Origin of the sequence: Micromonospora cynarisoli (genome assembly GCF_030518815.1) — a bacterium.
Lineage (GTDB): Bacteria > Actinomycetota > Actinomycetes > Mycobacteriales > Micromonosporaceae > Micromonospora > Micromonospora wenchangensis.
The window spans coordinates 5719563-5777233 of the sequence record NZ_CP130426.1 but is presented as its reverse complement, the minus strand read 5'-3'; the positions used below and the strand labels follow the sequence as shown (position 1 = coordinate 5777233).

The 57671-nt window shown below is 73.2% G+C and carries 48 protein-coding genes and 1 pseudogene (2 of these 49 cut by a window edge); 17 read left to right on the top strand and 32 right to left on the bottom strand.

Annotation, left to right across the window (positions count from 1 at the left end):
• The 3 genes in view from deoC to Q2K16_RS25425 are tightly spaced (at most 5 nt apart) and all read left to right on the top strand, a layout consistent with a single transcriptional unit that may run on beyond the window.
• On the top strand, nt 1-947 hold the 3' portion of the coding sequence (deoC, locus tag Q2K16_RS25435) for a deoxyribose-phosphate aldolase (protein WP_302740691.1). It extends 43 nt beyond the left edge of the window; only the last 947 of its 990 coding nucleotides appear in the window; its start codon lies off the left edge, out of view; the stop codon is at nt 945-947.
• Between the two features lie 5 nt (nt 948-952).
• Nucleotides 953-2377, top strand: a complete 1425-nt coding sequence (locus Q2K16_RS25430) for an aldehyde dehydrogenase family protein (protein ID WP_302746611.1) — start codon at nt 953-955, stop codon at nt 2375-2377.
• Nucleotides 2370-3194 carry an aldehyde dehydrogenase family protein gene (locus tag Q2K16_RS25425; protein WP_302740690.1) on the top strand — a complete coding sequence of 275 codons (825 nt, stop codon included), beginning with the start codon at nt 2370-2372 and terminating at the stop codon, nt 3192-3194. Before Q2K16_RS25430 ends, Q2K16_RS25425 begins: the two co-directional genes overlap by 8 nt.
• Nucleotides 3195-5111: 1917 nt before the next feature.
• Here Q2K16_RS25425 and Q2K16_RS33120 read toward each other — a convergent pair.
• Nucleotides 5112-6659, bottom strand: a complete 1548-nt coding sequence (locus Q2K16_RS33120; RefSeq protein ID WP_368052508.1) for a fibronectin type III domain-containing protein — start codon at nt 6657-6659, stop codon at nt 5112-5114.
• A gap of 475 nt (nt 6660-7134) precedes the next feature.
• Here Q2K16_RS33120 and Q2K16_RS25415 point away from each other — a divergent pair, with 475 nt between their 5' ends.
• From Q2K16_RS25415 to Q2K16_RS25390, 6 genes are read left to right on the top strand one after another with little or no spacing between them, the layout of a single operon-like run.
• Nucleotides 7135-7617 (top strand): BlaI/MecI/CopY family transcriptional regulator, encoded by a 483-nt coding sequence (locus Q2K16_RS25415; RefSeq protein ID WP_302740688.1) that lies wholly within the window; start codon nt 7135-7137, stop codon nt 7615-7617.
• A 10-nt stretch (nt 7618-7627) separates the two neighbouring features.
• Nucleotides 7628-8533 carry a M56 family metallopeptidase gene (locus Q2K16_RS25410; RefSeq protein WP_302740687.1) on the top strand — a complete coding sequence of 302 codons (906 nt, stop codon included), beginning with the start codon at nt 7628-7630 and terminating at the stop codon, nt 8531-8533.
• Nucleotides 8534-8579: 46 nt separating this feature from the next.
• Nucleotides 8580-8921, top strand: coding sequence for a cytochrome d ubiquinol oxidase subunit II (locus Q2K16_RS25405; protein WP_302740686.1), 342 nt, complete (start codon nt 8580-8582; stop codon nt 8919-8921).
• Nucleotides 8918-10594: a thiol reductant ABC exporter subunit CydD gene (gene cydD, locus Q2K16_RS25400; RefSeq protein WP_302740685.1), complete on the top strand. Its 1677-nt coding sequence runs from the start codon at nt 8918-8920 to the stop codon at nt 10592-10594. Before Q2K16_RS25405 ends, cydD begins: the two co-directional genes overlap by 4 nt.
• Nucleotides 10595-10638: 44 nt before the next feature.
• Nucleotides 10639-12441: a thiol reductant ABC exporter subunit CydC gene (gene cydC, locus Q2K16_RS25395; protein WP_302740684.1), complete on the top strand. Its 1803-nt coding sequence runs from the start codon at nt 10639-10641 to the stop codon at nt 12439-12441.
• Between the two features lie 58 nt (nt 12442-12499).
• Nucleotides 12500-12685 (top strand): hypothetical protein, encoded by a 186-nt coding sequence (locus Q2K16_RS25390; protein ID WP_302740683.1) that lies wholly within the window; start codon nt 12500-12502, stop codon nt 12683-12685.
• A gap of 89 nt (nt 12686-12774) precedes the next feature.
• Here Q2K16_RS25390 and Q2K16_RS25385 read toward each other — a convergent pair.
• Nucleotides 12775-13117 (bottom strand): annotated as a pseudogene (locus Q2K16_RS25385) (PadR family transcriptional regulator).
• A 151-nt stretch (nt 13118-13268) separates the two neighbouring features.
• Here Q2K16_RS25385 and Q2K16_RS25380 point away from each other — a divergent pair.
• Both Q2K16_RS25380 and Q2K16_RS25375 read left to right on the top strand, forming a co-directional pair.
• The gene (locus Q2K16_RS25380; protein ID WP_302740682.1) at nt 13269-14318 is read left to right on the top strand and encodes a DNA primase; all 1050 of its coding nucleotides are present in this window, start codon (nt 13269-13271) and stop codon (nt 14316-14318) included.
• Nucleotides 14319-14359: 41 nt separating this feature from the next.
• Nucleotides 14360-16927: a serine/threonine-protein kinase gene (locus Q2K16_RS25375; protein ID WP_302740681.1), complete on the top strand. Its 2568-nt coding sequence runs from the start codon at nt 14360-14362 to the stop codon at nt 16925-16927.
• A 301-nt stretch (nt 16928-17228) separates the two neighbouring features.
• Here the strand turns inward: Q2K16_RS25375 and Q2K16_RS25370 are convergent, their stop codons facing one another.
• From Q2K16_RS25370 to Q2K16_RS25355, 4 genes are all read right to left on the bottom strand, one after another.
• Nucleotides 17229-17822 (bottom strand): GTP-binding protein, encoded by a 594-nt coding sequence (locus Q2K16_RS25370; protein ID WP_088643912.1) that lies wholly within the window; start codon nt 17820-17822, stop codon nt 17229-17231.
• Between the two features lies 1 nt (nt 17823).
• Entirely contained in the window at nt 17824-18201 is a 378-nt protein-coding gene (locus Q2K16_RS25365) for a DUF742 domain-containing protein (protein ID WP_088643989.1), read from the bottom strand.
• A 93-nt stretch (nt 18202-18294) separates the two neighbouring features.
• Complete coding sequence (locus tag Q2K16_RS25360) at nt 18295-18699, bottom strand: roadblock/LC7 domain-containing protein (RefSeq protein WP_088643911.1); 405 nt, start codon at nt 18697-18699, stop codon at nt 18295-18297.
• Entirely contained in the window at nt 18696-22340 is a 3645-nt protein-coding gene (locus Q2K16_RS25355) for a sensor histidine kinase (RefSeq protein WP_302740680.1), read from the bottom strand. The genes Q2K16_RS25360 and Q2K16_RS25355 overlap by 4 nt, the downstream gene beginning before the upstream one ends.
• 322 nt (nt 22341-22662) lie before the next feature.
• Here Q2K16_RS25355 and Q2K16_RS25350 point away from each other — a divergent pair, with 322 nt between their 5' ends.
• Entirely contained in the window at nt 22663-23136 is a 474-nt protein-coding gene (locus Q2K16_RS25350; RefSeq protein WP_302740679.1) for a nucleoside/nucleotide kinase family protein, read from the top strand.
• A gap of 1 nt (nt 23137) precedes the next feature.
• Here Q2K16_RS25350 and Q2K16_RS25345 read toward each other — a convergent pair whose 3' ends face one another.
• Nucleotides 23138-24214, bottom strand: coding sequence for an adenosine deaminase (locus tag Q2K16_RS25345; protein WP_302740678.1), 1077 nt, complete (start codon nt 24212-24214; stop codon nt 23138-23140).
• Nucleotides 24215-24500: 286 nt separating this feature from the next.
• Between Q2K16_RS25345 and Q2K16_RS25340 the strand changes: the two genes are divergently transcribed.
• Nucleotides 24501-25379: a putative RNA methyltransferase gene (locus tag Q2K16_RS25340; RefSeq protein ID WP_368052578.1), complete on the top strand. Its 879-nt coding sequence runs from the start codon at nt 24501-24503 to the stop codon at nt 25377-25379.
• Between the two features lie 52 nt (nt 25380-25431).
• Here the strand turns inward: Q2K16_RS25340 and Q2K16_RS25335 are convergent, their stop codons facing one another.
• The 12 genes from Q2K16_RS25335 to Q2K16_RS25280 all read right to left on the bottom strand — a co-directional run bounded on the left by Q2K16_RS25335 (nt 25432) and on the right by Q2K16_RS25280 (nt 40348).
• Nucleotides 25432-26112: a DUF4272 domain-containing protein gene (locus Q2K16_RS25335; protein WP_302740676.1), complete on the bottom strand. Its 681-nt coding sequence runs from the start codon at nt 26110-26112 to the stop codon at nt 25432-25434.
• 123 nt (nt 26113-26235) lie between these two features.
• Nucleotides 26236-27516: a thymidine phosphorylase gene (locus Q2K16_RS25330; RefSeq protein ID WP_302740675.1), complete on the bottom strand. Its 1281-nt coding sequence runs from the start codon at nt 27514-27516 to the stop codon at nt 26236-26238.
• 52 nt (nt 27517-27568) lie between these two features.
• Entirely contained in the window at nt 27569-28279 is a 711-nt protein-coding gene (locus Q2K16_RS25325) for a cytidine deaminase (RefSeq protein WP_302740674.1), read from the bottom strand.
• 137 nt (nt 28280-28416) lie between these two features.
• Complete coding sequence (locus Q2K16_RS25320; protein WP_302740673.1) at nt 28417-29697, bottom strand: ABC transporter permease; 1281 nt, start codon at nt 29695-29697, stop codon at nt 28417-28419.
• Between the two features lie 3 nt (nt 29698-29700).
• Nucleotides 29701-31026: an ABC transporter permease gene (locus Q2K16_RS25315; RefSeq protein WP_302740672.1), complete on the bottom strand. Its 1326-nt coding sequence runs from the start codon at nt 31024-31026 to the stop codon at nt 29701-29703.
• Nucleotides 31023-32573 (bottom strand): ABC transporter ATP-binding protein, encoded by a 1551-nt coding sequence (locus tag Q2K16_RS25310; protein ID WP_368052577.1) that lies wholly within the window; start codon nt 32571-32573, stop codon nt 31023-31025. Before Q2K16_RS25310 ends, Q2K16_RS25315 begins: the two co-directional genes overlap by 4 nt.
• Before the next feature lie 256 nt (nt 32574-32829).
• Nucleotides 32830-33900 (bottom strand): BMP family lipoprotein, encoded by a 1071-nt coding sequence (locus Q2K16_RS25305; protein ID WP_302746609.1) that lies wholly within the window; start codon nt 33898-33900, stop codon nt 32830-32832.
• 263 nt (nt 33901-34163) lie between these two features.
• A complete protein-coding gene (locus tag Q2K16_RS25300) occupies nt 34164-34505 on the bottom strand; it encodes a hypothetical protein (RefSeq protein ID WP_145917841.1) in 342 nt (113 codons plus the stop codon).
• Nucleotides 34506-34618: 113 nt separating this feature from the next.
• Complete coding sequence (locus tag Q2K16_RS25295; protein WP_302740671.1) at nt 34619-36481, bottom strand: glycoside hydrolase family 13 protein; 1863 nt, start codon at nt 36479-36481, stop codon at nt 34619-34621.
• A 17-nt stretch (nt 36482-36498) separates the two neighbouring features.
• A complete protein-coding gene (locus Q2K16_RS25290) occupies nt 36499-37308 on the bottom strand; it encodes a sugar ABC transporter permease (protein WP_302746608.1) in 810 nt (269 codons plus the stop codon).
• A 149-nt stretch (nt 37309-37457) separates the two neighbouring features.
• Complete coding sequence (locus Q2K16_RS25285) at nt 37458-39095, bottom strand: ABC transporter permease subunit (RefSeq protein ID WP_302740670.1); 1638 nt, start codon at nt 39093-39095, stop codon at nt 37458-37460.
• Nucleotides 39095-40348 carry a sugar ABC transporter substrate-binding protein gene (locus tag Q2K16_RS25280; RefSeq protein WP_302740669.1) on the bottom strand — a complete coding sequence of 418 codons (1254 nt, stop codon included), beginning with the start codon at nt 40346-40348 and terminating at the stop codon, nt 39095-39097. Before Q2K16_RS25280 ends, Q2K16_RS25285 begins: the two co-directional genes overlap by 1 nt.
• 198 nt (nt 40349-40546) lie before the next feature.
• Between Q2K16_RS25280 and Q2K16_RS25275 the strand changes: the two genes are divergently transcribed.
• Nucleotides 40547-41611, top strand: a complete 1065-nt coding sequence (locus Q2K16_RS25275) for a LacI family DNA-binding transcriptional regulator (RefSeq protein ID WP_302740668.1) — start codon at nt 40547-40549, stop codon at nt 41609-41611.
• A gap of 227 nt (nt 41612-41838) precedes the next feature.
• Nucleotides 41839-43473, top strand: a complete 1635-nt coding sequence (locus Q2K16_RS25270; protein ID WP_302740667.1) for a glycoside hydrolase family 13 protein — start codon at nt 41839-41841, stop codon at nt 43471-43473.
• A 161-nt stretch (nt 43474-43634) separates the two neighbouring features.
• Here Q2K16_RS25270 and Q2K16_RS25265 read toward each other — a convergent pair whose 3' ends face one another.
• The 6 genes from Q2K16_RS25265 to Q2K16_RS25240 all read right to left on the bottom strand — a co-directional run bounded on the left by Q2K16_RS25265 (nt 43635) and on the right by Q2K16_RS25240 (nt 48388).
• Nucleotides 43635-44108, bottom strand: coding sequence for a hypothetical protein (locus tag Q2K16_RS25265; RefSeq protein ID WP_302740666.1), 474 nt, complete (start codon nt 44106-44108; stop codon nt 43635-43637).
• A 116-nt stretch (nt 44109-44224) separates the two neighbouring features.
• Complete coding sequence (locus Q2K16_RS25260) at nt 44225-44593, bottom strand: GntR family transcriptional regulator (protein ID WP_302740665.1); 369 nt, start codon at nt 44591-44593, stop codon at nt 44225-44227.
• Complete coding sequence (locus Q2K16_RS25255) at nt 44593-45504, bottom strand: YihY/virulence factor BrkB family protein (protein WP_302746607.1); 912 nt, start codon at nt 45502-45504, stop codon at nt 44593-44595. Before Q2K16_RS25255 ends, Q2K16_RS25260 begins: the two co-directional genes overlap by 1 nt.
• A 164-nt stretch (nt 45505-45668) precedes the next feature.
• A complete protein-coding gene (locus tag Q2K16_RS25250) occupies nt 45669-46238 on the bottom strand; it encodes a 2'-5' RNA ligase family protein (RefSeq protein ID WP_302746606.1) in 570 nt (189 codons plus the stop codon).
• 32 nt (nt 46239-46270) lie between these two features.
• Nucleotides 46271-47296, bottom strand: a complete 1026-nt coding sequence (trpS, locus tag Q2K16_RS25245) for a tryptophan--tRNA ligase (RefSeq protein ID WP_302740664.1) — start codon at nt 47294-47296, stop codon at nt 46271-46273.
• Nucleotides 47297-47329: 33 nt separating this feature from the next.
• A complete protein-coding gene (locus Q2K16_RS25240) occupies nt 47330-48388 on the bottom strand; it encodes a hemolysin family protein (protein WP_302740663.1) in 1059 nt (352 codons plus the stop codon).
• A 229-nt stretch (nt 48389-48617) separates the two neighbouring features.
• Here Q2K16_RS25240 and galE point away from each other — a divergent pair, with 229 nt between their 5' ends.
• Together galE and galK are read left to right on the top strand one after the other, a co-directional pair.
• Nucleotides 48618-49547 carry a UDP-glucose 4-epimerase GalE gene (galE, locus tag Q2K16_RS25235; RefSeq protein WP_302746605.1) on the top strand — a complete coding sequence of 310 codons (930 nt, stop codon included), beginning with the start codon at nt 48618-48620 and terminating at the stop codon, nt 49545-49547.
• A complete protein-coding gene (galK, locus tag Q2K16_RS25230) occupies nt 49544-50710 on the top strand; it encodes a galactokinase (protein ID WP_302740662.1) in 1167 nt (388 codons plus the stop codon). The genes galE and galK overlap by 4 nt, the downstream gene beginning before the upstream one ends.
• 204 nt (nt 50711-50914) lie before the next feature.
• On the opposite strand, the gene cysN is transcribed toward galK, so the two are convergent.
• From cysN to glmU, 7 genes are all read right to left on the bottom strand, one after another.
• Nucleotides 50915-52210: a sulfate adenylyltransferase subunit CysN gene (cysN, locus tag Q2K16_RS25225; RefSeq protein WP_302740661.1), complete on the bottom strand. Its 1296-nt coding sequence runs from the start codon at nt 52208-52210 to the stop codon at nt 50915-50917.
• Complete coding sequence (gene cysD, locus Q2K16_RS25220; RefSeq protein ID WP_302740660.1) at nt 52210-53124, bottom strand: sulfate adenylyltransferase subunit CysD; 915 nt, start codon at nt 53122-53124, stop codon at nt 52210-52212. Before cysD ends, cysN begins: the two co-directional genes overlap by 1 nt.
• A gap of 78 nt (nt 53125-53202) precedes the next feature.
• A complete protein-coding gene (locus Q2K16_RS25215) occupies nt 53203-54006 on the bottom strand; it encodes a 3'(2'),5'-bisphosphate nucleotidase CysQ (RefSeq protein WP_302746604.1) in 804 nt (267 codons plus the stop codon).
• Between the two features lie 117 nt (nt 54007-54123).
• On the bottom strand, nt 54124-54714 hold the full coding sequence (pth, locus tag Q2K16_RS25210) for an aminoacyl-tRNA hydrolase (protein WP_302740659.1): 591 nt from the start codon (nt 54712-54714) through the stop codon (nt 54124-54126).
• A 99-nt stretch (nt 54715-54813) separates the two neighbouring features.
• On the bottom strand, nt 54814-55506 hold the full coding sequence (locus Q2K16_RS25205; protein WP_302740658.1) for a 50S ribosomal protein L25/general stress protein Ctc: 693 nt from the start codon (nt 55504-55506) through the stop codon (nt 54814-54816).
• Between the two features lie 290 nt (nt 55507-55796).
• A complete protein-coding gene (locus tag Q2K16_RS25200) occupies nt 55797-56777 on the bottom strand; it encodes a ribose-phosphate diphosphokinase (RefSeq protein ID WP_145917824.1) in 981 nt (326 codons plus the stop codon).
• 87 nt (nt 56778-56864) lie between these two features.
• On the bottom strand, nt 56865-57671 hold the 3' portion of the coding sequence (gene glmU / locus Q2K16_RS25195; protein ID WP_368052507.1) for a bifunctional UDP-N-acetylglucosamine diphosphorylase/glucosamine-1-phosphate N-acetyltransferase GlmU. Its footprint extends 693 nt past the window's final position; 807 of the gene's 1500 nt are visible here — the last part of the coding sequence; the start codon falls outside the window, past its right edge; the stop codon is at nt 56865-56867.

The following is a 57671-nucleotide window of genomic DNA, read 5'->3' as shown; positions in this document are numbered from 1 at the left end:
TGGGGCGATCCGAGACCGCGTTGCGGACCTTCCTGCACGGCCTGCCCGGGGTGGACCAGGTCGGCGCGGAGCAGCGGGCGGCACAGCTCGGCACCCGCTCGATCAAGACCACCGCCAAGGCGCAGGCGATCGACCTGGCCATCCGGATGGTCGACCTGACCACCCTGGAGGGGGCCGACACCCCGGGCAAGGTCCGCGCCCTGGCCGCCAAGGCGCTGCGCCCGGACCCGGCCGACCCGACCTGCCCACACGTCGGCGCGGTCTGCGTCTACCCGGCGATGGTGCCGCACGTGGCCGAGGTGCTGCGCGGCAGCGCCGTGCACCTGGCCAGCGTGGCGACCGCGTTCCCGTCCGGGCAGGCGCCGCTGGACGTCAAGCTCGCCGACACCCGGGCGGCAGTCGCCGCCGGGGCCGACGAGATCGACATGGTGATCAACCGGGGCGCGTTCCTGGCCGGCCGCTACGCCGAGGTCTACGACGAGATCAAGGCCGTCAAGGAAGCCTGCGGCTCTGCTGATGGCGGTCGCCCGGGGCGACCGGCAGCCCACCTCAAGGTGATCCTGGAGACCGGCGAGCTGGCCACCTACGACAACGTCCGGCGGGCCTCCTGGTTGGCGATGCTGGCCGGCGGCGACTTCATCAAGACGTCCACCGGCAAGGTCCCGGTCGCCGCGACCCTGCCGGTGACCCTGGTGATGCTGGAGGCGGTCCGCGACTTCCGGGCCGCCACCGGCCGGCAGGTCGGCGTCAAGCCGGCCGGCGGGATCAAGAACACCAAGGACGCGATCAAGTACCTGGTGATGGTCAACGAGACCGTCGGCGGCGACTGGCTGAGCCCCGACTGGTTCCGGTTCGGCGCGTCCAGCCTGCTCAACGACCTGCTCATGCAGCGCACCAAGCTGACGACCGGCACCTACTCCGGTCCCGACTACTTCACCCTGGACTGAGCATGATGTTCGAATACGCCCCTGCGCCCGAGTCGCGCGCGATCGTCGACATCAGGTCGTCCTACGGGCTGTTCATCGACGGCGAGTTCGTCGACGGCGAGAACCTCGACAAGACGGTCAACCCGGCCACCGAGGAGGTGCTCGCCGAGGTCACCTGGGCCGGCACGCAGGACGTCGACCGGGCGGTCCGCGCCGCCCGCAAGGCGTACGACAAGGTGTGGGGTCCGATGCCGGGCCGGGACCGGGCCAAGTACCTGTACCGGATCGCCCGGATCATCCAGGAACGCTCCCGCGAGCTGGCGGTGCTGGAGTCGCTGGACAACGGCAAGCCGATCCGGGAGTCCCGGGACGTCGACCTGCCGCTGGTCGCCGCGCACTTCTTCTACTACGCCGGCTGGGCCGACAAGCTCCCGTACGCCGGCTTCGGCGCGAACCCACGACCGCTCGGGGTGGCCGCGCAGGTCATCCCGTGGAACTTCCCGCTGCTCATGCTCGCCTGGAAGGTCGCGCCCGCGCTCGCCGCCGGCAACACGGTGGTGCTCAAGCCCGCCGAGACCACCCCGCTGACCGCGCTGCTGTTCGCCGAGATCTGCCAGCAGGCCGACCTGCCGGCCGGCGTGGTCAACATCGTCACCGGCGCCGGCGACACCGGCCGGGCGCTGGTGGAACACCCGGGTGCGGACAAGGTCGCGTTCACCGGCTCCACCGAGGTCGGCAAGGCCATCGCCAGGTCGGTGGCCGGCACCGGCAAGAAGGTCACCCTGGAGCTGGGCGGCAAGGCCGCCAACATCGTCTACGACGATGCGCCGGTCGACCAGGCCGTCGAGGGGATCGTCAACGGCATCTTCTTCAACCAGGGTCACGTCTGCTGCGCCGGCTCCCGGCTGCTGGTCCAGGAGAACGTCGCCGAGCAGGTGCTCGACGCGCTCAAGCGGCGGATGGCGCTGCTGCGCGTCGGCGACCCGCTGGACAAGAACACCGACGTCGGGGCGATCAACTCGGCCGCCCAGCTCGCCCGCATCCGCGAGCTGTCCGACGCCGGGGCGGCCGAGGGCGCGCAGCGTTGGTCGCCGCCGTGCGAGCTGCCCGACCGGGGGTTCTGGTTCGCGCCGACCATCTTCACCGGCGTCACCCAGGCCCACCGGGTGGCCCGCGAGGAGATCTTCGGCCCGGTGCTGTCCGTGCTGACCTTCCGCACCCCGGCCGAGGCCGTCGAGAAGGCCAACAACACGCCGTACGGGCTGTCGGCCGGGATCTGGACCGACAAGGGCTCGCGCATCCTGTGGACCGCCGACCGGCTGCGCGCCGGGGTGGTCTGGGCCAACACGTTCAACAAGTTCGACCCGACCTCGCCGTTCGGCGGTTACAAGGAGTCGGGCTACGGCCGCGAGGGTGGCCGGCACGGGCTGGAGGCGTACCTCAATGTCTGAGCGGGTCGCGGTACGCAAGACGTACAAGCTCTTCATCGGCGGGAAGTTCCCGCGCAGCGAGTCGGGACGGTCGTATCTCGTGCAGTCCTCGAACGTGTCACTGGCCTCCCGCAAGGACGCGCGGGACGCGGTGGTCGCCGCCCGCGCCGCCGTCAAGGGCTGGGCCGGGGCGACCGCGTACAACCGGGGTCAGATCCTCTACCGCGTCGCCGAGATGCTGGAGGGCCGCCGCGACCAGTTCGTCGCGCTCGGCGTCCCGGCCGACGAGGTGGACGCGGCCATCGACCGCTGGGTCTGGTACGCCGGCTGGGCCGACAAGCTCCCCCAGGTGTACGGCGGCGCGAACCCCGTCGCCGGCCCCTACTTCAACCTGTCCGCGCCCGAGCCGACCGGGGTGGTGGCCGTGGTGGCCCCCGAGTCCCCGGCGCTGCTCGGCCTGGTCAGCGTGATCGCCCCGGCGATCGTCACCGGCAACACGGTGGTGGTGGCGGCCTCCCCGTCGGCCCCGCTTCCGGCGGTGACCCTGGCCGAGGTGCTGGCCACCTCGGACCTGCCAGGCGGGGTGGTCAACCTGCTCACCGGCCGGATCACCGAGACCGCGCCGACGCTGGCCGCGCACCTGGACGTCAACGCGATCGACCTGGCCGGGGTGACCGATTCCGAACTGGCGGCCGACCTGGAGGCCAGGGCCGCGGAGAACCTCAAGCGGGTGCTCCGGCCGGCCCCGGCCGACCACGACTGGACGGGCGACCCGGGCCTGGGCCGGATGACCGCGCTGCTGGAGACCAAGACGGTCTGGCACCCCAAGGGGGTGTGACCGGCCCGGTCCCGGGTCCCGGTTCAGCGGCCCACCGCCAGCGCGACGACCGGACGGTCGAACGTGATCGGGGCGGGAGCCGCGCCGGGGGCCGCGTTGATCCGGTGGACGGTGCGGGAGTGGTCCCCCGCCTGGCACCCCAGGTAGAAGACGGACTCGCTGTCCCGGGCCCAGGACACCGGGTAGCCGGTGCAGTAGTTGGCCGGCGTCAGGCTCCACAGCCGGACGCCGGCCGGCGAGTAGCCGTACACCCGTCCGTTGTCAGTGCCGAACGCGATCGTCGCGCCGTCCGGCGACCAAGCGGCGGGGCTGAAGCCCTCGTCGCGTCCCCCGCTGTAGAGGGTCTTCTTCCCGCTGCCGTTGGTGGCGCTGGTGTAGAGCGTCGCCGGCTGGGTGGCGGTGGTCACCGCCCACCTGTCGCTGGTCGGGTTCCACGACGGTGGCCCGTCCCACCGGTTGGCGCTGACCCGGGTGGGGGTGCCGCCACCGGCGGGGACCACGTAGATGCCGTCCGACGGGCAGGTGTAGTTCCCGAAGCTGCTGCTCCGGGAGAAGCTGACGCTCGCGCCGTTCGGCGACCACACCGGGAACGTGTCGAAGGTGTCGATGCCTGTGCACTTCGGGTCCTGGAAGGTGAGCTGGCGGTCCTGCCCGGTCGACACGTTACGGACGAAGAGGGGCCTGCCCCGGCCGGAGAAGGTCCGCTGGATGACGACCTCGGTGCCGCCCGGGTTGACCGCCAGACCCGTCACCCCGCCGGAGAAGGTGCCACCGATCTGCCGCCGGCCGCCGCCCCGGTCGTCGGTCTGCACCAGGCGCAGCGTGGTGTAGCAGTCGCTGCTCACGCACTCCACCGCGTAGAGATGCTGCGGCCAGGGGGCGTGGGCGAGGGTCCGGCGGTAACGCAGGATCGACGGATTGCTCTGGTCGAAGCCGAGCGAGGGCAGGGCGATGCCCGCGCCGGCGTCCAGGCCACCGGTCAACGTCCACCACGGTTCGGCCGCCGGATTCGCCGACAGGCCGACCGCGACGTCCGCCGTCAGGTACGGGCCGGCCACCCCGTACAGGAAGAGTTCGAGCCGGGGACCCACCCGCGCGGCCACCGACGCGCCCCCGGACGGGGTGGGTGCCGTGTAGGTGAAGCTGCTGCTGGTCCGGGCGATCGGCCGCAGACCACCGGCGGCGGACCAGGACAGCCCCAGCGTGCCCTCGGCGTGCTGGCTGGCCCCGGCGGTGACCTGCGCGCTGACGGTGCCCTCGGCCGACAGGTAGAACTGCACCTGCGGGGTGACCACCACCGGCACCGGCCCGATGCTGAACGTGACAGGCGCGAAGCGGATCGGCGCGGGCAGCAGCGGCACCGGGCCGAGGTGGCAGCCGCTCGCCGCCTTCGCGGTGGCGGTCAGCGCGGCGTCCTGGGAGAGGGTGCCGGTGAACGTCACCGACTGCACCGAGAACCAGCCCCACTCGACCGAGAGGTCGACCGACGGGCTGACGCCGACGCTCCCCACCACCGCGACCGACCCGCCCCCGGAGCAGCTCACCGTCCGGTTGATGCCCTGTCCCACCGGGCTGGTCGCCTCCCGGCCGGCGAGCCTCCGCCGCAACCGGTCCGGGGTCAGGGCGGCCGGCCCCGCCCCGGCCGGCGTGCCGGCGGCGACCACGTCGTCGGCGGACAACGGCGCGGACACCGCGAAGTGTCCGGCCCCGAACGCCTCCTGCAACGTCGCCGGTTCGGTGGTCAGCACCCGGTTGCCCTGGGCGTCGGTGGCCGTGTCGACGACCCTGACCAGCAGTCCCTCCGGGGTCGTCGGGCCGACCCCGGCGGACAGCACCTCACCGGGTCGCGGCGTCGTCGCCGTCGGGGCCAGCACCACCTGACGGTCGCCCCCGGGCGGGCCGGTCACCGCGCGGACGTCACCGGCGTCCACCTGACGGGTGCTGCTGGGCACCGCCGTGTCGCCGAGGAAGTAGCCGACCACGTCCACGACGACGTGGGTGACGCCGGCCGAGTTGTGCACCAGCGTGCCGCCGTCGACACCGAGCGGGGCGACGGAGAGGTTGGGCACCACCGCGCCCGGGGTGAAGTTGAGGTCCGAGGCGGTGGGGCGGGCGGTGACTGACGGGTAGACGGTGAGGAAACCGGCGCTGGTCGGCTGGACCGCCGTGACGTTGGCGATCATCCCGGTGGGGGGGCAGCGCGGCGGTGGCCGCCGGAAGGCCGGCCCGGCCCGCCACGGCCACCGGCAGCGAGGCGCCTCCGGCGACCGGCGCCTTCGGGGCACCCAGGCCGGCCCGGGTGTCGACGATCCGGGTCGGCGGGACGCTGGCCAGGTAGGCCCCGCCGACGGACGGGTCCGACCCGTCGCTGAACCAGCCGGTGACGTCGACGACCAACGGCGTCGAGCCGGCCCGGTTGTAGAAGCTCACCCTGCCGTCGACCCCGACGGGCACGATCACCCGGTTGGCGAGGACCTGCCGCGCCACGAAGTTCAGCGTCGAGGCGGTCGGTCGGGGCTGCCCCGCGGGGTAGGCCGTGACGAAACCGGCGGCGTCGGCACCGGCCACTGTGGTGTTGAGCACCACCGCGGACACCCCGGAGGCGGGCACCCCGCCGGCTCCGGTGACCTGGACGTCGAGCTGCCCGTCCGGGCCGGGGGTGACGCCGCCGAGGCCGGTGCGGGTGTCGACCAGGCGAGCGGGGGCCAGGCCGTGGAACAGGCCGGCGGCGGGTGAGGCCGTGCCGGCCGTGGAGAACCAGCCGGCGACGTCGGCCACCAGTTGCGTCGGGGCGGACGAGTAGAGCACGACGGTGCCGTCCGCACCGACCGGCACCACGACCAGGTTGGCGACCGTCTGCCCCCGGGCGTAGTTGACGTTCGAGGCCGTCGGCCGGGCCGTCCCGCCCGGGTACGCCGTGACGAAGCCACCCCCGGCCGGGGCGGTGACCGTGACGTTCAACGCCACCGCCGCTGCTCCCGTACCGGGGACGCCGCCGCGGCCGGCCACGGTCAGGGTCACCTGCCGGGTGGCACCGGCCGGTGCGCCCAGCCCGGAGCGGGTGTCCAGCAGCCGGGCCGGGGGCACGGCGACCAGGGAACCGCCGGGGGCGGCCACGGTGACCGGGCCGCCCGCCCGGGTGGGGGGCGACGCGTCCGCCCCGGCCAGGGCGGCCACCTCGGCGACGTACCCGGTGTTGGGGCGGACGCCGGCGAGCACCGCGTGGTCCGCGTCGGCGGGGAGGTCGAGGGAGAGGCCGGCGGGAACCGTGCTCACCCGGTAGCCGGTGATGCCCGTCCGGTCCTCCGGGGGTGTCCAGTCCACCCGCAGGGCCAGCCCGTCGGCCACGGCCGTCACGGCGACCGGGCCTGGCGGGGTCCCGGCCGCGGACGCCGGCACGGTCGGGAACGTCCCGGCGACCGTCGCGGCGAGGACGACCGTCAGTCGACGAACGTGAGCCCTCATTAGGTGCCTCCTTCACAGACTGGTGATCGTCTACCAGTCCGGGTCGGACCCCCGACAGTGGATGGTCCGGCAACGGACAGCGCCGGGTCGGATCCGGTCCGAACGGCCCCGGTCGGCCTCGATCGGCGGGTGCCCGCACCGGCCCGAGGGGCCACCCGCTCCCGCCCGACGGCGACGGGGCCGCCCCGACCGGCGCGACCCCGTCGGCCCGGGGACAGCCGCCGGACCGCGACGGTCGACGGCCGGGCCGGCACGGTCGCCGTGGCCCCGCGGTCGCCGTGGTTGCGCGGTCGCCGTGGTTGCGCGGTCGCCGTGGTTGCGCGGTCGCCGTGGTCGGCCCGCGATATCCGGGGCCGGTCCCGCATGATCATCGGGCTGCCACATGATCGCCGGGGTGGGACCGGGCGGCGGAGCGGTGCGGTCGGCCGCCGGGTGGTCCGACAACCGGTCGTACTACCGGGGGTAGGATTGCCCGGTGACTCGGTTGGGCGATCTTGAGCGGGCGGTGATGGACGTGCTCTGGGACGGGATCCCGGGCACGTCGGACGGGGTGACCGTGCGCGAGGTCGCCGAGGCGCTGGACGGGCGCGAGTTGGCGTACACGACGGTGATGACGGTGCTGGACCGGCTCGCCGGCAAGGGCATGGTGCAGCGCGAACGCGAGGGGCGGGCCTGGCGCTACCGGGCCGCCGCCAGCCGCGAGGCGCACATCGCCCAGCTCATGCTCGACGCCCTCGACCTCGGTGGCAGCCGGGACGCCGCGCTGGTGCGTTTCGCCCGCTCGGTGACCGGCACCGAGGCCGAGGTGCTGCGGGCGGCGCTCGGCGCGGAGGCGGGGCTGACCGGCCCCACACCGGCCGGACCCGACGCCGGGTCGACCGGGGCCGGACTGACCGACCGGGTCGGGGACCCGCGCGCCGGTCGACCCAGGGCCGTCGACGAGGCCACGGACCGGTAGGGCGACCGCCGTGGCGTACGCCGTGCACTTCGCCGGGACGGTCCTGGCCTGCTGGCTGACCGCCCAGGTGCTGGCCCGCGCCACCTGGACGTGGCGGGCCCCCCGGGTCGCGATCGTCTGCTGGCAGGCGGTCGGGTTGGCGCTCGGCCTGTCCGCGATGGGCCTGCCGATGGCGTTGGGGCTGACCGCGTACGACCGGCCGACAGGCGGGGCGCTGCTGGCCCTCGCCGACGACCTGGCCCACGGCACGCTGCCGGCCGGGGTGACCGCCGTCCACCTGGGCCTGGTGGGGGTGGGCTTCGGCATCGGCGCGGTGCTGCTCGGCACCACCGCCCGCAGCGTGCACTCCACGGTGCGGGCCCAGCGTCGGCACCGGGACCTGCTCACCCTGGTCGCCCGCCGGGACCCGGCGATCCCCGGCGCGCTGGTGCTCGACCATCCCGGTGCCGCCGCGTACTGCCTGCCCGGGGTGCGGCCCCGGGTGGTGGTCAGTGCCGGCACCCTCAGCCTGCTGGACCGGGCCGAGTTGGCGGCGGTGCTCGCCCACGAGCGGGCGCACGCGCAGGAGCGGCACGACCTGGTGCTGTTGCCGTTCACGGCGCTGCGCCGGGCGCTGCCGTGGTTCCGCTGGGTCGGCGCCGCCCACGAGCGGGTGGCCCTGCTGGTCGAGATGCGCGCCGACGACAAGGCCCGTGAGCTGCACGCCGAGGCTCCGCTGGCGGGGGCGCTGCGCCGGTTCGCCGCCGCCGGGCACCGGATCGCCCCGGCCGGCACGCTCGGTCTCGGTGACCGGGACCTCGACGTCCGGGTGCAGCGGCTGCTGGTCGCCGACCGGCCGCCCCGGGTGCTCGGGGCCGCCGCGCTGGCGGTGACGACCACCCTGGCCGCCCTGCCGATCTCGCTGTTCCTGAGCTGACGCCCCGCGTACCGGACGGCAGTTCCGCACGCGTCTATACGTAGCCATGCTACGTATAGCATCGCTGGTGGTGGCGCTGGTCGGGGCGCTGCTGGCGGCCCGCGCGGCGCTGCGCCGGGGTCGGCCCGGGGTGGCCCTGGCCGCCACCGGCGCGGCCCTCGCGCTACCGGTGGCCCTCGTCGGCGCGGCCCGCTGGCCGGCCGTGCTGGTCTCCACGGTCGACCCGGCGGCCACCGTGACCGTCACCGAGGCGGCGGCCGGCGGGTCGACGCTACGGCTGCCGGGCTGGCTGCTGCTGCCCCTCCTGCCGGCCCTACTAGGCTTCCAGGCAATGTGCTGGTGGGTGTTCCGGGGACGGACCGACGGCAGGGCACCGGTGTACCGGTGAACCGCCGTCCCTTCGACCCGCGTCTGCTGCGCCGGGTCCCCGCGGCCCGGCGCGACCTCGCCGTGCTCGCGGCCCTCGGCGGGCTCACCGCGCTGCTGGTCGTCGCACAGGCCACCGCGCTGGCCACGGTGCTCGCCGCCGGCATCGACGGCCGGCTGGACACCGGCGCGCTGGCCGGCTTCGTCGCCGCCGTCGGCGGCCGGGCCCTGGTCACCTGGGGGCAGGGCACCGTCGCCGCGCGGGCCGCCGCCACCGTCAAGGCGACGCTCCGCGCCGACCTGCTCGCCGCCGTCGGCCGGCACGGGCCCGGGTGGGTCGCCGGCCAGCGGGCCGGGCAGCTCGCCACCCTCACCGGGCGCGGCCTCGACGCCCTGGACGCCTACTTCACCGGCTACCTCCCCCAGCTCGTGCTCAGCGTCACCGTGCCCGCCGCCGTACTGGCCCGGCTCGTCTTCGCCGACTGGAGTTCGGCCCTGATCATCGTGCTGACCATCCCGCTGATCCCGGTCTTCGGCGCGCTGCTCGGCTGGCAGGCCCAGGCCGCCACCGAACGGCAGTGGCGGCGGCTGTCGATGCTCGGCGGGCACTTCCTCGACATGGTCGCCGGGCTGCCCACCCTGCGCGCGTTCGGGCGGGCCGGGGCGCAGACCGGCGTGGTCCGCCGGATGGCCGACGGGCACCGCGTCGCCACCATGAAGACGCTGCGGATCGCCTTCCTCTCCGCGCTGGTGCTGGAGCTGGTCGCCACCCTGTCGGTGGCGCTGGTCGCGGTGCCGGTCGGCATCCGGCTGCTCGACGGCGGGATCACCCTGGCCACCGCGCTGCTGGTGCTGCTGCTCACCCCGGAGGCGTACCTGCCGCTGCGGGCGGCCGGCAGCCGGTTCCACGCCAGCATGGAGGGGCTGACGGCGCTGGACGAGGCACTGACCGTCTCCGCCGTACCGGCAGGTGGTGCCCCGGCGGCCACCGGCCGCGCCCGGACACCGACCGGTGACGGCGAGATCGTCTTCTCCGGCGTCACCGTCGCCTACGAGCGGACCACCGCCCTGCGGGACGTCACGCTCACCATCCGGCCCGGCGAACGGATCGCCGTCGTCGGGCCGAGCGGCGCCGGCAAGAGCACCCTGCTCGGCCTGCTGCTCGGCTTCGTCACCCCGACCGCCGGCCGGATCACCGTGGCCGGCACCGACCTGGCCGAGGTCGACCTTGAGCAGTGGCGTCGGCAGATCGCCTGGGTGCCGCAGCGGGCCCACCTGTTCGCCGCCTCACTGGCCGACAACATCCGGCTCGGCGCACCCGACACCCCCGACGCCGACGTGGCGCGCGCGGTCGCCGACGCGGCGCTGGACGAGGTGGTGACGGCCCTGCCCGACGGGCTGGGCACCCTGCTCGGCGAGCGCGGCCACGGGCTGTCCAGCGGCCAGCGGCAGCGGGTCGCCCTGGCCCGTGCCTTCCTCCGGGACGCCCCGCTGGTGCTGCTCGACGAGCCGACGGCCCGGCTCGACACGGCGAGCGAGACGATCGTCCTGGACGCGACCCGGCGGCTGGTCGCCGGGCGTACCGCCCTGCTGGTGGCACACCGGCCGGCCCTGCTGGCGGACGCCGACCGGGTGCTGCACGTCGACGCCGGCCGGGTCACCGAACTGACCCCGACCGCGGAGGCCGGCCGGTGAGCGCCCGCCCGGCCGCCCCTGCCCCCGGGGCGGGAGGCCCGACCATGCGCACCGGACCCGCCCCTGTCGCGCGACCCGAGCGGGTGGTGCTGCGGCTGGCCCGGCCGTACCTGGGCCGGCTGGTCGGGGCCGGGCTGCTCGCGTCGGCCACCGAACTCGCCGGCCTGGCCCTGATGGCCACCGCCACCTGGCTGCTGATCAGCGCCGCCGGCCAGCCACCGCTGGACCGGCTCACCGTCGCCATCGTCGCCGTCCGGGCGCTGGCGATCAGCCGGGGGGTGCTGCGCTACACCGAACGGCTCGCCGGTCACGACGCCGTGCTCCGCATGATCACCGACGTCCGGGCCCGGGTCTTCGCCAGCCTCGCCGCCCGTCGGGGGCCTGCCGGCCAGCGCAGCGGGGACGCCCTGAGCCGGCTGGTCTCCGACGTCGAGGCGGTCCAGGACCTGCTGCTGCGGGTGCTCGTGCCCGGGGCGGCGGCCGCCCTGGTCGGGGTGCTGGCCGTCGGCGGGGCCGCGCTGGTCTCGCTGCCCGCCGCCGGGGTGCTCGCGGTCGGGCTGCTGGTCGCCGGGGTGGCGCTGCCGGTGCTGGCCACCGCGCTGACGCGCCGGGCCGCCGACGAGGTCGCGCCGCTGCGCGGCGCGCTCGCCACCGACGCCGTCGACCTCACCCACGGTGCCGCCGACCTGGCCGCCTTCGGTGCCACCGACCAGGCGCTGCGGGCCGCGACCCGACGCGCCGACCGGTTGGCCCGGCTGGAGCGCCGGCTCGCCGCGACCGGGTTCGCGGTGGACGCGGCCGGGGTGCTGGTGGCCGGGCTGACCGCCGCCGGGGTGGTGCTCGCCGCGCTCCGCGCCGACGTGTCCGGGGTGCTGGTGGGGGTGCTCGCCGTCGGCACCCTCGCCGCGGTCGAGATCGCGTTGGCACTGGTCGGCGCGGCACGTCAGCACACCCAGCTCCGCGCCGGCCTGGCCCGGGTGGCCGGCCTGCTCGACGAGACCCCCGACGGTGACCCCGGGGACGGGCCCGATCGGCGGCGACCGACGCCGGAGCCCGGCACCGCGGCGGCGGACGCGGCCACGACGGGTCTCGACGTGCGGTTCGACGGGGTCGTCGTCCGGTACCGGGAGGGTGCCGCGCCGGCGCTGGCCGGGTTCGACCTCGACCTGCCCGCCGGACGCCGGATCGCGGTGGTCGGGCCGAGCGGGGCGGGCAAGAGCACCCTGGCCGCCGTCCTCACCGGATCGGTACGACCCGACGCCGGCCGGGTCACCCTCGCCGGCCGGGACGTCTCGGCGTACCCGCCCGGGGAGCTGCCCCGGGCGGTCGGTGGCCTACTCGCCGAGGCGTACGTCTTCCACGCCTCGGTCCGGGAGAACCTGCTGCTCGGCCGGCCGGACGCGGACGAGGCGGAGCTGGTCGACGCGACCCGCGCCGCCGGCCTGCTGGACTGGGTACGGGCGCAGCCGGACGGCTGGGACACCGTGGTCGGCGAGGAGGGCGGTCAGCTCTCCGGCGGGCAGCGGCAGCGGCTCGCGCTGGCCCGGGCGCTGCTCGCCGCGCCCGGCGTCCTGGTGCTGGACGAGCCGACCGAGGGGCTCGACCCGGTCGCCGCCGACGCGGTGCTCGCCGCGACGCTGGCGGCCACCCCCGCCGGACGCTCGGTGCTGGTGATCACTCACCGGCTCAGCGGCCTGGCCGGCCTGGACGAGATCCTGGTGCTCGACGCCGGGCGGGTCGTCCAGCGGGGACGGCACACCGACCTGGTCGCCACCCCCGGCTGGTACCGGGACCAGTGGCTGCTCCAGGCGGCCGCCGAGCGCGGCTACCTGGCCCTGACGCCCTGACCCGTCGCGCCGGCCCGGGCCGGCACCGCCGCCCGGCTTCCAGGTGCTCGCCGCTCCGATGGACGGGATCTGGCTGGTCGTGGCCGGGGTGGCGCCGGTGGCCCTGCTGGGCGGGCGCTGGGCGGCCCGGCGGGGCCGGACCGCCCCGCCCGTCGAACGGCTGCTCGGGTTCGGGCTGGCCGGCACGCTGCTCGTCGGCGCGGTCGCCGGGGTGGCGCTGTTCGCCTGGTCGGTCGGGCGGTAGGACGCGGCCCTGACCTGGCTGCCGTTGACCACCCGCCCGGCTGCGGACCGCGGCACCGGGTCGGGCCGTCGGACGCGGACCGGGCGGGGTCAGGCCGGGGCGGGGGGTGGGGTTGCGGGGTCGAGGAACCGGCCGACGGTCGCGCTGAACTCGCGCCAGCCGGCCCGTTCACCGGCCAGCGACGCCCGTGCCGGAGTCGGTGAGCCGGTAGGTGCGCCGCTCCCGACCGTTGACGGTGCTCCACGAGCTGGCCACGTGACCGGCCCGCTCCAGCCGACGCAACGCGGGATAGATGGTGCCGGTCGGCAGGTCGAGCTGCCCGTCGCTGCGGGCGCGCAGGGCCTCGATGACGGCGTAGCCGTGCAGTTCGCCCTGCTCCAGCACGGCCAGGAGCAGGGCGTCCAGGTGACCGTGCAGCGCCTGAGCCCTCATGTGTAGCTACGCTACTTGTCAACCCGCCGGACCGCCGACCGGACGCGGGCCCCGGACGCCGTCGGGGTGCGGGTTCGCAGTGCCGTCGAGGTGCGGGTTCGCGGTGCCGCCGGGGTGCGGGGTCCGCCGACGCAGGGACGCCCATTAGGGTATGTGCCCAGAGTCACTCGGCGACCGCGAGGCCGCCGGGTGGGCAAACCCGACGCACACGGAGGTCAGCGTGGTCCGCCAGTCGCCCCAACGGCCCGACGCCGACGAACCCGAGCTCGCCGACACCGATGGGCCGGCCGGCCCCGACGTGGAGCCCGGCCCGGTCGACCGCTCGCTCTGGGACGAGCTGAACATCGATCCGGTCGAGATCGCCCTGCCCGCCGGCACCGGCTTCACGCTCCGGGCGTACCGGCCGGCGCGTGAGCTGACCCCGACGGACGTCGTCGAGCGCGACGAGGACGACCCCTTCCTGGCCCGGCGTCAGGTCGTCGAGGCCGAGGACGACGACGAGGTGGTCATCCTCGACGAGGAGTTCGCCGCCCTCGCGGCGGAGGACGACGAGGCGGACGCCAAGGCCGGGGGCGACGGCAAGCGGACCGACCGCAAGCGCGACACCGCCGACGCGGACACCGACACCGTCGACCCGGACGCCGATGCCGACGCCACCGACGACGACACGGACGCGGACACCAAGGGCGACGAGGAAGCCGACGCCGAGGGCGACGAGGAGGTGCCGGTCTTCCTGAGCCACAAGGGCCGGCTGCTGCTGTTCAAGACGCCCGAGTCGTTGGTCAGCTTCGTGCGCTCCGGCGCGCCTAACGACATGGCTCAACTGGACGGTTGGAATGAACTGTCCGAACGGGTGGAGCCCGCCGACATCGCCCCGCGCGACGAGGACACCTACGAGCTCGACCTGGTCGTGGAGAACCTGCGCGGCGGGCACGACACGTGGGACCCCACCCTGCTCATCGAGGCCGGTGAGGTCGCCCGCGACCTGTCGTACGCGCTGCGGCTACCCGCCGTGCTGGACATGCTCTCGGCCGGTTCCAGCCTGGACGACCTCGACGAGGCGCTGCGCGCTTCTGTCAACGGCGGAGTCGGTGGTTTTCTCGGCCGTAGGCGGCTGAAAAAAATCGGGGCCCAGACCGCAAGCTTGGGGTGGCGCACCATTGTCGGCAAGATCTCTGCCGTCGTGGACTGGCGCGACTGACCCCGAGCGGGGAGCATCATTGGCTGGCAGTGAATAGACCGGTGTCCCGGGAGGAGGACGACGCCTTGGCGCTCGTGCGCGTGTACTGCGGTCTGGCCTCGGCAGATCCGGCCGACCGACCGGCCTCGGCCGGATCGACGCTGACGTCCGCCGTGGTCGACGACGCAGGCCGTCTGCTGCATGTCCACGAGATCAGCGACGACGCGGCCGGCTACGCCCGGCTCGTCACGCTGTTCGTGGAGCGGTCGGGCGGGCCGAGCGGCGTGGCGATCGCCGCCGACAGCGACGACCACGCGGTCACCTCACTGCTGGGCGCGGCCGGCCGTCCACTCGCGATCGCCGACGACGACTCGGTCGACGACTTCGCCGAACGGTTCGCCGACGACGACTCCCTGGAGGAGATGCAGTCCGCGCCAGCCGAGCGGCGGGCGGTGGGCCTGGCCCGCGCCCTCCAGGCCGGCGCGCTCTCCGCGGTCACCCTGCCGACCCCCCGGGACCTGGCCGGTTTCAAGCAGGTCCTCGCCGCCCACGCCGCCCTGTCCGGCGGCCGGCACTCCGCCGCCGTGGCCCTGCGCGAGGTGCTCCGCGAGCTCTACCCGGCGGCCCTGCGGGCCTACCCGGACCCGGCCGAGCCGGTGGCCCTGGCCGTCCTCGACGCGTTGCCCGAGCCGAACATGCTCACCGGCACGTCGGCCCGGGGCCGGGACATGTCGGTGGCCGCCGAGGCGGTCACCGCACGGCTCACCGCCGACGGCGTCGCCGAGGCCGGCGAGATCGAGGCGGCGGTCACCGCGCTGCGGGTGGCCATCTCCGAGACCCCGCGCCGGGCCGCCGTCAACCGGGCGCTCACCTCCGCCGTCGCCGAGACCGTCCGGCAGTCGGTCGCCGCGGTACGCGCCTGCGACGCCGGCTGCGAAGCCCTGGTGGGCGCGCTCGCCACCCGGGTCAGCGCCCCGAGCCCGTTGCCCGGTCGCCGGGCCGCCGCCAGGCGCGGCGAGCAGGTCGCCGAGCTGACCGGGATCAGCGGCACCGGCCCCGGGCTGCGTCCGGTCCGGCCCGCCGAGCCGACGCCGCCGGTACCGACAGGTCGCCGTAGCCGCCCCGAGCCGGTCCCCGGCAGCAGCATGCCGGCCGCACCCCGGCCGCTCGGCCCGCCGCCTGTGGCACCCGCCCCGATCACCCCACCGCCGGTGGCCCCGGCACCTGTCACCCCCGCCGCCGCGGCCGGCCTGCCGACCTCGGTGCCGCCTGCGCGTACCGACCCGGGGATGCCGGCGGTCCGGCGCGGCTCGGACGCGCCGACCACCATGATCCCGCCGATCCGTCGCGGGGTGGACGCCCCGACGAACCGGCCGGTCTCGGCCCCACCGCCGCCTCCGCCGGGGATCACCCCGATCGCTCCGGCGCAGCGCGGCACCGTGCCACCCGCCGAGGCGGGTGAGCCGTTCCGGCCGACGCTGACCACCGCCGCGATCAACAACGCCCGCGCCGAGCGGCAACGCACCGTGATCCCGCCCCGACCGAAGACCACCGGCGCGCTCTCCACCCCCACCGGCGGATTCAGCGCCACCGACCTGAACGTCCCGGTGCCGGTCAGCCGGCCCGAGCCGGAGCAGCCCACCGCCCCGCCCGGGTCGCGGGCGAACTGGCCGCTGGTCAACAACCCGGAGGACCCGTCCGACAGCTCCGCCAACAACCCGGTGGTGCCGGCGTACGGCGAGCGGGCTGGGCGGTCCGCCGACGCCCCCACCGACGCCGGTACCGGCCGTCGCATCACCCCGCCCTGGCTCGCCGACGACCTGCCGCAGGAGCCGCCGATGTTGCGGCTGGTGGAGCCGCCGCCGCTGGCCGACCGGGCCCTGCGGGACGGGCTGGACTCCCCCGCCGACCCGCACCTGGACACCCCGCCGCTGCGGCTGGTGGACCGGGACGAGGCCGGCCGGGCCGGGCGACCCCACCGGGCCGAGCGGGCGGAGCAGTTGGAGCGCCCCAGCCGGGCCGAGCGGCCGGGTCGGCTGGACCGTCCCACCGACCGCCCCGAACGGACGGAGCGGCCGGAGTTGCTCGACCGGGTCGAGCGGCAGGCACGCGGCGAACGGCCGGGACTGGAGCGGCGACCGGAACCGGTCGAGCGCCGTCCCGCGCCGATGGAGCACCGGCCGCCGCCGGTCTCCGACGAGGGCGACGGCGACCTGCTGATCTTCGCGCAGGCCAAGTCGGCCTGGTTCGTCGGGCACGGCGACGAGAGCGACCTGCAGTGGTCGTCCACTGCGGACACCGGTTGGCAGGCGGCCGAGAAGGTGGCGCAGCCGGCCGTCGGCGCGGAAACCTCCGCCGGGCTGCCCAAGCGGGTCCCGCAGGCCAACCTGGTGCCCGGTTCCCCGCTGCGCGAGGAGCGTCCGCTGCGGATCGTCCGGGACGCGGCGAGCCTCGCCGAGAACACCACAGGCTACTTCCGTGGTTGGCGTCGCGGCCAGGAGATCGGCGGTTTCGCCGTCGGCGGCCGGCCCGGCCGGGAGGCGGCCGGCGGCTGGGACTTCAGCCGGGACCCGACCGAGCGGGATGACGACCGGGAGTACGAGTTCCGCTCCGCCGGCTACCGCTCCTGACACTCTGACGGCTCACCGCTGGCCCGACCGGTTCGTCCGGCCGGGCCAGCGCCGTCGTGCGGGCCGGACCACACCCGGCCCTACCCGGGCACCATCTCCGGCCGTCGCCGCGCCCAGCGGCCCGCAGAGCCGGCGCACCGGGACAGTCTCTTCCCACGCCGGGCGGGCACGGCCGCCGGAGACGTCATCCCGTCGGTGCGCGGCAGTGGAAGGCCACCGAACTGCTCCCGGCGTACCGGGTCGGGAAACGCGTACGCGCCCGGTCACGGCCGGAGCCGCCACCGGGCGCGTACGGAGTCGGTCAGGCCGGCGCGACCGCGCGGGAACGACGCATGGTCAGCACGTACTCGACCAGCGAGATCAGCACGTGCTTGGTCGACTCCCGGTTACGGGCGTCGCAGGCGACCACCGGCACGTCGGTCGAGATCGCCAGCGCGTCCCGGACGTCCTGCGGGTCGTGGTACTGCATCCCGTCGAAGCAGTTGATCGCCACCAGGTACGGCAGCCGCCGGTGCTCGAAGAAGTCGATAGCCGCGAAGCAGTCGGCCAGCCGGCGGGTGTCGACCAGCACCACGGCACCGATGGCACCCCGGACCAGTTCGTCCCACATGAACCAGAACCGCGTCTGACCGGGCGTACCGAACAGGTACAGGATCAGATCCCGGTCGATCGAGATACGGCCGAAGTCCATCGCCACCGTGGTCGTCGTCTTGCCCGGCACCTGCCGGGTGTCGTCGACGCCCACGCCGGCGGAGGTCATGATGGCCTCGGTGGTCAACGGCGTGATCTCCGAGACCGAGCCGACCAGCGTCGTCTTGCCGACGCCGAACCCACCGGCGATAACGATCTTCGCCGACGTCACGCGCCCGTTCGGGGCAGGCGGCCGCTGCGACATGTCAGAGCCTGCGAAGTCCACTCAGCACCCTCTCCAGCAGTTCAGTGCCCACCGCGTCGTCCGAGTCGTCCAAGATGGTCGGCTCGTGGACCGCGACCAGGCCGTCCGTCGCCATGTCGGCGATGAGCACCCGGGCCACGCCGAGCGGAAGCTGCATCCGCGCCGCGATCTCGGCGAGCGACTGCACACGTCCGTCACACAGCGCGGCGATGTACTGGTGCTCCCGGCCCTGACCGCCGTTGCCACCGGCAGCAGCGCGACCGCGCACCGTCGTCTCGACGAGCGCCTCCAGGGCGATGTCGAGCCGGGGACGGGTACGACCGCGGGTCACGGCGTACGGCCGGACCAACGCACCTGTCGGTTCGTCACGATCGACCATGTCGCCGCTCACCTCCTTCGTCCCCGGCACCGGCTCTCACCCGGTGGAACCCGTCGTTCTTGTCGTCCCAGGCCGACCAGGTGGTCAGCCCGGTCAGCCCATCATCCCGACAGCCGTCCGGGCCTGCGGCGTGAGCGCGTCGCCGACCCGGTCGACCAGCAGCGCCATCTCGTACCCGACCTGACCGACGTCGCAGCTGCGCGCGGCCAGGACGGCGAACGACGACCCGTCCGAGATGGACATCAGGAACAGAAAACCGTTGTCCATCTCGACGACGGTCTGCAACACCGCGCCGCCCTCGAAGCAGCGGGCCGCGCCCTGGGTCAGGCTGACCAGGCCGGACGCGATCGCGGCCAGCTGGTCGGCCCGGTCCCGGGGCAGGTCACGCGACGAAGCGAGGAGCAGGCCGTCGGCGGAGACCGCGACCGCGTGCGCGACACCCGGCACCCGGTCGGCGAAGTTGGCCAGCAGCCAACCCAGATCCTGCGTACTTGTCATCCTTCTTGCTCCTTCTGCCCGCTCCCGCCCGCCGGGCCGAAGCCAGACGACGAGGATTGCTGCCCGCCCGGAGTCGCGTCCGGGTTGGTGGGGTTGTCCGAGGTGGTCCGGCCGCGTTGCACACCTCGATGGTAGGCCGAGAGCAGACCCCTGACCGCCTCCGGCGTCCGCCGCTGCACCGACGTGGTCGGCTTCTCGATCGCTCCCGGCACGAGCTGCGCCATCGGCGTCCGCTTCGGCAGGCCGGTCTGGGTGGTGCCGGCCACCGGTGCCTCGGTCGCGGCCACCGCCGCCCGCCAGCCTTCGTCGGCGGCGGTCTGCCAGCCAGCGGGCGGTGCGGTGGGACGTCGGTTCGCCGGGCCGTCGCCGCGACCGGGGAACCCGCCGCCGTTCACTGTCGACCCGTTGTCACGCGGCACGCCCCCGGCCGGCGCAGTGTCTGCCATCGGTGCGCTACCTGTCGTCCCTGATGCGGTGTACTGGGCCGGGTGACCGGCGGTGTCGACGGCCGCGTGGGTGGCCGTCGTGCCGTTGGCCGCCTGCTTGACGCCGGCCGCGTCCTCGGGGCCGGGCTTACGGGTACGGAACCAGGCCGACTCCAGCTCCCGGAAGATCGGCAGCTCCATCGTCTCGTCCGCGTACCGCTGCTGGGGAACCTGCTGGGGTGCCGACGGCCGGTTGACAGGCGTCGTCTGGGCGGCCCGAACCGGCGGCGCGGGCTGCCGCGTGACCGGCGCTGCCGGCTCGGAGCGGGGCACCCGGGGCAGCTCGGTGGTCATGTCCAGCGCGGCGGCGAGCCGCTCCGGGACCGGCGGGGTGGCCGTGTCCCGGTCGGGGTTCGCCACCGGCGGCCAGGCCGGCGGGGCGGCGGCGCTCGGCGCGGCCCCGCCCGAGGTGGGCCGCGACGGCAGCGGACCGGTGGGCGGCCCGGAGACCGGCGCGGACGGGCCCGGCTGACCGGCGTACGGGGACGCCGACACCGGGTAGCCCGGTGCGGGCTGACCCGACACCGGGTAGCCGTAGCTCGGCTGACCGGAGACGGGCTGACCGGACACCGGCTGACCGGACACCGGGTAACCGGAGACCGGCTGGCCCGAGACGGGCTGGCCGGACACGGGCGCGACCGGGTACGCGGGCGGCAGCGGCGGGGCCGACACCGGCGGCACCGGCGGGGAGCTGTACGGCCGGGCCTCGGGGCTGCTCGGCAGCTGGCGCGGGATGACCGGCTGCTGGCCGGTGCTGTCCGGGTCGTCGGTGCTCCGCCGCTGCGGCAGCGGGTCGGTCGCCTGCCCGTTGGTGGCACGCGGGTTGAAGCCGTCGCCACCGTTGATCCCGCTGGCGCCGGTGAGGTCGGACCAGGCGGGCATCCCGCGCCCGCCGTTGGCGGGGACGCCGGAGCCGTTGCGCGGTGCCGGGTCGAAGGGTCGCCCACCGAGGGTGACCTGGTTGCCGGACTCGCCCGTCCGGGCCGGCGGCTGGCCGTTGCCGAGGGCGGGAAGCGCGCCGAAGGTCGACGGGGCACCGGCACCGCCGAAGGTCGACGGGGCACCGGAGCCACCGAAGGCCCCGGCGGCACCACCGAACGCCGGGGCGGCCCCGCCGCCGAACTGCGGACCGGCGGCCGGCAGCCCCGGCGTGCCGGGGGCCCGGCCGCTGAGCGCCCGGGGCACCAGCACCGACGTGGGCAGGACGACCTCGGCCACGGTGCCTCGGTCGGTGCCGGGACGCAGCTCGACCTTGACCCCGTGCCGGGACGCCAGCCGGGCCACCACGACCAGGCCCATCATCCGGGAGACGGCCACGTCCACCTGGGGTGGCGTGGCGAGCCGCTCGTTGAGGTCGGCCAACTGCTCGGCGCTGATGCCGATGCCCCGGTCCTCGACGTAGAGCGACGCGCGGTCGCCGACCCGACGGGCCTCGACCATCACCTGGGAGTCAGGCGGGGAGAACGCGGTCGCGTTGTCGAACAGCTCGGCGACCAGGTGCACCAGGTCGTTGACCGCGTGCGCGGAGACCTCGATGTCCCGGTCGATGACCCCGAACTCGATCCGGGTGTAGTGCTCGACCTCGGACTGGGCGGCGCGCAGCACGTCGATCAGGGCGGCCGGTTCGCGCTGCACACGGGTCGAGTCGGCACCGGCGAGGACCAGCAGGTTCTCGTCGTTGCGGCGCATCCGGGTGGCCAGGTGGTCGAGCTGGAACAACTCGGCCAGGCGGTCCGGGTCCTCCTCGCCGCGCTCCAGCCGGTCGAGGTGACCGATCAGCCTGTCGACCAGGATCTGCGAGCGGCGGGCGAGGTTGACGAACATCGTCGCGACCGAGGAGCGGAGCGCGGCCTGCTCGGCGGCCGTCCGGACGGCCTCCAGGTGGACGGCGTTGAACGCCTCGGTCACCTGGCCGAACTCGTCGCGGCTGCGGACCGGCAGCGGCTCGGCGATCTGGTTGGCCAGTTGGGCCGGCGACTGCTGGCCGGTGAACTGCGGGTCCCGCAACCGGGCCACCGCCTGCGGCAGCCCGAACTGGGCGATGGACAGGGCGCCCTGGCGCAGGTCACGCAGGGAGCGGGCCATCGACCGGGCGACCAGGTAGGCGAAGAGGATCGCCAGCAGCAGCATGCTCAGCAGCAGGCCGGTCTCCAGGAAGACCTGACGCTGCACGTCGGAGCGCAGCTCGTCGGCCTTGGCCACCACGTCGCTGTCGAGGCGCACCTCGACGGCCCGGTTGAGCTGGGCGTACGCGACCATGGCCGCGTCCCACTGGTCGGTGCTGAAGGTGAGGCCGTCGAGCTTGTCGCTGTTGAGCGCGCTGACCTGGCCGGCGTAGATGTCGGCCTGCCGCCGGTCGGAGCCGGAGACGGTCTGGTCCTGGAACTCGCGCTCGGCGCGGCTCGCCACGGCTTGGAAGCTCTGCAGGGCCTGCTGCTCACCGGTGTTGCTGGAGATGTACAGCTCGCGCAGGGCCGGGGTGTACGCCTTCTGGAGCAGCACCTGGTGCACCGCGATCCGGCGGACGGAGGCGTACTCCTTGGCGCGGGCCATCGCGGCGGCGGCGCGCATCTGGTCGCTGAGGTCGTTGTCGCCGGCGAGCTGGGTGGCCGAGTCACGGATGGTGATCAGATTGTTGATCAGGCCGGTGTACCTGCTGACCGCCTCGCTGAGCCGCAGCTTGCCGTTGTAGACCTGGCTGCGGATGCCGGGCATCTCGGTCAGGTCGCTGTCGATCCGGTCGAGCTGCGTCTCCAGGGTGGCCGGCAGGCCCTCGATCTCGGCACGCTGCTGCGAGTACGGCACCTTGGACTGGTCGACCCGCTGGTTGACCCGGTTGTACGCCTCCTGGTATTGGGCGCGGGCCTGCCCCTTGGGTGAGCCGAGCAGGAGGACGGCGTTGGTGCGCTCGTCCTGGAGGGTGTTGACGAGGTCACCCGAGTAACCCACCAGGTTGGCCAGGTCACCGGCCCGGTTGGCGTTGTTGAGCGTCTGCAGGTGGTCCACCAGTCCGCTGGTGCCCACGACGACCGTGGCGATGGTCGGCACGATCATGATCAGCCCGAGCTTGGACCAGATCGGCATGTCGCGGAGCCGGCCGGCCGGCCGACGCAGACGCGACAGGAAGGAGTTCGCCGTCGTTGGCCGTTTGCTCACGTCACCGCCCTCGCGATTACAGCGTCTCCGCGTTGCCACGGGCAACGCCCAGCAGCCGACCCGGCGGGTCGGACCTCCGAGATTCCATCACGCCTCCCCTGAAAGAGAAAGCCCAGGTTGTCGGTCACCGGAGGTGTGATGAGATGTTGATGCAATTTGATCGCAATCCGTCTTTCCGGAGTTACCCAAAGTAATGGAATATCGCCACCGCGTCGTGCTCCTCGCCGGCCCCTCCGGGTCTGGAAAGTCGTACATAGCGCAACGAACAGGCCTTCCCGTGCTCTGCCTGGACGACTTCTACAAGAACGGTGATGACCCTACGTTGCCGCGACAGAACGGACTGGTCGACTGGGACGCGCCCGAGTCGTGGGACGCGGGAACGGCGGTGGAGACAATTGCCCGACTGGCCCAGCAGGGCCGGGCCGATGTGCCGGTCTATGCGATCGGCGCCGATCGACGGGTGGCCACCCGGCCATTCGAGGTGACCGGATCGCCACTCTTCATCGCCGAAGGGATTTTCGCCGCCGAGATCGTCGCGGAATGTCGCCGTCGGGGACTGCTCGCCGGGGCGTACGCGCTACGCCGGCCGCGCGGGGCGACCTTCGTCCGGCGGCTGGCCCGGGACCTGTCCGAACAGCGCAAGGCGCCGAAGGTGTTGGTCCGGCGCGGGCTGGCGCTGCTGCGCACCGAACCGGCGGTGCTGCGGCGGCAGACCGGCCTCGGCGCCGAGGCGGCCCACGCACGGGAATTCCTGCGCCGGGTGGCCGACCTGGTCGCCGGCCACCCGCACCGCTGAGTCAGCCGATCAGCTTCGCGTACGCCGGCTTGATCACCTCGTCGATGATCGCCAACCGCTCGTCGAACGGGATGAAGGCGCTCTTCATCGCGTTGACCGTGAACCACTGGAGTTCCTTCCAGCCGTAGCCGAAGTTCTCCACCAGCAGCGCCATCTCGCGCGACATCGAGGTGCCGCTCATCAGCCGGTTGTCGGTGTTCACCGTCACCCGGAACCGCAGCTCCCGCAGCAGCCCGATCGGGTGGTCGGCGATCGACGCCACCGCCCCGGTCTGCACGTTCGACGACGGGCACAGCTCCAGCGGGATGCGCTTGTCCCGCACGTACGCTGCCAGCCGGCCGAGCGTCGGCACCGGGCCCGGGGTGATGTCGTCCACGATCCGCACCCCGTGGCCGAGCCGGTCCGCCCCGCACCACTGGATCGCCTGCCAGATCGACGGCAGCCCGAACGCCTCACCGGCGTGGATGGTGAAGTGGAAGTTCTCCCGCTGGAGGTACTCGAAGGCGTCCAGGTGACGGGTGGGCGGGAAGCCGGCCTCGGCGCCGGCGATGTCGAAGCCCACCACCCCGGCGTCACGGTGCCGGACGGCCAGCTCGGCGATCTCCTGCGACCGGGCGGCGTGCCGCATCGCGGTGAGCAGGGTGCCGACCCGGATCGGGTTGCCCGCCCCGGCGGCCTCCGCGCTGCCCTCCACGAAACCGGCGACGACCGCCTCGACCACCTCGTCCAACGTGAGGTTCTGCTCCAGGTGCTGCTCGGGGGCGAACCGGACCTCGGCGTACACCACGCCGTCGGCGGCCAGGTCGAGCGCGCACTCCCGGGCCACCCGACGCAGCGCCGGGGCGGTCTGCATGACCGCGACGGTGTGCGCGAACGTCTCCAGGTAGCGCTCCAGCGAACCGGAGTGCGCCGCCTCCGCGAACCACCGGCCGAGCGTGTCGGGATCGGTGCTCGGCAGCTCGTGCCCCACCTCGGCGGCCAGCTCGACGACCGTCGCCGGCCGCAGGCCGCCGTCGAGGTGATCGTGCAGCAGCGCCTTCGGGACCTTGACGATGTCCTCGTATCGGATTGCGACCATCCCCCGACCCTAGTCACGCCCGCCGACCGCCCGCGATCAGGCTCGCGCGCCCGGCCCGGCCCAGCCGGGCTCGGCCGTCGGGCGTCGGCGCGCAACGTCGCCGATACGGCGGTGTCCGCGCGAACTGATGCCGCTACCTCGCCCCGCCTGCGTCGGGCAGGACTCTCGGGCGGCACGCCTGCGCCGGGCAGGCATACCGTCGGCCCGGTCGGGGGTGCGCCGTAGGCTGCTGCGGGTGACCGCGCCGCACCCGTTCGAGCAGCCCGTCGACGCGACGCACCCGCAGATCGTCGCCCGGCTGCGCTGCCCGGTCTGCGCCCAGCCGCTGGCCGCCGCCACCGACACCCGCGCCCTGCGCTGCCCCCGCCGGCACAGCTTCGACCTGGCCCGCCAGGGGTACGTCACCCTGCTCGCCGGCCGCGCCCCACACCTCGGGGACACCGCCGAGATGGTCGCCGCCCGGGCCGACTTCCTGGCCGCCGGGCACTACGACGTGATCTCCTCCGCCCTGGCCGAGGCGGCGACATCCGCCCTGGCGACACCGACCGGCCCCGCCGGGGCGGACGGGCCGGAACGGGCGGGCTTCGGGGCGTACCCGCTGGTGGTGGAGGCCGGGGCGGGCACCGGCCGGCACCTCGCGGCGGTGCTTTCGGCGTGGCCGGACGCCGTCGGCCTGGCCCTGGACGTCGCCAAGCCGGCGCTGCGCCGCGCCGCCCGCGCCCACCCGCGCGCCGCCGCCGCGCTCGCCGACACCTGGCAGCGGTTGCCGCTGGCCGACCGGTCGGTCGCCGTGCTGCTCGACGTCTTCGCCCCGCGCAACGGCGAGGAGTTCCACCGGGTGCTGCATCCGGCCGGGGTGCTGCTGGTGGTCACCCCCACCGACGCCCACCTCGCCGAACTGGTCGACGTGCTCGGGCTGCTGCAGGTCGACCCGGCCAAGGCCGACCGGGTCGCCGACAGCCTCGCCGGGCGGTTCACGCCGGCGCACACCGCCGTGCACACCGCCCGGCTCACCCTCGACCGGGCCGAGGTCGGCACCCTGGTCGGGATGGGGCCGAGCGCCTGGCACACCGACCCGGCGCGGCTCGCCGCCGCGATCGCCGCGCTGCCCACCCCGGTCACGGTGACCGCGTCGGTACGCCTGACCACCTGGCGTCCCCGCTGACCACGACGTGACGGGACACGGGAGGGCGACGCCACCGCGGGCGCGGGAACAATCAGGTGGAGAGGTCGACCTCTTCCCAGCCGGGCGGCTCGTCGTGGTAGGGGCCGCGCAGCACCACCGCCCACTCCAACGCCCACCGGCGCTGGCCGATCGCGTTCGCGTCCACCAGGCCGGGCAGCCGGTGCCCGGACTTCTCCACCTCCAGGTACGCCCAGTCCAGGCAGTAGTGCAGGTCGAGCAGGGCGGCGGCGTCCGCCGGGTGCTGCGGGGCGGCCAGGATGCGGGCCTGCCACTGGTCGAAGGTCTCCCCCCCGGCCAGGTACGGCATCCGCTCCACCAGCCGCTCGTCCACCGGGACGGTCGGGTCGAGCTGCTTGCTCAGACCCAGCACCCAGGACAGTGAGAACAGCGCGTCGTGGTGCAGGACGAAGGAACGGTGGTCGCCCTTGCCCCCCACCACGAACTGCCACTCGGGCGGGGTGACCATGTCGACCAGGTGGGATTCGAGCAGCCAGCTCATCGCCGTCTGCGCCGGCATCCCGAAGCACCGGGCCAGGATCAGGTGCAGCACCGCGATGCGCGCCTCGATCTCCCCCGTAGGCCGCAGTTCGATCTCGTCGCCCGGCTCCCAGACCAGGGGAAACTGGGCCGGCGGCAGGGGCAGACGCAGCCGGGACAACTCGTCGAGGCTCGCCTCGCGGACCTCGCGGGGATCGGGCGCGGCTACCAGCACGATCGGATTCCCTGTCTGCTCACGCGGCGTCACCGCCGTTCGGCCCCCCTTGACCAGGGAGGATAGCGTTCCGTCGCGGCCGGCACCATGCCGGCCGGCCCCGTCGACCGGTGCTGCCGGCGCTCAGCCGATCCGCTCGACGACCAGCGGAGACGTCGACGGCGCGGTGGCCGACACCCGGACCGCCAGGGCCGCCTCGGCGCGCGCCGCAGGCAGCCGTACCGCGTCGTCGGCGCGCAGTTCGTACAGCGGTTCGCCGACCCGGACCGGGTCGCCGGGCCGCTTGTGCAGCACCACCCCGGCGGCGGCGCTGACCGGGTCCTCCTTGCGGGCCCGCCCCGCGCCGAGCCGCCACGCGGCCACCCCTATCGCGTACGCGTCGACGGACTCGACGAAGCCGTCGGTGTCGGCGCGGACCACCTCGACCTCGTTGGCGGTGGGCAGCTTGGCGTCCGGGTCGCCGCCCTGGGCGCGGATCATCGTGCGCCAGGCGTCCATCGCCCGCCCGTCGCGCAGCGCGGCGGCCGGGTCGGCGTCGGGCAGGCCGGCCGCGTCGAGCATCTCCCGGGCCAGCGCCAGGGTCAGCTCCACCACGTCGGCCGGGCCGCCGCCGGCGAGCACCTGCACCGACTCGGCCACCTCGACGGCGTTGCCGACGGTCAGGCCGAGCGGGGTGGACATGTCGGTGAGCAGGGCGACCGTGCGCACTCCGTGGGCGTCGCCGAGCGCCACCATCGTCCGGGCCAGTTCGCGGGCGTCGGCCACGGTCTTCATGAACGCCCCGGAGCCGACCTTGACGTCGAGGACCAGCGCCCCGGTACCCTCGGCGATCTTCTTGCTCATGATCGAGCTGGCGATCAGCGGGATCGCCTCGACGGTGCCGGTGACGTCGCGCAGCGCGTACAGCTTGCGGTCGGCCGGGGCGAGCGCGGCACCGGCCGCGCAGATCACCGCGCCGACGTCGCGGAGCTGGGCGATGAACTCGTCGTTGCTCAGCGCCGCCCGCCAGCCGGGGATCGACTCCAGCTTGTCGAGGGTGCCGCCGGTGTGCCCGAGCCCCCGGCCGGAGAGCTGCGGGACCGCGCCGCCGCAGGCCGCGACCAGCGGGGTGAGCGGCAGGGTGATCTTGTCGCCGACGCCGCCGGTGGAGTGCTTGTCGACCGTCGGCCGGTGCACCGCCGACAGGTCCAGCCGCTCGCCGCTGGCGATCATCGCGGCGGTCCACCTGGCGATCTCCGGCACCGACATGCCGCGCAGCAGGATCGCCATGGCCAGTGCCGACATCTGCTCGTCGGCCACCAGCCCCCGGGTGTACGCGTCGACCACCCAGTCGATCTGGCCGTCGCTGAGCACACCCCCGTCCCGCTTGGCCCGGATGACGTCGACCGCGGTAAAAGCACTCACCGTTGAGTTCCCTCTGAAGTCGTTGCAGTGACCGGCACGAGGGCCGGACGGGTCAGGAGGCGGCCCAGCGGGCCGGGATCTCCAGCGGCGGCTCGCCCTCGCCGGCCCAGAAGATGGTGCCCTCCGCGTCCACCACCACGACCCGGGGCGTCCGGGCCAGCCCCCAGGTGATCGCCTCCGCCGGGTCGCCCCAGCTCGGGCCCTCCTCCAGCACCCCGGGCCCGGCCTCGTCGCTGTCGCCCGCCGACCGTTCCCAGTACGCCGTCCAGATCTGCTGCCCGGCGGAGAGGTCCGGGTGCACGAAGACGGTCCCCCGCCCCCGCCAGGCGGCCAACCGGTCCGGCACCACGGGCACCGGGTTCTCGCCGACGACCGCCTCGATGTCGGCCACGTCGAAGGCGTGCGGCAGCAGCTCCGCCATCCGCAGCGGGCCGGTCCTCGACTCGACGAGGCACTCCGGGCCGCCGTTCTCCCAGAGCAGTTGCCGGCACCTCCCGCACGGCATCAGCGGCTCCCCGGTGGCGTCGACGCAGGACATCGCGACCAGCCGGCCGCCGCCGGTGGCGTGCAGCGCCGAGACGACCCCGCACTCGGCGCACAGGGTCACCCCGTAGCCGGCGTTCTCCACGTTGCAGCCGACCACCACCCGGCCGTCGTCGACCAGGGCCGCCGCGCCGACCGGGAACTTCGAGTACGGCACGTAGGCGTGCCGCATGACCTCGGTCGCGGCGGCCCGCAGGCGCTCCCAGTCGATCTCGCTCATCCCCTCATTCTGCCCAGGTCACCCCACCCGGATGCGGGAAGGGTGCCGGTCGGCTGCCCGTCGTGTCCGCCGGGGACGCCGGGGACGGTGCGGGCCCGGCAGGGGGGTTCCCCGCCGGGCCCCTGCCGGGGCGTCGTTCAGCCCTTGACGTACGGCTTGCCGTCGGCGGCGGGTGCCCGGACCCGACCGACCAGCCCGGCCACCGCCAGGATGGTCGCCAGGTAGGGCAGCATCGCCAGGAACTGGTTGGGGATGCTGCTGCCGATCGCCCCGAGGTAGGTGGCGAGCTGGTCGGCGAAGCCGAAGAACAGCGCGGCGAGCAGCGCGCCTGTCGGGCTCCACCGGCCGAAGATCAGCGCGGCCAGGGCGATGAAGCCCTTACCGCCGATCATGTTCTTGGTGAAGCTGTAGAGCGCCAGCGTGTACGACGCGCCGCCGATGCCGGCCACCACGCCGGCCAGCAGCACGTTGCGGTACCGCAGGCCCAGCACCTTGACCCCGAGGGTGTCGGCGGCGGTCGGATGCTCACCCACCGACCGGGTCCGCAGGCCCCACCGGGTACGGAACAGCGCGAGGTGGATGACCAGCACCAGCAGCAGGCCGAGATAGAGGAAGATGTTGCCGCGGAACAGCGCCGGACCGAGCAGCGGGATGTCCTTCAGCAGCGGGATCTCCCAGTTGCCGAACCGTGGCGCGCTGTTGTACCTGTCCGCGTCGGTCTGCATCAGCCGCTCGTAGAGGAAGCCGGTGACGCCTACCGCCAGCAGGTTGAGCACCACCCCCATCACGACCTGGTCGACCAGGTAGCGGATGGCGAAGACGGCGAGCAGCAGCGAGATGAACGCGCCACCGACCGCCGCCGCCACCAGGCCCACCCAGACGTTGCCGCTGAGGCTGCCGAAGAGCGCGCCGCTGAACGCGCCCATCAGCAACTGCCCCTCGATCGCGACGTTGACCACGCCGGACCGCTCGCAGAGCACCCCGGCCAGCGCACCGAAGATCAACGGCAGGGCCAGGACGAAGGTGCCCCGGACGATGTTGACCATCGGCATGAAGTTGCGGCCCTCGGGAGCCGCGGAGACCTGCCAGCACAGGAAGCTCAGCACGAAGGCGACCAGCCCGACCCCGAGGACCAGGGTGAACCAGCGCTTCGGGACCCCGGCCAGCAGCGCGCCGCCGGCCCCGGCGGCGACGACCCCGAACAGGATCGCACCGAGGGTGCCCTGGATCTCCAGCGCCGCGCCGCCCTCGGTCTCGCTGAGGGTGAACCGGGCCTGCTGGCCGGTGGCCAGCGCCCCGAACAGCACGGTGGCGAGCACGCCCAGCGCCAGCAGGACCGCGCCGACCTTGCGGGGACGGGTCCAGAAACCCTCGTCGACCGCGGCCACGGCGACGTCGGGAACAGCGGTGGTGGACATGCCTCACCAGCCCTTCGCGAGGCTCGTCTGCAACCGGGCGGCACGGGCGGCCCGGAGCTGGAAGATCGCCTTCACCAGGGCCGGCGCGGCGATGAAGATGACGATCAGCGCCTGGAGCACGGTGACCAGCTCCAGCGAGATCCCGGAGTACGACTGCATCCGGTTCCCACCGGCCTGGAGCGCGCCGAACAGCAGCGCGGCCAGCAGCACACCCCACGGCTTCACCCGGCCGAGCAGCGCCACCAGGATGCCGTCGAAGCCGATCTGCGCGACCACCAGCGGGGTGAGCGCGTTCGCGGTGGAACCCAGCACCATCTGGCTGCCGCCGAGGCCGGCGAGCATCCCGGCGATCACCATCACCAGCACGTACGTCTTGGTGACGCTGATGCCGGCGGTCCGCGCCGCGTCCGGGTTGGCCCCGACGGCCCGCAGCTCGAAGCCGAGCGTCGACCGGTTGAGCAGCCAGGCGATCGCCCAGGTGGCGAGCACCGCGAGCAGGATGCCGGCGTGCACCCGCAGGTTGTCGCCGAGCAGCCGGGGCAGGGCGGCCGAGGAGTCGACCGGGCGGCTGATCGCGTCCGCCCGGTCCGGGTTCTGCACGCCGTTCTGCACGATGATCCAGGACAGGAAGTAGACGGCGACGTAGTTGAGCATGATCGTGTTGATCACCTCGTGCGCGCCGGTCCTGGCCTTGAGGATGCCGGGGACGAAACCCCACACCGCGCCGCCGGCCGCACCGGCGATCAACGCGACGACCAGGTGCACCACCGGCGGCAGCGGCAACGCGAAGCCGGCCACGGCGGCCAGGACCACGCCCATCGTCGCCTGGCCCTGGGCACCGATGTTGAACAGGCCGCCCCGGAAGGCGAGCGCCACCGACAGGCCGGTGAACACCAGCGGCGCGGTGTAGGTGAGGGTCTCCGAGATCGGGCTGAGCGCGGCGGTGAAGCCGGACGCCTCCGGGTCGAAGACCGCACCCTTGAACAGGTTGGCGTACGCCTCGCTGACCACCGTCCAGCTCGCGTTCAGGGCGTCGGTCGGGCGGGCCGTGACGTAGCCGTAGGTGGCCAGCACGTCCGGGTCCGACACGATGATCAGGACCGCGCCGACCAGCATCGCCAGCACCAGGGCGAGGACGGTGACGGTCACCGTGTTGGCGGCCCAGAGGTTGTCCAGGAAGAGCCGGCCCAGCGTGGGGCGGGGGCCCGGCGCGGGCTGCTTGGGTGAGGTCATCGTGGCGCCCCGGTCGGCCTTGCCGGTTCCGGCCAGCTCCGCCTCGGTCGCCGGTTCCTTGTCCGGGGAGCCGGACACCGGGTGGGGGTTGCTCATGCCTCGTCCTCGTTACCAGGGCTCTCGGGGGCCGGTGCCGCGCCGCCGGCCGTACCGTCGGTGGCCCCGGCCGGGTCGCCCGCCGGAGGCGTCCCGGGGGCGTCGGGGGTGATGCCGGCCATCAGCAGGCCGATCTCCTCGCGCGGGGTGTCCGGGCCGACGATGCCGATGATCCGGCCCCGGTACATCACCGCGATCCGGTCGGCGAGGCCGATCACCTCGTCCAACTCGCTGGAGACGACCATGACGGCGGTGCCGACGTCGCGCTCGCGGATGACCCGACCGTGGATGAACTCGATCGAGCCGACGTCCACGCCCCGGGTGGGCTGGGCGGCGATGAAGAGCTTCAGCGGCCGGGACAGCTCCCGGGCCACGATCACCTTCTGCTGGTTGCCGCCGGACAGGGTGCCCACCGCCGCGTCCGCCGACGGGGTACGCACGTCGAACTGCTCGATCCGCTCCTTCGCCGAGGCGGCGATCGCCTCCGGCCGCAGCGCCAGGCCCCTACCGAACGGCGGCCGGTCGTAGATGTCGAGGACCAGGTTCTCGGCGACGCTGAACTCCTTGACCAGGCCGTCGACGCTGCGGTCCTCGGGGACGTAGCCGACGCCGGCGCGGAGCACCTTCTTGGTGGACCAGCCGTGGATCGGCTCGCCGTCGAGGGTCACCGTGCCGGCGAGCGTCGGGCGCAGCCCCATGATCGCCTCGATCAGCTCGGTCTGCCCGTTGCCCTGCACGCCGGCCACGCCGAGCACCTCACCGGCGCGTACGGTCAGGTCGACGCCGTCCACCGCGCGGACCTGCCGGTCGTCGTCGACGACCAGGCCGGCGACCTCCAGGATCGGCCGGCCCGGGGTGGCGGGCTGCTTGTCGACGGTGAGCCGGACGTCGCGGCCGACCATCAGCGCGGCCAACTCGTCCCGGCTCGCCTCGGGGGAGGCGGTGCCGACAGTCCGGCCGCGCCGGATCACGGTAATCCGGTCGGCGATGGCCTTGACCTCGCCGAGCTTGTGGGTGATGAAGACGATCGACTTGCCGGCCGCCTTGAGCGACCGCATGACCGTGAGCAGTTCCTCGGTCTCCTGCGGGGTGAGCACGGCGGTCGGCTCGTCGAGGATCAGCAGGTCGACGTCGCGGGTGAGCGCCTTGACGATCTCGACCCGCTGCTGGATGCCGACCGGCAGGTCCTCGATCACCGCGTCCGGGTCGACCCGCAGGTTGTACCGCGCGGAGACCTCGGCCACCTCGCGGCGGGCCCGCCGCCGGTCGAGGAAGCCGACGATGCCGCCCCGGACCTGCTCCGCGCCGAGCATGATGTTCTCGGCCACGGTGAAGACCGGCACCAGCATGAAGTGCTGGTGCACCATGCCGATCCCGGCCCGGATCGCGTCCGAGGGGCCCTTCAGTCGCAGCGGCTTTCCGTCGACCAGGATCTCGCCCCCGTCGGGCTGGTAGAGCCCGTAGAGCACGTTCATCAGGGTCGACTTGCCGGCGCCGTTCTCGCCGAGCAGGGCGTGGATCTCTCCAGGCTCCACCGTCAGGTCGATGTGATCGTTGGCGACCAGATCACCGAACCGCTTGGTGATGCCGCGCAGTTCGAGTCTCAGCGCAACCTCCTGGGGTGCGAGCGATGGTGCAGCCTAGCTGCCGGTCGGCCGGTCACCGGGGTGCCGGCCGACCGGTGCGCGGACCGGCCGCCCCGACGCCGTGGGTTGCCCACGTACGCCGGGACGGCCGGTCGTCATGCCTGGTGCCCGCCGGCCGCCGCTGCCGATGATCCCATCGCCGCGGCCGGCACGGCGGTCACTTGGTCGGCTGGGCCTTCGAGGTGACCGTGATGGTGCCGGCGGCGATGTCCGCCTTGAGCTTCTCGACCTCGGCCTTGAGGTCCGCCGGGACCTTGCTGTCGAAGTCGTGGTACGGGGCGATCGACACGCCGTTGTTGGCGAGGTTGCCGACGAAGCCCGGGGTGGCGGCGAGCTTCTCGCCACCGGCGGCCTTGAGCACGGCGTCCTTGACGGCGTCCGGGATGTTCTTGACCACGGTGGTCAGCAGCGCCGCGCAGTCCGGGGTGCTCTCGCAGCCGTCGACGTCGACCCAGACGACCGAGTACTTGCCGCCCGATGCCTTCGCCGCGGCGGTGGTGCCGAGGCCCGCGCCGCCGGCGACCGGCATGACGATGTCCGCGCCCTGGGCGACCAGCGCGTCGGAGACCTTCTTGCCCTCGTCCTGCTTGGCGAAGTCGTTGGTGAAGGAGCCCTTCTGGGTCTCCTTGTTCCAGCCGAGCACCTGGACGTTCTTGCTCTTGGTCTTGTTGTAGTACGCCACGCCGTCGGCGAAGCCGTCCATGAAGATGGTCACCGGCGGGATCGGCAGGCCGCCGTAGGTGCCGACCTTGCCGCTCTTGCTCATCCCGGCGGCCAGGTAGCCGGCCTGGAAGGCGGCCTGGGCGGTGTCGAACTGCATCGGGTAGACGTTCGCCGTGGCCGGGTTCGCGTCCACGATGCCGAACTGCTGGTTCGGGTTCGCGGCGGCGATCTTCTTGGTGGCGTCGGACATCAGGCCACCGACGGCCAGGATGAAGTCGCACTTCTGGTTGACGTACCCGGTCAGGTTGACCTCGTAGTCCGCCTCGGCCTTCGACGCGACGTACTTGATGTCGATGTTGCCGTTGGCCTTCCTGGCCTCCTCCAGGCCCTTCCAGGCGGAGGTGTTGAACGACTTGTCGTCGATGCCGCCGACGTCGGTCACCATGCAGGCGCTGTACTTCTTGTCGCCGCTGCCACCGGCGTCGTTGTCGTCGTCCGGGGCCTCACCACACGCGGCAGCACCCAGCACGAGCCCACCCGCCGCGATGGCAGAGGCGATCCGCATCCCACGCACAGAGCGCAAGACGTCTCCTTCCATTGCTCACCGCCTCGTGCGGTGGCAGCCCTTAAACCGACAGGCGTTGTGCCGCCGGCATCCCACGTTACGGACGGGAGCGTAGCCCCGCGTCCACCCACCGGCCGCCAATCGTGCACGACTGTTGAACGCTCGTTATCCCGGCGTAACCCTGGGGTGGGGCACATCACTCAACGTGCCGGCGTCGACCGGTCCGGTGTCACGAACATCCGTTTCCGGCGACCTCCGCCGGGCTACCGCCAGAACACCGCCACAGCGGCCGTGACCAGGGTCAACCCGATGATCGCCAGGAAGTGGCCACGGGCCACCTGCGCCCGCTTCCGGGAGAAGAAGACCATGACGAAGATGAGCAGGGCCAGCACCAACTTGGTAACAAGCTTCGCGGGGGCCGGCTCGTCCCCGTCGCGCAGCGGCGCGGACAGGCCCACGCCGGTCAGCAACTGGATCACCGAGCCCCAGAGCATGGCCGCGTTGATCCGCAGCCGACCGCTGACGTACTGGGCGACCGCACCGCCGAGCAGCAGCGCGAACCCGATCAGATGGACGTAGAGAAGGACCAGTCGGAGAGCTTCCACGCCGGCCATCCTCCCCCATCAACGACAGTTTGTAGTAGGTGCCCCGCCGGCTGAGTTCAATCCGTGATCTCGCCGCTCCCGCCGGCCGACGTCCCGGGCCGACACGCCACCCGTCAGAGCCGCCAGACCTGGAAGGTCGGGCCGTCGCCGGGCAGGGTGATCCCGCCGTCGGCGGCGGGCCGCAGGGCCGGGGCACCGCCGTGGAGGTTCTCCCCCGCCGGGCCGACGCCGGTGCTCCCGGTGGTCGGCAGCCCGGTCAGCCGCACCGGCGGGCCGGCCGCCCGGCGGGCCAGCACCAGCACCGCGCCGGTGGTCGCCTCGCGCAGGAAGACAAGCGTGTCGGCGTCGGCGTACACCCAGCGCAGGCCGCCGTGCCGCAGCTCCGGGGTGTCCCGGCGCAGCGCCAGCAGCGCCCGGTAGGTGGCGAAGGTGCCGGCGTCGCGTCGCTGCGGGCGGTCCCACGGCATCGGGGTACGCGAGCCCTCGCCGTTACCGCCGGTCAGCCCCCACTCGTCACCGGCGAAGACGACCGGGGTGCCGGGCAGGGTGGCGAGCAGGCCGGCGGCCACCTCCTGCCGGGCCGCGTTCCCGACCACGGTACGGATGCGGGCCGAGTCGTGCGAGCCGAGCAGCTGCCACGAGTGGACGTACGACCGCCAGGAGACCAGCGACCGGAAGCTGTCCATGGTGGCGAGCACCGCGTGCGCGTCCCGCCGCCGCACCCCGCCCGGCGTGCCGAGGAAGTTCGGCAGCGGCGTGCGGCCTTCGGCGTCCCCGGGCTCGGCGCGCAGCCAGGACCAGACCGGGTCGGTGAAGCCGACGTAGTTCATCGTGCCGTGCCAGCCGTCACGGTCCAGGTCACCGGTGTGGTCGTGGCCGTGCTCGGCGAGCAGCAGCCCGTCGGCGCGGGTCTGCGCGACCACCTCCCGCAGCAGCCGCGCCACCTCGTGGGTGTACGCGTCCGCGCCGCGCCGGCCGGTCATGTTGGCCACGTCGACCCGCCAGCCGTCCAGCCCGTACGGCGGGCGCAACCAGCGGCGCAGCAGCGAGTCCGGGTCGGTGGCGAAGCGGCGGCGCAGCTCGGCGCTGCCCCAGTTCAGCTTGGGCAGCGACCGCACCCCGTTCCACGACTCGTAGGTCGACGCCCCGCCGGCGGCCACGTCGAAGTAGTACATCTCCCGCTCCGGGGCGTCGGCGTCGGCCAGGGCGCGGGTGAACCACTCGTGCGCGTCGCCTGTGTGGTTGCTGGTGATGTCGCCGATCAGCCGCCAGCCCCGGGCCCGGACGGCGTCGGCCAGCCGGACCAGCGCCGCGTCCCCGCCGAGCAGCGGGTCGACGCTGTCGAAGCCGGCGGCGTCGTAGCGGTGGTTGGAGCGGGCCGGGAAGATCGGTGTCAGGTAGACGGTGTTGACGCCGAGCCGGTCCAGGTGGTCGAGGCGTTCGGTGACGCCGTCCAGGTCGCCGCCGTAGAACTGGCGGGGGGTCTGCGGGCCGTACCCGATGACCGGGGTGTCCCAGTCGCAGGGGACGGCCCAGTCTGGCGGGGTGCGCCCGTCGGCGGCGGCGGACCTGGCGAACCGGTCGGGGAAGATCTGGTAGATCAGCGCGTCCCGGGCCCAGGCCGGCGGTGGGGCATGGCTGACCAGCTTGAAGTCGCCGTGGTCGGGCACGTCGTGGTCGACCTGGCCGGCGGCGTTGAGCCAGCGGTAGCCGGTCGCCCCGGTGAGCATGAAACGGTAGTTGCTGACCGGGTTGCGGACCTCGACGTCGGCCCGCCACCACACGTCGTGGCCGTCCCGGCGGTCGACGGTGGCCTCGACGAAGCGCGGCTCACCGTCGCCTGTGGTCCGGACGTGCACCTGCCTGACGTCGGCGTCGACGGGTACCCGGACGAAGACCGGCACCCGCTGCCCGAGGGCGGGTTCCTGCTCGGGCACGTACAGCGCCGAGCCGTCGTGGTGCGGTGACAGGGACATGGGGGTGACCTTCCGATTCATCCCTTGACGGCCCCGGCGGTGAGGCCGGAGACGATGTAGCGCTGAAGGAGCTGGAATACCAGCACGGTGGGGACCGCGGTGAGCAGGGTGCCCGCCGCGAAGATGCCGAAGTTGTTGTTCCGCTCTCCCGCCACCAGGCCGAACATGCCTACCGCCAGGGTCTTGGACCCGGTGTCGGTGAGGAACACGTTGGCGATCATGAACTCGTTGATCGTGCCGATGAACGACAGCAGCGCGGTCACCGCCAGGATCGGCGCCACCAGCGGCAGCATGATCCGGAAGAAGACCTGGGCGTGGCTGGCACCGTCCATCGTGGCCGACTCGTCCAGTTCGCGGGGCAGGGTGTCGAAGAACCCCTTCATCAGCCAGGTGTTCATGCCCAGCGCACCGCCCAGGTAGAGCAGGAACAGGCCCCACGGGGTGTTGAAGCCGATCGACGGCCACAGGTCGGTGACCCGGGTGAAGATCAGGAAGATCGCCACGATCGCCAGGAACTGCGGGAACATCTGGATCAGCAGCAGGGTGAGCAGCCCGAACCGCCGCCCCGAGAAGCGCATCCGGGAGAACGCGTACGCCGCCAGCGAGGACAGGAAGATCGACACGAAGCTCGCCCCGCCCGCGATGAGCAGCGAGTTGAGGAACCAGCGGCCGAACTCCGTCCGCTCGAACAGGTCGCCGAAGTTCGTGAGCGACGCCCCGGTGGGCAGCAGTTCGGTCGACGAGAGGGTGCCGAGCGGGTTGAGCGCGGCGGAGAGCACGAACAGGATCGGGAAGAGGCTGAACGCCACCGCCAGCACGCCGACCACGTGCCGCCAGCCGACCTGGGTGAACCACCGGCCCGGACGCCGGCCGCCGCGTACCGCGGCACCCGGCCGACCGGTACGCGAGCCGGCGGCGTCCGACCGGACGGCGGGCGCGGCGGGGGCCGGCGGGCCGGCAGGGTGGGGACGGGTCGTCACGAGTACACCTCCTCCTGCTGGCGGGTGCGCCGGAAGCTGATCGCCGAGACCGTTGCCACGATCGCGAAAATGAAGATCGACACTGCGGCGGCCAGCCCGAACTCGGCGCCCTGCGCGCCAAAGGCCAGCCGGTAGGTGTACGTGATCAGCAGGTCGGTGGCCCCGTTGGTCGGGTTGTCCGGCGCGAACGGGCCACCCTCGGTGGTCAACCAGATCGCGTTGATGTTGTTGAAGTTGTACGCGAACGACGCGATCAGCAGCGGCGAGAGCGCGACCAGCAGCAGCGGCAGGGTGACCGCCCGGAACGACTGCCAGGGCGACGCGCCGTCGACCGAGGTGGCCTCGGTCAGCTCCTTCGGGATCGCCTGGAGCGCGCCCGTGGCCACCAGGAACATGTACGGGTACCCGAGCCAGAGCTGCACCAGCAGCACCGCCAGCCGGGCCGACCAGGCCTCGCCGAACCAGTCGACGCCGAGCCCGAACAGGTTGTTGACCAGGCCGAAGTCGGTGTTGAACATGTCCCGCCAGACCAGCAGCATGGCGAACGACGGCATCGCGTACGGCAGGATCAGCAAGACCCGGTAGAGGTTGGTGCCCCGCATCCGGGGCGAGTGCAGGGCCAGCGCGACCGCCATGCCGAGTCCGAAGGTGAACCCGGTGGAGCCGATCGCGAAGGCGAAGTTCCACAGCAGGGTGCCGAAGAACGGGCCGGAGATGTTCGGGTCGGTGAGCACCCGGGCGAAGTTCTTCAGCCCCACCCCGACCTGCCAGCCCTGGGCGAGCCGCTCGCCGTCGGCGGCGACGAACGCGCCGGCGTCCGGGTCGGCCGTCCAGGTCTTGCCGGTCTCACCGTCGGTGATGCAGTCGCAGCCCCGGTCGTACGCCCGGACGGCCCTGCCCTCGTAGGCGCGGGACAGGCCGTTGGAGCGCACCGCGCCCCCGGGGGTCGGCACCACCAGGGCGGTGATCTCCTCGCTGCGGACGCTTGCCTGGCCGACGGTGAGCACGGTGTAGCCCTTGGCGGCGGTGACCCGGCCGCTGCCGGCGACGGTCACGTCGGCGGCGTCGAGCGGGCGCAGCCCGGCGGCGTCCCCGGCGGAGACCCGGCCGGTCGCCGGGTCGGTGACCAGGAAGACCAGCGGGCCGGTGGCCGGGTCGCCCGTGGTGGCGATGGCGAGGGCGTACTCGGCGGAGCCGGGGACCTGCTTGACCGAGGAACTCTCGATGGCGACGACCGCGTCGGCCTTGGCGCCCCGGTGGCCGTCGCCGAAGTTCGTGAACGCGGTGCTCGCGGTGTAGAGCACGGGGAAGACCTGGAAGGCGATCAGGAAGATCGTTCCTGGCACCAGGTACTTGGCGGGGATGTGCCGGCGGGTCAGGTAGAGGTAGCACAGGCCGACGGTGGTGGCCGCCAGGACGGCGAGACCGCCCCAGAGCCGGGCGGCGACGAGCGGGAAGGCCGCCCAGATCGCGATCCCGGCCACCAGGCCGAGCAGGACCACCTTGACGGCGAGGCCGGTCGCGGTGATCGGCGCGTGCTGGCGCGCGGTACGGGAGGTGTCCGGGGGCCCGGAGCGCGCGGGCCCCCGGCCCGGGGCCTGCGGGGCAGGTCCCGGGCCGGACAGCGTGCTCATTACTTGATCTGACCCGAGATCGTCTTGCCGGCGGCGGTGACGGTCTTCGCCGGGTCGGCACCGCCGATGACGGCGGCCTCGGCCTTGCCGAACGGGTCCCAGATGGCGGCCATGGCCGGGATCGCCGGCAGCACCTGGCCGTCCTTGCCCGCCTCGGAGAACTTGGCCAGATCCGGGTCGGTGCCCTTGACCTGGTCGAACGCGGCGGTCAGCGCCGGCGGGCGGGGCTCGGCCTGGTAGAGCGCCACGGACAGTTCGGGGGTGGTGACGTAGTTGGTGACGAACTCCTGGGCCAGCGCCTTGTTCTTGCCCTTGGCGGCGACGTAGAACGCCTGGACGCCGACGAACGGTTGGGCCGGCTTGCCACCGGCGAAGCCGGGGACGGGGGAGATGTCGTAGGAGATGTTCGCCTTCTTGGCGTCGGCGATCGCCCACGGGCCGGAGACCAGGAAGGCGCACTTCTTACCGGTGAAGGTGGCGATCGAGTTCTCACCGGTGATGGAGCGCTTGAGCGCGCCGTCGCCCTTCTCGCCGAGCTTGCCGATCTTCGTGAACGCCTCGATCGACTCCGGCTTGCCCACGCCCAGGTCCTTCGGGTCGTAGTCGCCGTTGGCGGCGGTGCCGAAGAGGTAGCCGCCGGCCGAGGTGTACAGCGGGTAGATGTGGTACGCATCGCCGTTCTGTCCGGACTGGAGGCAGAGGATCTCGCTGGCCTTCTTCTCGGCCTTGAGCCTCTTGCCGGTGGCGACCAGGTCCTCGATCGTCTTCGGCGCCTCGGGGGCCAGTGCGGTGTTGCGGATCAGCGCGACGTTCTCGGTGGCGTAGGGGACGCCGTAGAGCTGGCCGTTGAAGGTGACCGCCTTGATCGCGGTCTCGTTGAAGCCGGACTTCTGCTCGGCGGCGAGCTGCACCGGGTCGATGGCCCCGTTCTGCACGAGGTTGCCGATCCAGTCGTGCGCGCCGACCACCACGTCCGGGCCGCTGCCCTGCTGGGAGGCGGTGACGAAGTTGGTCTGGAGGTCCTTGGAGACGGCCTGCACCTCGACGGTGACCCCGTTCTCCTGGCCGAACTTCTCGGCGAACGGCTTGAGCGCCGCGGTCCGCTTGTCGTCCGCCCAGATGACGAGCTTGCCGCTCGCGGCCGGGGAGGTGGCCTTGGCGGCCGGTTCGTCCTTGCTGTTGTCGCCGCCGCAACCCGACGCGGCGAGCGCCAGGCCGAGAACGGTGACCACACCCGCGGTACGGATGCGCATCGGTACTCCTGTCGTCATGGCGGGTCGCCGGGGGACGGGCGACCACACCGTGGAAACGCTGAAAGTTCTTGCCAACCGACGCCGGGCAGGCCGCGTCGCTGCTGTCGCGTGTTGCCGGGACGTTAGCAAGAGGTTGCAGGCAATGGAAGGGCTTGCAGAGGTGTACGCAAGAACTTGCCCGTGAGCTACAGTGCCGCCATGCGCGCTCGACTGTCCGACATCGCCCAACAGGCCGAAGTCAGCGAGGCCACGGTGTCGCGGGTGCTCAACGACCGCCCCGGCGTGGCCCCGGAGACCCGGCAGGCCGTACTGACCGCCCTCGACGTGCTCGGCTACGAGCGTCCGGCCCGGCTGCGCAAGCGCAGCGCCGGCCTGGTCGGGCTGGTGGTGCCGGAGCTGGACAACCCGATCTTCCCGGCGTTCGCCCAGGTCATCGAGTCGACGCTGGCGCAGAGCGGGTTCACCCCGGTGCTGTGCACCCAGACCCCGGGCGGGGTCACCGAGGACGAGTACGTGGAGATGCTGCTCGACAGGCAGGTCTCCGGCATCGTCTTCGTCTCCGGCCTGCACGCCGACACGGCGGCCAACCACGACCGGTACCGCGCGCTGATCGCCAGGCCGCTGCCGGTCGTCATGATCAACGGATACGCCCCCGGCATCGCCGCGCCCTTCGTCTCCTGCGACGACCGGGAGGCCACCGAGCTGGCCGTGGCGCACCTGGTCGCGCTCGGGCACCGGCAGATCGGGCTGATCACCGGGCCGGACCGGTTCGTGCCCGTGCAACGCCGGGTGGCCGGCTTCCGGGCCGCGATGACCCGGCTCGGCTCCACCGGCGACGAGTTGGACGCGCTCGCCGAGCTGTCGCTGTTCGGCGTCGAGGGCGGCGAGGCCGCCGCCGGCCGGCTGATCGAACGCGGGGTCACCGGGATCGTCTGCGGCTCCGACCTGATGGCGCTCGGCGCGGTCCGGGCCGCCCGCCAGCGCGGCATGTCCGTCCCGGGCGACCTGTCGGTGGTCGGCTACGACGACTCACCGCTGATGGCCTTCACCGACCCACCGCTGACCACCATGCGGCAGCCGGTGGCCGCGATGGCGGTGGCCGCCGTCCGGGCCCTGGTCGACGAGATCAACGGGCACGCCGCGCCGCACTCGGAGTACCTGTTCCGCCCGGAGCTGGTGGTACGCGGGTCGACCGCCGTGGTACGCCCCGCAGGCGCCGGCCGGCAACGCCCGGCGCCGCCCGCCCTCGCCGTCCCCGCCTGAACCCCCGCCGCCTGCCGGCCCGCGCTCCCCGTCGACCGGGTCCCGCCTCCCGGTGGAGGGGACGCGCCAGTTGACGACCCGCCCTGGCCACCGGTGACGGACGTCATTTCTTGCGCAAGGCATGCTTGACTCTTGCAGCATCTTGCCGGCATTCTCTCCACACCCGCGTCCGTCACCCACCGCCGCACGGGTACCGCCGTCCCGCCACAGAACGGGGATCTCCGCCCATGACCGCCACCGACCCCACGCCGCTGGCCTCCGACGACGACTGGTGGCGCGCCGCGGTCGTCTACCAGGTGTACGTCCGCAGCTTCGCCGACTCCGACGGCGACGGTGTGGGCGATCTCGGGGGCATCCGGCAGCGGCTGCCCTACCTGCGCGACCTCGGGGTGGACGCGCTCTGGCTCACCCCGTTCTACACCTCGCCGCAGATCGACGCCGGCTACGACGTGGCCGACTACCGCGACGTCGACCCGCTCTTCGGCGACCTCGCCGACTTCGACGCCATGATCACCGACGCGCACGCGCTGGGCCTGCGGATCATCGTGGACCTGGTGCCCAACCACACCTCCAGCGCGCACCCCTGGTTCACCGCCGCCCTCGCCGCCGGCCCCGGCTCCCCCGAGCGGGAGCGTTACCTGTTCGCCGACGGCCGGGGCGTCGACGGCGAACTGCCCCCCAACGACTGGGAGAGCATCTTCGGCGGCCCCGCCTGGACCCGGCTGCCGGACGGCCAGTGGTACCTGCACCTGTTCGACCCGGCCCAGCCCGACCTGAACTGGCGGCACCCGCAGGTACGCGCCGAATTCGAGGACGTGCTGCGGTTCTGGCTCGACCGGGGCGTCGACGGGTTCCGCATCGACGTGGCCCACGGGATGATCAAGGCCGAGGGGCTGCCGGACGTCGGCTTCAGCTCGATGACCACCGGCCGCCGTCAGTCGGAGCTGCTCGGCAAGGGCCGGCTGCCCTACTTCGACCAGGACGAGGTGCACGACATCTACCGCGCCTGGCGGCCCATCCTGGACAGCTACCCCGGCGGCCGGATGGCGGTGGCCGAGGCGTGGGCGGAGACCCCGCAGCGGCTCGCCCGCTACATCGGCCCGGACGAACTGCACCAGGCGTTCAGCTTCGACTTCCTCGACGCCACCTGGTCGGCCGACTCGTTCCGCAAGGTGATCGACACCGCGCTGGCCGAGTCGACGATCGTCGGTGCGCCGACCACCTGGGTGCTGTCCAACCACGACCGGCAGCGGCACGTCACCCGGTACGGCGACGGCGAGGTCGGCCTGCGCCGGGCCCGTGCCGCCGCCCTGCTGATGCTGGCCCTGCCCGGCTCCACCTACCTCTACCAGGGCGAGGAACTGGGCCTGCCGGAGGTGCTGGACCTGCCCGACGCGCTCCGGCAGGACCCGGCGTTCCTGCGTACCGGGGAGAGCCGCGACGGCTGCCGGGTGCCGATCCCGTGGGGCGGCGAGCTGCCCCCGTACGGCTTCGGGCCGGAGAGCAGCGAGCTGAGCTGGCTGCCGGCCCCGGCCACCTGGCGGGCCCTCTCGGTGGCCGCCCAGACCGGGACGCCCGGCTCGACGCTGGAGCTGTACCGGGCCGCGCTGCGGGTCCGGCGCACGCACCCGGCGCTGTCGGCCACCGCCGGTCCGGTGGTCTGGCAGGAGGCCGGGCCCGGGGTGCTGGCGTTCCGCCGCGACGCCGACGACGCCGCGTTGACCTGCGTGGTCAACCTCAGCGGCGCCCCGGTCCGGATCGACGGGTACGGCCGACCCCTGGTGGCCAGCGCCGACCTCACCGAGCAGGACGCCGGACACGTCCTGCCGGTGGACGCAGCCGCGTGGTTCGAACGGCGCTGAGCCGGGTAACCCGCCTTTGACCTGGTCGTCCGTTGTGCCCCGCGCCGACGGGCGGCTGGGCTGCCGACCCCTTGTGGTGGGGGGTGAAGGTGGCACCGGCGTTCCGGGAGGTCCGCTTCCCGGACGCCGGTGCGCCACCGCGTACCGGCATCGCCGACCGGTCAACGCCCGCGCAGCAGCCCCGCGATCCGCCCGAAGCCCGCCCGCACCTGCGCCTCGGTCGGTACGGGCGGCGGCTGCGGCAGGTCGGCCCGGGTGACCGCCGCGTCCTCCTGCTCGTCGAGGACGTCCTGCTCGTCGAGGACGTCCTGCTCGTCGAGGACGTCGTCGAAGTCGCCGTAGAGGTCGGCCGCCTCGATCCGGGCCTCCTCGTCGGCGGCGGCGAGCTGCGACGCGGCGATCTCCTGGCGGATCTCCCCGGGCGACAGCGCCGGCACCAGCGGTTCGACCACCGCCATGAACTGTTCGTCGGCCACCACCGCCTCGGCCAGGGCCAGCGCGTGCGGTCGCTCGTAGGGTCCGCAGACCACGGGTTCCCACTCGGCCGGATCGGCGAGCGGGCCGAACGTGATGATCCAGGGCAGGGTGAGCAGCGGCGAGTCGTCCGGCAGGTCCAGCGTCACGAGTGCGCCCACCGGCTCATCATGGTCGTTCCGGCCGGCGCATTGGGCGGCATTTGCCCCATTCATCTTTTCCGACGACTGCCGCCATCCCGGAAACGGCGCGGGCCGGGCCGGAAGCGGGTGCGGGCTCAGGCCGGGGGTGACCCGCCCAGCGCGGCGCGGACCAGCGCCAACGCCCGCTCCGGCGGCACGCCCAACCGGGTCGCCTCCTCGGCGTAGCGGGCCGCCGCCCGCTGCAACCGGTCGACCGCGTCGTCCCGCCCGGGGGCGACGAAGCTGCCGTGCCGCCCCCGGGTCTGCACCAGCCCGGCCGACTCCAGCTCCCGGTAGGCGCGGGCCACCGTGTTCACCGCCAACCCCAGCTCGGCGGCGAACTGCCGGACCGGGGCCAGCCGGGTGCCGACCGCCAGCCGGCCATCGCCGATCATCGCGGCGAGCTGCGCCCGCACCTGCTCGTACGGGGGCACCGGGGAGCTCGGATCGATCTCGACAGGCATCAGCCCGCCCCTCCCGGCGTACCCGGATCGGTTTCGGTGTCGACGTCGGCCTCGACGTTGACCTGCCGCATCACCGCCCCCTCCGACAGGTCGACCACCCGGCCGTGCCGGCTGGTGGCGGCCAGCGCCGCGCCGAAGAGCACCAACTGGTTGAGCAGGTAGAGGTAGAGCAGCACGGCCACCGCGCCGGCCACCACGGCGTACGCCGGATTCCGCTCGGTGCGCACGATGTAGAACCGGCCGACCGTGTTGAGCAGGGTGATCCCGACCGCGACCAGCAGCACCACCGGGCGCAGTCGGCGGCGGCTCATCCGCAGCCGGGGCACCGCCACCAGCAGCGCCGTCGCCAGCACCGCGTTGACCAGCACGCTGAGCACCGCGCTGATGGTGGTCAGTCCCACCGAGCCGGTGGCCCGCAGCAGGAACCGCAGCACCGACTCCAACGCGTCCACCGCCGCCACCGAGATGCCCAGCATGACGAAGACCAGCAGCAGCACACCCAGGTCCACCAGCCGGCGGACCACCAGGTTGCCCGGCTGCTGGTTGAAGCCGTACATCAGCCGCTGCGACGACCGGATCGCCTCCACCCAGCCGATCCCGGTGAAGAACAGGATGACCAGGCCCACCACCCCGACCGCGTTGCTGCTCTCGGCGATCTGCTGCGGGTCGAGGAAGGGCAGGTTGTCCCGCAGGAACTCCGCCACCGCGTCGGAGACCTCGTCGTTGTCCTCCAGGATCGCCCCGAACACCGAGTACGCGACCAGGGCGAGGGCGAACACGGCGAAGAAGCCGTAGTAGGCGATGGCGGCGGCCAACCGCCCGCCCAGCACCTCGCCGTAGAGGTCCACCGCCCGCCAGAGGTGGTCGAGCCGGGGCCACCGGTGCCGGGCCACGGTGAACCGGCGGTCGATACCGGCCGTCCACCGGCCCCACGCGTCCACCACGTCATCCTCGCCGATCTGTCGTCACCGGTGCCGGCCAACCGGCGGTCGGCGGGAGCGGGTGCCGGCCACCAGCGTGCCACCGGCGGGCGGGGTGCCGCACCGGGGGCCCCTCCGAGCGGCCACGGAACGGGTCAGCCGCCGAGCCGGAAGTCCCGGCGCGGCTGCCACCGGGTCTCACCGCTGTGCGAGAAGAGGGTGAAGCCCTCCACCTCGAACATCGCCGAGAAGTCGGCGAGATCCTCGTACGCCCGGTCCAGCGCCTCCGGGGCGACGTCCTGCGCCACGGTGACGTGCGGGTGGTACGGGAAGCGCAGTTCCCGGTGCAGGTGCGGGGCGGCGCTGATGGCGGCGGCGAGCAGCTCGCACTCGCTGATCCCGGCCGCGACCGCGACGAAGACCACCTGGGTCACCGGCCGGAACGTGCCGGTGCCCCGCAGGTGCAGGGTGAACGGCAGGTGGGCGGCGGCCACCTCGGCCAGGTGCGCCTCGACCGACTCCAGCGCGGCCAGCGGGATCTCGGTCGGACCGAGCAGGGTCACGTGCGCCGGGACGACCTGTGGGTCACCCGTCTGCATCCGGCGTCGGGTGAGCAGCCCGCCCCACGGCTCCGGGATGTCCACCGCGATCCCGATCTGGATGGTGTCGCCGGCCGCCGGTACCCCGTCGCTGCGATCCACGCTCCGCGCCACCCCTCCGGCCATCGTCTCGACCCGTACCGCCGACCCGCCCACCGTTACGCCACGGGGGCCGACGCCAGGAACCCGACCCGCTCGTACGCTGTGCGCAGCGTCGGCACGGTGACCGCGCGGGCCTTCTCCACCCCGTCGGCGAGCAGCTTGTCGAGCTGCGCGGGGTCGTCGAGGTAGGCCCGGGTGCGTTCCTGGATCGGGGTGACGAACTCGCGGACCACCTCGCCCAGCTCCTTCTTGAGATCGCCGTAGCCCCGGCCCGCGTACGCGGCCACCAGGTCGTCGATGCTCCGGCCGGACAGGGCGGAGTGGATGGTGAGCAGGTTGGACACCCCGGGCTTGGTCTCGGTGTCGAAGACGATCTCCCGGCCGGTGTCGGTGACCGCCGAGCGGATCTTCTTGGCCGAGCGGGCCGGATCCTCCAGCAGGTCGATGATGCCGGCCGGGGAGGACGACGACTTCGACATCTTCGCCGTCGGCTCCTGGAGGTCGGTGATCTTGGCAGTGTCCTTCACGATGTGCGGGGCGGGCACCGTGAAGGTCGGCCCGAACAGCGAGTTGAACCGCTGGGCCAGATCCCGGGAGAGCTCCAGGTGCTGCCGCTGGTCCTCGCCGACCGGCACCGCGTCGGCCTGGTAGAGCAGGATGTCGGCGGCCTGGAGGATCGGGTACGTGAACAGGCCGACGCTGGAACGTTCGCTGCCCTGCTTCTGCGACTTGTCCTTGAACTGGGTCATCCGGCTCGCCTCACCGAACCCGGTGATGCAGCCCAGCACCCACGCCAATTGCGCGTGCTCGGGCACCTGCGACTGGACGAACAGGGCACTGCGCTCCGGGTCGATGCCGACCGCGAGCAACTGCGCGGCGGCCACCCGGGTGCGCTGGCGCAGCACCGCCGGATCGTGCCCGGCGGTGATCGCGTGCAGGTCGACCACGCAGTAGAACGCCTCGTGGGTGTCCTGCAACGCCACCCAGTGCCGCACCGCGCCCAGGTAGTTGCCGAGGTGGAACGAATCGGCCGTCGGCTGGATGCCGGAGAAGACGCGGGGGCGGGCGGGAGCGTCGGACATGCCGGCAATTCTGTCAGCAACCCCCGGCGTCCGTCATGACGGGCCGGCGGGTCGACTCGCCGCCGGTTCCGCCGGGGCGGTGACCTCGCCCACCGGCGTCCGCGTCGCCGCTACGTCGACAGGTGTCGCGGCGGTGGCCCCCCGGCGCGGCTCCGGCAGGCGGGCGGCGGAGACCGCGACCCGGGACACCCGACGGCCGTCGAGGGCGAGCACCCGCAACAGCCACCCGTCGGCAGGGGACGGATCGTCTCCCGAGGTGACCGGGACCTCGTCGCCGGCCACCGGGAGCCGGCCGAGCGCCGCCATCACGTACCCGCCGACCGTCTCGTACGGGCCGGCGGGCAGCGGCACCCCGGTCCGCTCGGCGAAGTCGGCCAGGTTGAGCCGACCGTCGACCACGGCGGGCAGGCCGGCCGACGCCGGCTCGGGTGGGCCGGCGTACTCGTCGTGGATCTCCCCGACCAGTTCCTCGATCAGGTCCTCGCAGGTCACGATGCCGGCGGTGCCACCGTACTCGTCGACCACCACGGCGAGGTGGTGGCCCTCGCGGCGCATCTCGGTCAGCGCGGCGAGCACCCGCTTGCTGCCGGGCAGCCGCTTGACCTCCCGGCTCAGCCGGCCCACCGTGGTCGCCGGGTCCAGGTCGGGGCGCATCAGCACGTCCCGCAGGTGGACGAAGCCGACCACGTCGTCGTGGGTGCCGTCGACCACCGGGTACCGGGTGTGCGGGTCGATCCGGACGAGGCGCTCGGCCTCGGCGAGTGTCAGCCCGGCGGCGAGGAAGACCACCTCGGTGCGGGGCATCATCACCTCGCGCACCAGGCTGGCCCCGGCGACGAGCACCTCGTCGATGATCCGCCGTTCGTCCGGGTCGAGGACGGTGTTCGCGGCGACCAGGTCACGCAGCTCGTGCTCGCTGATCCGTTCCCGGCCGGCGGTGGGGCTGGCCCCGAGCAGGTCGGTGACGAGCCGGGTGGCGCCGTCGGCGGCCCGGACGACCAGCCGCGCGATACTGCGCGCCACCGGCCCGGGTACGCGTCGGCTCCGCCCCGGCGCGCGTCTCCGGGGCCCGGGACCACCCGCCTCCCGCATGGAAGTGATGGTAGGGCCGGTGGACCGGGCCGGTGGGCAATGTGCGGATCTGTTCAATCATGAAGGTTCATGATGGGATGGGGGCGACCCCCATGACGCACAGCGCGGCGACAGGGCCCGGCCGTAGGGTGATCACGAACGGCCGCAGCGGGCGCGGCCAGGCAGGAGGACCGACGTGAAACTGCTCGTCACCGGCGGTGCCGGCTACATCGGCAGCGTGGTGACCCGGATGCTGCTCGACGCCGGCCACCGGGTGACCGTCCTGGACGACCTGCGCACCGGGCACCGGGCGGCACTCGCCCCCGACGCCACCCACGTCGAGCTGCCCGTGCACGAGGCCGCCCGGGTGCTCACCCCCGACGCCGGCTTCGACGGGGTGCTGCACTTCGCCGCGCTGATCGCCGCCGGCGAGTCGATGGTCCACCCCGAGCGGTACTGGCACGCCAACACGGTCAGCTCGATCGCGCTGATCGACGCCGTCCGGGCCGCCCGGGTGCCCCGCCTGGTCTTCTCCTCCACCGCCGCCGTCTACGGCAACCCGGTCGAGCTGCCCATCCCGGAAACCGCCGTCAAGGCCCCCACCAACACGTACGGCGCCACCAAGCTCGCCGTCGACCTGGTGCTCACCTCCGAGGCGACCGCACACGACCTGGCCGCCGTGTCGCTGCGCTACTTCAACGTCGCCGGGGCGTACCTGCGCGACGGCCTCGCCATCGGCGAACGGCACGACCCGGAGACCCACCTCATCCCCATCGCCCTCGACGTTGCCGCCGGCCGCCGGGAGAAGCTCCAGCTCTTCGGCGACGACTACCCCACCGTCGACGGCACCTGCGTGCGCGACTACATCCACGTGGAGGACCTGGCCCGCGCCCACCTGTTGGCGCTCACCGCCGCCGTGCCCGGCCGGCACCGCATCTACAACCTCGGCAACGGCAGCGGCTTCACCAACCGGCAGGTCGTCGACGTGGTCCGCGAGGTCACCGGCCAGCCGGTGCCGGTCGAGACCGCCCCCCGGCGCGAGGGCGACCCGGCCGAACTCGTCGCCTCCTCGGCGCTGGCCCGCCAGGAACTGGGCTGGATGCCCGAGAAGGCCACCCTCACCGACATGGTCGGCGACGCCTGGGCGTTCTACCGCGCGCACGTGCTGGAGCAGTCGTGACGGGCCGGCCCGACGTCGCCGACCGCGCCACCGCCGGCTTCTCCTGCGGGTACGACGCGACGCCCGCCGGACGCTGGGCGGCACCCGGACGGGTCAACCTGATCGGCGAGCACACCGACTACAACGACGGGTTCGTGCTCCCCTTCGCCCTGCCGCTGCGTACCGTGGTCGCCGCCGACCCGCAGCCCGGCGAACGCTGGACGGTCCGCTCGGAGATCGCCGACCGGCCCGTCGACTTCGGGGCCGCCGAGGCCGACTCCCCCGGTCGGGTCACCGGCTGGGGCGGCTACGTCGCCGGGGTGGTCTGGGCCCTGCGCGGGGCCGGGTACGCCGTCCCCGGCGCCCGGCTGGCCATCGCCTCGGACGTGCCGCTCGGCTCCGGGCTCTCCTCCTCGGCGGCCCTGGAGGCGGCGGTGCTCGCCGCCCTGGCCGACCTGGGCGGGCTGGACCTGCCCGCCGAGCGCCGGCCCCGGCTGGCCCAGCGCGCCGAGAACGGCTACGTCGGTGCGCCGACCGGCATCATGGACCAGTCGGCGGTGATCCGCTGCCGCGCCGGCCACGCCCTGTTCCTCGACTGCCGGGACGAATCCGTCGACCACGTCCCGTTCGACCTCGACGCCGCCGGCCTGGCCATCCTGGTGATCGACAGTCGCGCACCGCACCGGCACGCCGACGGCGAGTACGCCTCCCGCCGCGCCGCCTGCGAACGGGCCGCCGACCTGCTCGACGTGCCCGCCCTGCGCGACGTGCCGGTCGCCGACCTCGACGCCGCGCTGGGCCGGCTGCCCGACGACGAGACCCGACGCCGGGTCCGGCACGTGGTCACCGAGAACCAGCGGGTGCTCGACACCGTCGCCCTGCTGCGCGCCGGCCGGGTCGCCGGGATCGGGCCGCTGCTGACCGCCTCGCACGCCTCCATGCGGGACGACTTCGCGATCACCGTCCCCGAGGTCGACACCGCCGTCGAGGCGGCGCTCGCGGCCGGCGCGCTCGGTGCCCGGATGACCGGTGGCGGCTTCGGCGGCTGCGTGCTCGCCCTGGTCGAGGCGGCGGCTGCGGAACCGGTGGCGGCAGCCGTCCGGGCCGCCTACGCCGACCGCGGCTTCGCCGCCCCCGACGCCCGCACCGTCCTCCCCGCCCCCGGCGCCACCCGCCTCCCCTGACCTGTCCCCTGCCGCTCCGGTCCCGCCCCGCGCCCGGTCCCGCCCCGCCCCGCCCCGCCCCGTCGGCTCTCGGTGATCAAGAGGCTTGCGTCACCCCGCCAGCGGAACCTGACCCGAACCTCTTGATCAGGAAGCCACGGCGGGACGGCCGGGCTCGTCGGCGTGCCGGGGCGCGGCGGCAGCGGGAGGGAGCGGGTGGGTGGGTCAGGCGGTGTCGACGATCATGCCGGCGGCCACGGTTCGGTTGGTGGCCTCGTCGATGACGATGAAGCCGCCCGTGGTGCGGTTGCGGCGGTACTCGTCGGCCAGCAGCGGCACGGTGGTCCGCAGCCGGACCCGGCCGATCTCGTTGAGTCGCAGTTCGCTTGCGGTTTCGTCCCGGTGCAGCGTGTTGACGTCGAGCCGGTAGTACAGACCGCGCACGATCGTCCGCGCCGAACGCGTGGTGTGCTTGATGGTGTACTTGCCGCCGACCTGGAGCGGGCGGGTCTCGTCCATCCAGCAGACCATCGCCTCGATGTCCTGCGAGACGGTCGGGGCGTTGTTCGGCCGGCAGATCATGTCGCCGCGCGAGATGTCGATTTCGTCGTCGAGGCGGACGGTGACCGACATCGGGGGGAACGCCTCGTCGACCGGGCCGTCGGCGGTGTCGATGGCGGCGATGCGGCTGGTGAACCCCGAGGGCAGGACCATCACCTCGTCGCCGGGCTTGAGCACCCCGGAGGCGACCTGACCAGCGTAGCCCCGGTAGTCGGTGACCGTGGTGGACTGCGGGCGGATCACGTACTGCACCGGGAACCGGACGTCGACCAGGTTGCGGTCCGAGGCGATGTGCACGTGCTCCAGATGGTGCAGCAACGACGGACCCTCGTACCACGGCATGTTCTCCGACCGGGCGGCGATGTTGTCGCCCTGGAGCGCCGACACCGGGATCACCGCGAGGTCGGGCACGTCGAGTTTCGCCGCGAAGGCGGTGAACTCGTCGGCGATGCGTTCGAAGACCTCCTGGGAGAAGTCGACCAGGTCCATCTTGTTGACGCACAGCACCAGGTGCGGCACCCGCAACAGCGAGCACAGGAACGCGTGCCGCCGCGACTGCTCCACCAACCCCTTACGCGCATCCACCAGGATCAACGCCAGGTCGGCCGTGGACGCGCCGGTGACCATGTTGCGGGTGTACTGGGTGTGCCCGGGGGTGTCGGCGATGATGAACTTGCGCCGGGGCGTGGCGAAGTACCGGTACGCCACGTCGATCGTGATGCCCTGCTCCCGCTCGGCCCGCAGACCGTCGGTGAGCAACGCCAGATTGGTGTACTCGTCACCCCGGGCCGCGCTGACCGCCTCCACCGCCGCCAACTGGTCGGTGAACAACGACTTCGTGTCGTACAGCAACCGACCGATCAGCGTCGACTTACCGTCGTCCACACTCCCCGCCGTGGCGAACCGCAGCAGATCCATCGGCCGGGCCTCGACCTCGGGCGACACCGTCTCGGCGCTCATCAGAAGTAGCCCTCCCGCTTGCGGTCCTCCATCGCGGCCTCGCTGACCCGGTCGTCGCCCCGGGTCGCCCCCCGCTCGGTGATCCGCGTCGCGGCCACCTCGTCGATCACCTTCTCCACCGTGTCCGCGTCCGAACGCACCGCCGCCGTGCACGAGGCGTCACCCACCGTCCGGTACCGCACCCGGGCCTTGAACCGCTGCTCACCGGCCCGGGGGGTGAAGAACTCGTTGACGGCGTAGAGCATGCCGTCGCGTTCGACGACCTCCCGGTCGTGCGCGTAGTAGATCGACGGCAACGGCACCCGCTCCCGGGCGATGTAATGCCAGATGTCCAACTCGGTCCAGTTCGACAACGGAAACACCCGGATCGACTCACCCGGATGATGCCGACCGTTGTACAACGACCACAACTCCGGCCGCTGGTTCTTCGGATCCCACTGCCCGAACTCGTCCCGGAACGAGAACACCCGCTCCTTCGCCCGCGCCTTCTCCTCGTCCCGCCGCGCCCCACCGAACAACGCATCGAACCGGTGCTTCTCCACCGCGTCCAACAACACAGGCGTCTGGATCCGGTTCCGCATCCCGTCGGCCGACTCGCGGACCGTCCCGGCCGCCAGGGCGTCGGGCACGCTCGCCACGACGAGGTGCAGGCCCAGCTCGGCGACCCGCTGGTCGCGGTAGTCGAGCACCTCCGGGAAGTTGTGCCCGGTGTCGACGTGCATCACCGGGAACGGGATGTTGGCCGGGGCGAACGCCTTCTGCGCCAGCCGCAACATCACGATCGAGTCCTTGCCACCGGAGAAGAGCAGCACCGGCCGCTCCATCTCGGCGACCACCTCACGCATCACGAAGATGCTCTCCGCCTCCAACTCGTCGAGGTGGGAGACCTGGTAGAAGCGGCCGGGGGCGGTCATGCCACGGGCTCGATCGGCGCGGATCCGTACATGGATTCCAGACCTTTCCGGTCGGACAAATCAAAAACAGCGCTCAGGCTACCCGGAATGCCTCTGCAGCGCTGCAAGCAACCGGCTGGCGAGATCCTTGCGGCAGACCAGCAGGTCAGGCAGGCGCGGATCCGCCTCGTTGTATCTCAGCGCAGAACCGTCGATTCGGGAAGCGTGCAGCCCGGTGGCCGTCGCCACAGCGACCGGTGCCGCCGAGTCCCACTCGTACTGGCCGCCCGCGTGGATGTAGGCGTCCACGTCACCTGTCACCACCGCCGCGATCTTCGCCCCCGCCGATCCCATCGGCACCAAACTGGCGCCCACGTCCTCGGCCAACGCGGTCAGGAACGCCGGCGGCCGGCTCCGGCTCGCCGCCAACCGCAGCGTACGGTCACCCGAGGTGGCCGCCTCCACCGTCATCGGCGGGTACGCCGGCGGATAGTCCGTACCCAGCACCCGGTGCTGCGCCGGCAACCCCACCGCCCCCGCCACCAGCCCGTGCGGCGTCGGCGCGTTACGCGCCCAGAGCGCCACGTGCACCGCCCAGTCGGCGCGGCCCTCCTCGGAGAACTCCCGGGTGCCGTCCAACGGGTCGATGATCCACACCCGGTCGGCGGTCAGCCGGGAGACGCCACCCGCGGTGCCCACCAGCCGCGACCCCTCGTCCTCCTCGGAGAGGACCGCGTCACCCGGCCGCCACTTCGCCAGCTCGCTGCGGATCAGGTCGTGCGAGACCTTGTCCCCGGCCGACTTCAACGCCGCCGCGTCCGCGAACCCCTTCTCGGCGCGCAGCCCCAGCAGGGCCTGCCCGGCCCGGTCCGCCAACCAGCGGGCGAACGCGCCGTCGATCATCGGAGGACTGCCCACGAACTCGCTCCCGTCGCCTACCACGGCCCGCGCGCGGTCGCGCCACGCCAGAACGCGCAGACTACCGCCAACGCGAACGCGCCACGCGTACGCCCCCGCGCCTCAGGCCCCGTGGTACGCGTTCTGGGTCGGCTCGACCCCCTTGGTGACCACCGACTCCACCACGTCAGCGGCCCGGTCCACCAGAAACTCCAACTCCTTGCGCTCCGCGGTGCCGAAATCCGACAGCACGAAATCCGCCGGGTCCTGCCGCCCCGGCGGCCTGCCGATGCCGAACCGCACCCGCACGTAGTCCTTCGTCCCCAGCGACTTCGACATCGACCGCAGACCGTTGTGCCCGCCCTCGCCGCCGCCCAGCTTCACCCGCACCTGCCCGTACGGGATGTCCAGCTCGTCGTGCACCGCGATCACCCGGTCGGCCGGGATCTTGTGGAACTGCGCCAGCGCGGCCACCGGCCCACCCGAGAGGTTCATGTACGTCTGCGGCTTGAGCAGCACCAGCTTCGGCCCACCGAAACCGATCCGCCCCTCGGCGACGTCCGCCACCACCCGCTTGTACCGCCCGAACCGCCCACCCAGCCGTACGGCGAGCAACTCGGCGACCATGAAGCCGACGTTGTGCCGGTTCCCGGCGTACTCCCGACCCGGGTTGCCCAGGCCGACCACCAGCCACGGCCCCGTCTCGTCCGTCACGTCCCGTACCTCCCGCTCGCCGTCTGCGCGCCGCCGCTGCCCCGATACGCCGGCAGGCGCCCCCGCGACGGGAGCGCCTGCCGTGAACGGTACGACCGGTCAGGCCTCGGTCTTCGCCTCGGTGCTCTCCTCGCCCTCGGCGGCCGGAGTCTCGGCGCCCTCGGCGGTCTCCGCACCCTCGGCGGCCTCCTCGCCCTCCGTCGCCGGGGTCTCGACCTCCGGCAGGGTGGCCTCCAGCTGCTCGGCGGTCGGGGCGGCGGTCACCGAGGCGACCGTCTGCTCCGCGTCGGCGGCAAGCTCCACACCCGCGGGCAGCTCGACGTCGGCGGCGGTGACCTGGCTGCCGGCCTCCAGGCCCTCGATCGACGCCTCCAGGTGGTCCGGCACCTTCGTGGCGTCGGCGGTCACCGACAGGGTGTCGTGGTCGTGCACGATCAGGGTGTCCCGCGCGGCCTCACCGGTCAGCTGGACCGGAACCTCGACGGTGACCTTCTCGCCCCGACGGACCAGCAGCAGGTCCACGTGCTCGAAGCTGTCCCGGATCGGGTCACGCTGGATCGCCTTCGGCAGCGCCAGCACCTGCGTGCCGTCGCTGACCTCGATCGCGAAGAGCTGGTTGGCACCGCCCTTACGGATCGCGGCGGCGAACTCCCGCGCCGGGAGCGCGATGTGCTTGGGCTTCTCGCCGTGACCGTACAGCACGGCGGGCACCTTGCCGGCCCGACGGGTACGACGGGCACCACCCTTGCCGAACTCCGTACGGGGCTCGGCGCTGATCTTTACCTCGGACACGGGGAAACTCCTGATGCTAACGCTACGGCGGCTTGTCGTCTGGCGGTGCTGGGGCGAGGGGCTCGCTTGGGGCTCATGCGTCATGAACGACTGCCCGGAGCACCGCGTCGATGACGGTGCCTCCGTGCGGCGCTCGATCAGCGGCCCGCCGGGCACCCTCGCCGTGGCAACCGCACCAGTCTACCCGAGGTCTTTCCGCGCCTTGCGGCAGTCCCCGTCCTGCGCCGTCGCCCCGCGCGTCGGACCGGGCGACGCCGGGCCGGTCGCACCGACCGGCCGGCGCGCGGGCGTCAGCTCAGGCCGCCGAAGAGGGTGGTCACCGACCCGTCGTCGAAGACCTCCCGGATCGCCCGCGCCAGCAACGGCGCGATCGACAACACGGTGAGCTTGTCCAACTGCTTCTCCGGCGGCAGCGGCAGCGTGTTCGTCACCACCACCTCGGTGATCGGGCTGTTCTTCAACCGCTCGGTCGCCGGGTCGGACAGCAGGGCGTGGGTGGAGGCCACCACGATCTCCGCCGCACCGGACTCCTTGAGGATGTCCGCCGCCTTGGTGATCGTCCCACCCGTGTCGATCATGTCGTCGACGATCAGACAGACCCGGCCCTCGACCTCACCGACCACCCGGTTCGCCACCACCTGGTTGGGCTTCAACGGGTCGCGGGTCTTGTGGATGAACGCCAACGGGCAGCCACCGAGACGGTCCGTCCACCGCTCCGCCACCCGTACCCGTCCCGAGTCCGGGGCCACCACCGTCATCGGCCGGCCGGCGAACTTGTGCTCCACGTACTCGGCGAGGATGTCCATCGCGAACAGGTGGTCCACCGGGCCGTCGAAGAAGCCCTGGATCTGCGCGGTGTGCAGGTCGACGGTGAGGATCCGGTTCGCCCCGGCCGTCTTGAGCAGGTCGGCCACCAGCCGCGCCGAGATCGGCTCCCGACCGCGGTGCTTCTTGTCCTGCCGGGAGTACGGGTAGAACGGCAGGACCACGGTGATCCGCTTCGCCGAACCCCGCTTCAGCGCGTCGATCATGATCAGGGTCTCCATGACCCAGGTGTTGACCCCGTGCGTGACGGACTGCACCACGAAGGCGTCCGAACCACGCACCGAGTCCCGGAACCGTACGAAGATCTCACCGTTGGCGAACTCGTACGCGTCGGAAGGGGTCGGCGCTACACCGAGCACCTCACCGATCTCCTTGGCCAACTCCGGAAAGCCACGTCCGGAAAAGAGCATCAGGCTCTTGCGGTTTTCGGCGACGATGCTGCCCATGGGCCCGTCTGCTCCCGTTGGTCGGTGGTGCCCGGCGGCGGTGGGCCGGGGCTATTCGGTTGCAGTATGCCCCGACCACGGCGACCCTCACACCGTCTCGGCACCCCCGTGGATTGCCTCACCTTCCCTTGCCGACACCGGCCCACCCGACGCATCCTCACCAGCCGCCCGGGCCTGCTCGGCGGCCCGCGCGGAGACCGTGCCCGGCCGGTTACGCAGCACCCACCCCTCGATGTTGCGCTGCGGCGCCCGGGTCACCCCCAACGCCCCCGGCGGCACGTCCTGACTCAACGCGCTGCCCGCCGCCACGTACGCCCCCGCGCCCACCTCGACCGGCGCGATCAGGTTCGTGTCGCAGCCGACGAACGCACCGTCGCCGACCACCGTGCGGTGCTTGTTCACCCCGTCGTAGTTCACGAAGATCGTCGCCGCGCCGATGTTCGCCTTCGCGCCGATCGTCGCGTCCCCCACGTACGACAGGTGCGGCACCTTCGCACCCGGCCCGACCTCGGAGTTCTTCACCTCGACGAACGTGCCCACCTTCGCCCTCTCGGCCAGCCGCGCCGCCGGCCGCAGGTAGGCGTACGGGCCGACGCTCGCCCCCGGGCCCACCTCGGCGCCGGTGGCGTGGCTGCGCAGCACGGTCGCCGCCGGCCCCACCACTGTGTCGATCAACGTGACGTCCGGCCCGACCACCGCCCCGGCCCCCACCACCGTGGCTCCCCGCAACTGGGTGTTCTGGTCGAGCACCGCGTCCCGTTCGACGGTGGCGGTCACGTCGATCCAGGTGGTCGCCGGGTCCAGGATCGTCACCCCGGTCCGCATCCACGCCTCGTTGACCCGGTCGCGCAGCAGCCCGCGCAGCCCGGCCAACTCCACCCGGTCGTTGCAGCC

Bases quoted from the DNA above. Each gene is read 5' to 3' on its own strand.
- Q2K16_RS25295 (WP_302740671.1), bottom strand. From the start codon at position 36,481: ATGTCCCTGTCACCGCACCACGACGGCTCGGCGCTGTACGTGCCCGAG.
- Q2K16_RS25365 (WP_088643989.1), bottom strand. From the start codon at position 18,201: ATGGTCGATCGTGACGAACCGACAGGTGCGTTGGTCCGGCCGTACGCC.
- Q2K16_RS25250 (WP_302746606.1), bottom strand. From the start codon at position 46,238: ATGGCCGGAGGGGTGGCGCGGAGCGTGGATCGCAGCGACGGGGTACCG.
- Q2K16_RS25270 (WP_302740667.1), top strand. From the start codon at position 41,839: ATGACCGCCACCGACCCCACGCCGCTGGCCTCCGACGACGACTGGTGG.
- Q2K16_RS25370 (WP_088643912.1), bottom strand. From the start codon at position 17,822: ATGTCGCAGCGGCCGCCTGCCCCGAACGGGCGCGTGACGTCGGCGAAG.
- Q2K16_RS25215 (WP_302746604.1), bottom strand. From the start codon at position 54,006: ATGATCGACGGCGCGTTCGCCCGCTGGTTGGCGGACCGGGCCGGGCAG.
- Q2K16_RS25405 (WP_302740686.1), top strand. From the start codon at position 8,580: ATGCTACGTATAGCATCGCTGGTGGTGGCGCTGGTCGGGGCGCTGCTG.
- cysD (WP_302740660.1), bottom strand. From the start codon at position 53,124: ATGACCGCCCCCGGCCGCTTCTACCAGGTCTCCCACCTCGACGAGTTG.
- Q2K16_RS25360 (WP_088643911.1), bottom strand. From the start codon at position 18,699: ATGACAAGTACGCAGGATCTGGGTTGGCTGCTGGCCAACTTCGCCGAC.
- Q2K16_RS25380 (WP_302740682.1), top strand. From the start codon at position 13,269: ATGTGCCCAGAGTCACTCGGCGACCGCGAGGCCGCCGGGTGGGCAAAC.
- cysN (WP_302740661.1), bottom strand. From the start codon at position 52,210: ATGAGCGCCGAGACGGTGTCGCCCGAGGTCGAGGCCCGGCCGATGGAT.
- Q2K16_RS25430 (WP_302746611.1), top strand. From the start codon at position 953: ATGTTCGAATACGCCCCTGCGCCCGAGTCGCGCGCGATCGTCGACATC.
- Q2K16_RS33120 (WP_368052508.1), bottom strand. From the start codon at position 6,659: ATGAGGGCTCACGTTCGTCGACTGACGGTCGTCCTCGCCGCGACGGTC.
- Q2K16_RS25285 (WP_302740670.1), bottom strand. From the start codon at position 39,095: ATGAGCACGCTGTCCGGCCCGGGACCTGCCCCGCAGGCCCCGGGCCGG.
- Q2K16_RS25345 (WP_302740678.1), bottom strand. From the start codon at position 24,214: ATGGTCGCAATCCGATACGAGGACATCGTCAAGGTCCCGAAGGCGCTG.
- Q2K16_RS25315 (WP_302740672.1), bottom strand. From the start codon at position 31,026: ATGAGCAACCCCCACCCGGTGTCCGGCTCCCCGGACAAGGAACCGGCG.
- Q2K16_RS25390 (WP_302740683.1), top strand. From the start codon at position 12,500: ATGGACGGGATCTGGCTGGTCGTGGCCGGGGTGGCGCCGGTGGCCCTG.
- Q2K16_RS25325 (WP_302740674.1), bottom strand. From the start codon at position 28,279: ATGAGCGAGATCGACTGGGAGCGCCTGCGGGCCGCCGCGACCGAGGTC.
- galE (WP_302746605.1), top strand. From the start codon at position 48,618: ATGCTGCTCGACGCCGGCCACCGGGTGACCGTCCTGGACGACCTGCGC.
- trpS (WP_302740664.1), bottom strand. From the start codon at position 47,296: ATGTCCGACGCTCCCGCCCGCCCCCGCGTCTTCTCCGGCATCCAGCCG.
- Q2K16_RS25260 (WP_302740665.1), bottom strand. From the start codon at position 44,593: ATGCCTGTCGAGATCGATCCGAGCTCCCCGGTGCCCCCGTACGAGCAG.
- Q2K16_RS25200 (WP_145917824.1), bottom strand. From the start codon at position 56,777: ATGGGCAGCATCGTCGCCGAAAACCGCAAGAGCCTGATGCTCTTTTCC.
- Q2K16_RS25240 (WP_302740663.1), bottom strand. From the start codon at position 48,388: ATGCGGGAGGCGGGTGGTCCCGGGCCCCGGAGACGCGCGCCGGGGCGG.
- Q2K16_RS25275 (WP_302740668.1), top strand. From the start codon at position 40,547: ATGCGCGCTCGACTGTCCGACATCGCCCAACAGGCCGAAGTCAGCGAG.
- Q2K16_RS25320 (WP_302740673.1), bottom strand. From the start codon at position 29,697: ATGTCCACCACCGCTGTTCCCGACGTCGCCGTGGCCGCGGTCGACGAG.
- Q2K16_RS25280 (WP_302740669.1), bottom strand. From the start codon at position 40,348: ATGCGCATCCGTACCGCGGGTGTGGTCACCGTTCTCGGCCTGGCGCTC.
- Q2K16_RS25305 (WP_302746609.1), bottom strand. From the start codon at position 33,900: ATGCGGATCGCCTCTGCCATCGCGGCGGGTGGGCTCGTGCTGGGTGCT.
- cydC (WP_302740684.1), top strand. From the start codon at position 10,639: ATGCGCACCGGACCCGCCCCTGTCGCGCGACCCGAGCGGGTGGTGCTG.
- Q2K16_RS25425 (WP_302740690.1), top strand. From the start codon at position 2,370: ATGTCTGAGCGGGTCGCGGTACGCAAGACGTACAAGCTCTTCATCGGC.